At 47.6% G+C, this 57,671-nt stretch carries 36 protein-coding genes and 1 pseudogene (1 of these 37 running past the window's edge); 14 read left to right on the forward strand and 23 right to left on the reverse strand.

The features are described 5' to 3' along the window. Positions 1 to 1,740: SEFIR domain-containing protein (locus B5D50_RS01990; RefSeq protein WP_143594215.1), on the reverse strand; the 1,740-nt coding region annotated here is incomplete at its 3' end. 171 nt (positions 1,741 to 1,911) lie between these two features. Between B5D50_RS01990 and B5D50_RS01995 the strand changes: the two genes are divergently transcribed. From B5D50_RS01995 to B5D50_RS02010, 4 genes are all read left to right on the forward strand, one after another. After that, positions 1,912 to 3,531 (forward strand): GMC family oxidoreductase, encoded by a 1,620-nt coding sequence (locus B5D50_RS01995; protein WP_078920914.1) that lies wholly within the window; start codon positions 1,912 to 1,914, stop codon positions 3,529 to 3,531. Positions 3,532 to 3,605: 74 nt separating this feature from the next. After that, a complete protein-coding gene (nagZ, locus tag B5D50_RS02000; protein ID WP_078920915.1) occupies positions 3,606 to 4,625 on the forward strand; it encodes a beta-N-acetylhexosaminidase in 1,020 nt (339 codons plus the stop codon). Between the two features lie 44 nt (positions 4,626 to 4,669). After that, entirely contained in the window at positions 4,670 to 5,425 is a 756-nt protein-coding gene (locus B5D50_RS02005; RefSeq protein ID WP_078920916.1) for an S-methyl-5'-thioinosine phosphorylase, read from the forward strand. Between the two features lies 1 nt (position 5,426). Beyond that, entirely contained in the window at positions 5,427 to 5,861 is a 435-nt protein-coding gene (locus tag B5D50_RS02010; protein ID WP_143594216.1) for a hypothetical protein, read from the forward strand. On the opposite strand, the gene B5D50_RS02015 is transcribed toward B5D50_RS02010, so the two are convergent. Further along, positions 5,841 to 6,986 carry a hypothetical protein gene (locus B5D50_RS02015; protein WP_234975767.1) on the reverse strand — a complete coding sequence of 382 codons (1,146 nt, stop codon included), beginning with the start codon at positions 6,984 to 6,986 and terminating at the stop codon, positions 5,841 to 5,843. The genes B5D50_RS02010 and B5D50_RS02015 overlap by 21 nt on opposite strands. A gap of 81 nt (positions 6,987 to 7,067) precedes the next feature. On the opposite strand from B5D50_RS02015, the gene B5D50_RS02020 reads away from it, so the two are divergent. Next, complete coding sequence (locus B5D50_RS02020) at positions 7,068 to 8,249, forward strand: M20 aminoacylase family protein (protein ID WP_234975768.1); 1,182 nt, start codon at positions 7,068 to 7,070, stop codon at positions 8,247 to 8,249. A gap of 132 nt (positions 8,250 to 8,381) precedes the next feature. After that, a complete protein-coding gene (asd, locus tag B5D50_RS02025; RefSeq protein ID WP_078921244.1) occupies positions 8,382 to 9,512 on the forward strand; it encodes an aspartate-semialdehyde dehydrogenase in 1,131 nt (376 codons plus the stop codon). Between the two features lie 217 nt (positions 9,513 to 9,729). Here the strand turns inward: asd and B5D50_RS02030 are convergent, their stop codons facing one another. The 16 genes from B5D50_RS02030 to bioH form a co-directional block, all read right to left on the reverse strand. Further along, a complete protein-coding gene (locus B5D50_RS02030) occupies positions 9,730 to 10,239 on the reverse strand; it encodes a glycine cleavage system transcriptional repressor (protein ID WP_078920919.1) in 510 nt (169 codons plus the stop codon). Between the two features lie 87 nt (positions 10,240 to 10,326). Continuing rightward, the gene (locus B5D50_RS02035; RefSeq protein WP_078920920.1) at positions 10,327 to 10,752 is read right to left on the reverse strand and encodes a GFA family protein; all 426 of its coding nucleotides are present in this window, start codon (positions 10,750 to 10,752) and stop codon (positions 10,327 to 10,329) included. Positions 10,753 to 10,754: 2 nt separating this feature from the next. Continuing rightward, positions 10,755 to 12,758 carry a hydantoinase/oxoprolinase N-terminal domain-containing protein gene (locus B5D50_RS02040; protein WP_078920921.1) on the reverse strand — a complete coding sequence of 668 codons (2,004 nt, stop codon included), beginning with the start codon at positions 12,756 to 12,758 and terminating at the stop codon, positions 10,755 to 10,757. Beyond that, positions 12,755 to 14,767, reverse strand: coding sequence for an ASKHA domain-containing protein (locus B5D50_RS02045; RefSeq protein ID WP_078920922.1), 2,013 nt, complete (start codon positions 14,765 to 14,767; stop codon positions 12,755 to 12,757). The genes B5D50_RS02040 and B5D50_RS02045 overlap by 4 nt, the downstream gene beginning before the upstream one ends. 9 nt (positions 14,768 to 14,776) lie before the next feature. Continuing rightward, a complete protein-coding gene (locus tag B5D50_RS02050) occupies positions 14,777 to 15,682 on the reverse strand; it encodes a dihydropteroate synthase (RefSeq protein WP_078920923.1) in 906 nt (301 codons plus the stop codon). Between the two features lie 11 nt (positions 15,683 to 15,693). Continuing rightward, positions 15,694 to 16,767 (reverse strand): methylenetetrahydrofolate reductase, encoded by a 1,074-nt coding sequence (locus tag B5D50_RS02055; RefSeq protein WP_078920924.1) that lies wholly within the window; start codon positions 16,765 to 16,767, stop codon positions 15,694 to 15,696. Between the two features lie 360 nt (positions 16,768 to 17,127). Beyond that, positions 17,128 to 18,225, reverse strand: coding sequence for an ankyrin repeat domain-containing protein (locus tag B5D50_RS02060; RefSeq protein WP_078920925.1), 1,098 nt, complete (start codon positions 18,223 to 18,225; stop codon positions 17,128 to 17,130). After that, positions 18,222 to 22,256: an RHS repeat-associated core domain-containing protein gene (locus tag B5D50_RS02065; RefSeq protein ID WP_159448547.1), complete on the reverse strand. Its 4,035-nt coding sequence runs from the start codon at positions 22,254 to 22,256 to the stop codon at positions 18,222 to 18,224. The genes B5D50_RS02060 and B5D50_RS02065 overlap by 4 nt, the downstream gene beginning before the upstream one ends. 672 nt (positions 22,257 to 22,928) lie before the next feature. Then, positions 22,929 to 23,384 carry a methylenetetrahydrofolate reductase C-terminal domain-containing protein gene (locus B5D50_RS02075; RefSeq protein ID WP_078920928.1) on the reverse strand — a complete coding sequence of 152 codons (456 nt, stop codon included), beginning with the start codon at positions 23,382 to 23,384 and terminating at the stop codon, positions 22,929 to 22,931. A 10-nt stretch (positions 23,385 to 23,394) separates the two neighbouring features. Continuing rightward, positions 23,395 to 23,700 (reverse strand): virulence factor, encoded by a 306-nt coding sequence (locus B5D50_RS02080; protein ID WP_078920929.1) that lies wholly within the window; start codon positions 23,698 to 23,700, stop codon positions 23,395 to 23,397. Positions 23,701 to 23,705: 5 nt separating this feature from the next. Continuing rightward, on the reverse strand, positions 23,706 to 24,308 hold the full coding sequence (locus tag B5D50_RS02085) for a DUF1638 domain-containing protein (protein ID WP_078920930.1): 603 nt from the start codon (positions 24,306 to 24,308) through the stop codon (positions 23,706 to 23,708). A 30-nt stretch (positions 24,309 to 24,338) separates the two neighbouring features. Beyond that, entirely contained in the window at positions 24,339 to 25,037 is a 699-nt protein-coding gene (locus B5D50_RS02090; protein WP_078920931.1) for a corrinoid protein, read from the reverse strand. 12 nt (positions 25,038 to 25,049) lie between these two features. Beyond that, positions 25,050 to 26,588: a trimethylamine methyltransferase family protein gene (locus B5D50_RS02095; protein ID WP_078920932.1), complete on the reverse strand. Its 1,539-nt coding sequence runs from the start codon at positions 26,586 to 26,588 to the stop codon at positions 25,050 to 25,052. A 184-nt stretch (positions 26,589 to 26,772) separates the two neighbouring features. Next, the gene (locus B5D50_RS02100) at positions 26,773 to 27,150 is read right to left on the reverse strand and encodes a polyhydroxyalkanoate granule-associated phasin (RefSeq protein WP_200807010.1); all 378 of its coding nucleotides are present in this window, start codon (positions 27,148 to 27,150) and stop codon (positions 26,773 to 26,775) included. A gap of 73 nt (positions 27,151 to 27,223) precedes the next feature. After that, entirely contained in the window at positions 27,224 to 28,099 is an 876-nt protein-coding gene (bioC, locus tag B5D50_RS02105) for a malonyl-ACP O-methyltransferase BioC (protein WP_078920933.1), read from the reverse strand. After that, positions 28,089 to 28,853 carry a pimeloyl-ACP methyl ester esterase BioH gene (gene bioH, locus B5D50_RS02110; RefSeq protein WP_078921246.1) on the reverse strand — a complete coding sequence of 255 codons (765 nt, stop codon included), beginning with the start codon at positions 28,851 to 28,853 and terminating at the stop codon, positions 28,089 to 28,091. Before bioH ends, bioC begins: the two co-directional genes overlap by 11 nt. Positions 28,854 to 28,915: 62 nt before the next feature. On the opposite strand from bioH, the gene plsY reads away from it, so the two are divergent. From plsY to B5D50_RS02140, 6 genes are all read left to right on the forward strand, one after another. After that, on the forward strand, positions 28,916 to 29,524 hold the full coding sequence (gene plsY / locus B5D50_RS02115) for a glycerol-3-phosphate 1-O-acyltransferase PlsY (protein ID WP_078920934.1): 609 nt from the start codon (positions 28,916 to 28,918) through the stop codon (positions 29,522 to 29,524). A gap of 11 nt (positions 29,525 to 29,535) precedes the next feature. Then, positions 29,536 to 30,228, forward strand: a complete 693-nt coding sequence (locus B5D50_RS02120) for a metal-dependent hydrolase (RefSeq protein WP_078920935.1) — start codon at positions 29,536 to 29,538, stop codon at positions 30,226 to 30,228. A gap of 140 nt (positions 30,229 to 30,368) precedes the next feature. Next, complete coding sequence (locus B5D50_RS02125; RefSeq protein WP_078920936.1) at positions 30,369 to 30,893, forward strand: DUF11 domain-containing protein; 525 nt, start codon at positions 30,369 to 30,371, stop codon at positions 30,891 to 30,893. A gap of 56 nt (positions 30,894 to 30,949) precedes the next feature. Continuing rightward, complete coding sequence (locus tag B5D50_RS02130) at positions 30,950 to 33,937, forward strand: beta strand repeat-containing protein (protein WP_078920937.1); 2,988 nt, start codon at positions 30,950 to 30,952, stop codon at positions 33,935 to 33,937. Between the two features lie 136 nt (positions 33,938 to 34,073). Beyond that, positions 34,074 to 40,271 carry an OmpA family protein gene (locus B5D50_RS02135; RefSeq protein ID WP_078920938.1) on the forward strand — a complete coding sequence of 2,066 codons (6,198 nt, stop codon included), beginning with the start codon at positions 34,074 to 34,076 and terminating at the stop codon, positions 40,269 to 40,271. After that, entirely contained in the window at positions 40,249 to 42,882 is a 2,634-nt protein-coding gene (locus B5D50_RS02140; protein WP_159448548.1) for a DUF11 domain-containing protein, read from the forward strand. Before B5D50_RS02135 ends, B5D50_RS02140 begins: the two co-directional genes overlap by 23 nt. Before the next feature lie 78 nt (positions 42,883 to 42,960). Here the strand turns inward: B5D50_RS02140 and B5D50_RS02145 are convergent, their stop codons facing one another. Beyond that, positions 42,961 to 43,845: a hypothetical protein gene (locus B5D50_RS02145; protein WP_078920940.1), complete on the reverse strand. Its 885-nt coding sequence runs from the start codon at positions 43,843 to 43,845 to the stop codon at positions 42,961 to 42,963. 552 nt (positions 43,846 to 44,397) lie between these two features. Between B5D50_RS02145 and B5D50_RS02150 the strand changes: the two genes are divergently transcribed. After that, on the forward strand, positions 44,398 to 49,809 hold the full coding sequence (locus tag B5D50_RS02150) for an SdrD B-like domain-containing protein (protein ID WP_078920941.1): 5,412 nt from the start codon (positions 44,398 to 44,400) through the stop codon (positions 49,807 to 49,809). 767 nt (positions 49,810 to 50,576) lie between these two features. On the opposite strand, the pseudogene B5D50_RS02155 reads toward B5D50_RS02150, so the two are convergent. Further along, positions 50,577 to 52,250 (reverse strand): annotated as a pseudogene (locus B5D50_RS02155) (DEAD/DEAH box helicase); the annotation flags it as partial. A 247-nt stretch (positions 52,251 to 52,497) separates the two neighbouring features. On the opposite strand from B5D50_RS02155, the gene B5D50_RS02160 reads away from it, so the two are divergent. Continuing rightward, complete coding sequence (locus tag B5D50_RS02160) at positions 52,498 to 53,223, forward strand: proteasome-type protease (protein ID WP_078920943.1); 726 nt, start codon at positions 52,498 to 52,500, stop codon at positions 53,221 to 53,223. Positions 53,224 to 53,307: 84 nt separating this feature from the next. On the opposite strand, the gene B5D50_RS02165 is transcribed toward B5D50_RS02160, so the two are convergent. The 3 genes in view from B5D50_RS02165 to B5D50_RS02175 are tightly spaced (at most 12 nt apart) and all read right to left on the reverse strand, a layout consistent with a single transcriptional unit that may run on beyond the window. Beyond that, entirely contained in the window at positions 53,308 to 56,661 is a 3,354-nt protein-coding gene (locus B5D50_RS02165) for a transglutaminase family protein (RefSeq protein ID WP_078920944.1), read from the reverse strand. A 12-nt stretch (positions 56,662 to 56,673) separates the two neighbouring features. Further along, a complete protein-coding gene (locus B5D50_RS02170) occupies positions 56,674 to 57,642 on the reverse strand; it encodes an alpha-E domain-containing protein (protein WP_078920945.1) in 969 nt (322 codons plus the stop codon). Continuing rightward, a protein-coding gene (locus B5D50_RS02175) for a circularly permuted type 2 ATP-grasp protein (protein WP_078920946.1) crosses the window boundary here: on the reverse strand, positions 57,639 to 57,671 show its final stretch. The gene runs 1,431 nt beyond the window's last position; only the last 33 of its 1,464 coding nucleotides appear in the window; the start codon falls outside the window, past its right edge; it ends in the stop codon at positions 57,639 to 57,641. Before B5D50_RS02175 ends, B5D50_RS02170 begins: the two co-directional genes overlap by 4 nt.

The raw sequence follows: 57,671 nt of genomic DNA on the forward strand, positions 1-57,671 counted from the left end.
ACGAGGCCAATAAACCTCATCCAACGCCTGCTGATGCAACCCCGCCGCACACCCATGCGCCACCGCACTAAACAACGGCTGCATTTCTTCCAGCGTATCGGGAAACTCTTTCTCCGGTAGGGCTTTGTAGTATTCGTACAGCCGTTCATGCGCCTGCTGCCACACTTGCGGCTGCTGGGTTTGCAGTTGCCCGCCGAAGTATTCGCGGATCAGCGGGTGGCAGTCGAGGTCGCCGCCGCTGTCATGCTGTGACAACAGGTGGTGCTCTTCGCGCAAACTGGCGATGGCTTCCAGCCATTCATCTTCATCAATGCCTGCGGTCAGGTGCGGAATCTGCGCATCCCACAGCATTTGCAGCACGTCTTGCCCGATGGGGTGGTCGAACAGCCCCAACAAGTGCAGCAACGCCAGTTCCGGCTCGCCCGCAAACCATTCCGCGTAAGCCTGCATCACCTTGAAGGCGTGGCGGCTGTCGCGGTTGCCCGTTGCTTTGACCAGTGCCTTGAGCGTATCGCGCTTGCGTACATCGCCCTGATGCCGCAGCCGCAACACATTCCCCAGCAAACTCAACGCCAGCGCATGACCGCCGTATTCGCGCACCGCCTTGCCCAGTTCCGCCGCACTGCCCTTAACCCCCAGCGATTGCAGCAACTGGATGCCATCCGCCGCCGTCAGGTTTTGCAAATCGTGGCGGATGACGGTGGGCGCGTCGCGGTCACTGAGTTCATGCAGCGCAATCCGCGTGGTGATAATGCACAAACCGCACGGATGGCGGGCAAGCTGGCGCAGCAACTGGCGAATGGCCTTGTCCTTGAGTTCGCCGCGCACGGCCGCGCCGCCATGTTGCAGCGGCTCCAGCCCATCCAGCACCAGCACGTAGCGTTTGCCGCGCAGCAACTCGGCGAGGTGGTCGCCCTTGTCCTCCTCCGACGCAAACCGTTCGCGGGTCGATCCCAGCTTGGCAAACGCATGGCTGAAAAACGGCGTGGCGGAAGTCTGCTTGTCTTCGCTAGAACCTTGGGCATAGAAAGACCACTCAAACAGTACAGGAATATTGGCGGTGTGGTTCAGCCAGTGGCGTAGCAGCTTGGTCTTGCCTGTGCCGCCGGGGGCGATGAATTGGATGATGCGGGTAGTGTTGCCAGACCAAGCATCATTAAGCAATTGAAGTTCGGCAATACGACCGAAGAAACCGCCTTTAACGGTGGGGAGGCGGTCGGTGTGGATAAGAATTGGCGCGTGTCCATTCGCGGCTTGCATGGAACGGAGTTCTCCCAACGGCGGCGCAATGTATTCAGCTTGCCCCGTCAACACACGGTACAACTTGTCGTAATCACCGGGTAGACAGTACGTCGAATAAGATTTTAGCGTTAGCGGTACATGCTCCAGACTGCCATGTGTCGGAATCATCGGGATGAACTTGCTGTTGCGGTAATAGTGGTCGTACAGCGTTTGCGAGATGACCACGCCTTCAAATGTCACGCCACGTCCGCCCTCCGTTTCCTGCTTGCGATAGCGCCGCAAATAGGTTTCGGTGCAAACCAGCAGCACGAAATCAGCCGCTTCGATCTGGTTTTCCATCCAGCATTGCCAACCTTCCGGTGGAAAGCCGTTGATGTATTGGTCAAGCAGGCACTCCAGCCCATCTGTGCGCAAACGGTCAGATATGCCGCGCACAAAATCGCGGTGCAAGTCGGAATCGTGGCTGTAGCTGATGAAAACCTTAGTAACCTTCGCCATGTGAGCCAGCCTAGAGTGCTGTTTGACAAAATTTAATCATATCTTAGCCACTCAGTTTCTCCTAAGCTAACCCTAAAACCAACCCATCTCACAAAATATCAGCAAACAGAGTTTTGCTCTGTGTAGAGTTTGGCTACACTCCTGCTACCATCAAATGACGAGAAACCCATTATGCGCGACTTTGGTAGCTTCGATTATATTATTGCCGGAGGCGGTGCAGCCGGTTGTGTACTTGCTAATCGCTTGACGGCTAATCCAGCTATCACGGTTTTATTGCTCGAAGCAGGTAATGATGAGCGTTGGATCTGGACAAAAATCCCAGTGGGTTATCTCTTCTGTATTAACAACCCTCGGACGGACTGGTGCTATCAAACTCAAGCAGAACCCGGCCTCAATGGGCGTTCGATTCTTTATGCACGTGGTAAAGGCTTAGGCGGGAGTACCCTGATCAATGCCATGCTGTATTTACGCGGACAAGCACGCGATTATGATGAATGGGCAAGGCTCACCGGAGACTCAAACTGGTCTTGGCAGCAGGTGTTAACGAGCTTTAAAGCCGTCGAACATTACTGGCAAGGTGCAAGCGAATATCATGGCGCGGATGGTGAATGGCGGGTTGAAAAACAGCGCTTGTCGTGGGAGATTTTAGAGCGCTTCGCTGAAGCAGCAACCCAAGCTGGGATTCCTAATACTACTGACTTTAATACCGGCCATAATGAAGGTGTCAGCCAATTTGAAGTCAATCAGAAATTCGGTACACGCTGGAGTTCGGTGCGCGGCTTCTTAAATCCGATTCGGAGTCGGCGTAATCTAACCCTTGTCACCGCAGCACTCAGCGACCAAGTAATGTTTGAGGAGCGGCGTGCAATCGGCATCCAATTTTATTTGAATGGCGAAATTTGCCAAGCCAAGAGTCGCTTAGAAACAATCCTCGCGGCGGGTTCGATCGGCTCACCTGCTATTTTACAGCGCTCAGGTATTGGTGAAGCCGATTTCTTAAAAACAAAAGGTATCCCCGTGCGCGTCCATGCCCCGGGCGTGGGTGCAAATCTACAGGATCATTTGCAATTACGTAGCATCTATAAAGTACAGGGGATTCAAACCCTGAATCAGATCGCCAATACTTGGCACGGCAAAATCAAAATGGGCTTGGAATACGCTTTTTTACGTAAAGGCCCCTTGACGATGGCTCCCAGTCAACTGGGTTTATTTGCCCGTTCGGATGCCTCAGTTGCTACCCCGGATTTGGAATATCATGTGCAGCCATTGTCTTTGGATAAATTCGGTGAGCCTTTACATGAGTTCCCGGCTTTCACTGCCAGTGTCTGTGATTTGCGCCCCGAATCACGCGGTTGGGTAAAGATTGCGGATGCCCATCCACAGCATGCGCCCTTAATTGCGCCTTGCTATTTAAGCACTGAAGCTGATCGCCTCAAAGCCGCCAAAGCACTGCAGCTTACCCGCCGTATTGTACGCCAAGCCGCTTTACAGCCCTACCAGCCCGAAGAGTATTTGCCCGGTATTGACTATCAAACAGAGGAAGAATTAGCGATAGCCGCTGGTAAGATTGGCACAACAATTTTTCACCCCGTCGGTACCTGCAAAATGGGAGCAGCCACTGACCCACTGGCCGTCACCGATAGCCGTTTACAAGTACGTGGCGTACAAGGCTTACGAGTAGTCGATGCCTCCATCATGCCCACGATTACCTCTGGCAATACCAGCTCACCGACGATTATGCTAGCGGCAAAGGCAGCGACCATGATCTTGCAAGACCGACTGGGTGCTTAAAGCAGCAGCATCCTAAGCAAGATCGGGTTAAACTGCTTGGCTCAGAAAATAAGCTTAAAATAGGAGCATGGCTCATGCCGATTGGCAATTTAATGCTGGATTTAACCAGCACCACTCTAACCGCTGAAGAAGTGGATTTATTAGCGCATCCTGCGATTGGTGGCGTGATTTTTTTTACTCGTAATTATGAGTCCATTCAACAACTGACCGCATTAGTCAAGCGAGTACGCATGGCAGCCCAGCGCCCACTCTTATTAGCCGTGGATCATGAAGGGGGACGAGTGCAGCGTTTTCGCCAGTCATTTACCGTTTTACCTGCCTTGGCACGCTTAGGCGAACACTATGCGACTGACCCCCTCGCTGCACGCCAAGCTGCTTATCGACTGGGTTGGCTGATGGCGGCAGAACTGCGAGCAGTCGATATTGATATTAGCTTTGCTCCGGTATTAGATTTGAACTATGGCCCGAGCCAAGTCATCGGTGATCGCTCATTTCACCGTGAACCCGAGATTGTTAGCGAATTAGCTGGCGCTTATATCGGCGGGATGCATGCAGCAGGAATGGCCGCCACAGGTAAACATTTTCCGGGGCATGGTTTTGTCGAGGCCGATTCACATTTAGCAATTCCCGTCGATCTACGCACTCAAGAGCAGATTATGCAAGCTGATGTCTTGCCCTTTGCACGCTTAATACCACAGGGTTTGAACGCGGTGATGCCTGCCCATGTGATTTATGAGCAAGTCGATAGCCAACCAGCCGGGTTTTCGAGGATTTGGCTACAAACCATTTTGCGAGGGCAACTAGGCTTTAACGGGGTGATTTTTAGTGATGATTTAAGTATGGAGGCCGCTGGCGTTGTCGGCGGTTATGCCGAACGTGCTGAAGCAGCCCTCGCAGCTGGGTGCGATATGATTTTAGCTTGCAATCAGCGCGCTGGTATTATCGAAATTTTGGATCAAGTGAAACTGCAAACCTCGCCAGCTTCGGCAGAACGCTTGACACGGATGTTAGGCCAGCCATTTATGAATCGCTCGGCTTTATTAGAACAAGCTTATTGGCAGCAGGCTGTCGATGAAATTAGTCATTTAGCCTAACCACTGCTAACAATAGTTTAACAAAGAACCGATAGGATCAGGGCATGAGCGAAACTAAAATTGCATTTGCAGTGATTGGCGGCACGGGCCTCACTGCCATCGAAGGTTTAGAAGTGATTCATCGTGAGGTGGTACATACGCCTTATGGCGAGCCTTCTGGGCAAATTACTCACGGCATGATTGGGGGACAGCGCATCGTATTTTTAGCTCGACACGGCTATACCCATAATATTCCACCCCATCGGATTAACTATCGTGCCAATATTTGGGCGCTACACAGTATTGGTGTACGCAATGTGGTCGCGGTCGGGGCAGTCGGTGGGATTACGCCACAAATGGCACCGCAAACTTTAGTGATTCCGAATCAAATTATTGATTACACCTATGGACGTAGCCATACCTTTTTCGATGAAGGCTTAAGATCTGTCACCCATATTGATTTTTCCCAACCGTATTGCCCTAAATTACGCCAAGCTTTGCTGAACGCGGGCAAACAAGCGGCTATTGACCTGATTGACGGCGGCACCTATGCCGCAACTCAAGGCCCACGTTTAGAAAGTGCGGCCGAAATTTTACGCCTTGAGCGCGATGGTTGTGATTTAGTCGGAATGACCGCCATGCCCGAAGCGGCCTTAGCAAAAGAACTAGGCTTAAGCTATGCAAGTTGCTCGGTGGTGGCGAATTGGGCAGCAGGAAAAACGTCCGGCGAAATTACTATGAGCGAAATTCACCGAAACTTGGTCGTCGGTATGGAGCGTTTGCGCCAATTACTCAAAGTTCTAAATTGTTGTGACCTCTAGTGTGACTCAGGCTTTTGAAGCAGAGCTTATTTTCCAGCCGCAAGCCTCACGCCTGCTGCTCAGCTTTATTGTCCTCAGCCATAGTTTAGTCGCTAGCTTAGTCGGTTGGATGCCGCTTAGCCTGCTCGAAAAATTCAGTCTAGTCTTAGTGATTTTAATCGCAGGCTACTCTAGCTGGCGCTGGCATGCTGGGCTGAACAAGACGGCTTTGCAAACAGTGATTTGGCGGGAGTTAGGTGCTTGGGAGCTTGCGACCTCAGGTTCTGCGCTTAAAGCAGCCCAATTGACTCAGCATTTTAGTCATCCTTGGCTGAACATTTTGCATCTCAAAGCTCAGCGACAGCGCTGGGTAGTTATTATTTTGCCCGATAATCTCGATGCTGTGCGGCGGCAAATTTTACGGCGAAGGTTGCGCTTATTGGTTTACCCCCAATAAGCCGTTGGCTGCCTGCTGGATCGGCTTCACTAACGGTTCTAAATGCTTACGCATCACCGAACCCACCGCATCACTACCGCCAAACACCGTATTTAAACTATCCTCCCCCAATTGCGCTAAGACGAGCAGATTGTATAGATAACTAGACTGCTCCGTCGGCATGAGCTTAAGTACCGTTTCTAACTCTCGAGGTGTGCCTATGCCTTGGCAATAAGCCGCTGCGCGTTGCAGTGCTAACTTGACTTCGATCCCACGAGGTTCTGCAAACTTTAAGTTAAACCGTCGCTGGATCGCACAAAACAGTGAAATCACCACTTCTTGGTCAGCAGGCTTTTCTAAAGCGAATAGCAATGTCTGTAGCCAATTTTGCCCCTCGGCGCTGAGGCTTTGCTGTAGCGCCTTGGCAAAAGGATTATCCGCCACAAGAGCGGTTTGCAAAGCAAGCTCCAGCTGGGCAGCCTGTGGATGTGGGGGTGAGCTAAGCGGTATCTGCTTAGCTTCTGCGTGCAGAAAACCAATATAAAATGGATTTTTGCGTTTGGCACGATTCCATAATTGCTCGCGCTCCAGCTGCGAAATCAGCTCCCCTTGCAGGCATAAACGCACGGTATCGACTATATCCAAAGCCTGCTCTTCAAACGGTAAAAATTCCAATAAATAGCTCGCCAACTCTTGACCCAAAGAGCCGTACACGACTGTCGATTTTTCTAATAACCGCCGCGCAGTATCCGCCGAGGGATAAGCCCACCAAGCGCGGCTCGCCACTTCATGACTCAAATCCGGGTTATGCACCACAGCAACCACGGCTTCTGGCTCACCCAATAACAGCATTTGCTCAAGGTTATTGCGGGCATGTCCAGTCCGTGTCCAGCGTTGCAGGAAGACTGGATAACCACCGGGCGAACCCGTAACTTTTAAGGATAACCACTCTCGAAGCCAACGTAGATATTGCTCATCACGAGTCGTTGGATTCAAGCGGATTTTAGCTTCACCTTTAGCCGTCAAAGCATGTAAGGTCATAGTCGCTTCATTCAAGCGAATTGCTTGCACCGGCTGGGCAAATAGCACATTGAGGCGCAAACTGTCTTCATGGGCAAGTTGCATAAGGGTTGGTTTAAAACTCATAAAGCTTCACAATACCTCATAAGATTGAGCACAAAAACGACGATATTAGACGGTCATACCACTGAGTACGGAGAAAAAACGGTGTTAGCTACTCTATTAGAGCGCGGCAAGGATCTGCATAGCAATATGCAAGAATGGCGACGTGATTTACATCAGTACCCCGAAATTGCTTATGAAGAGCATCGCACCAGCCAAAAAGTCGCTGCACAACTCAGACAGTTAGGTCTTGAAGTCCATACGGGGATTGGCGAAACAGGGGTCGTCGGCATCCTCAAAGGCAAACAAGCAGCGGATCGGCATCTTGCTTTGCGTGCTGATATGGATGCACTCAAACTGACAGAATTAAATAATTTCGCGCATGCCTCCTGCCACCACGGCCAAATGCATGGTTGTGGGCATGATGGGCATACCGCGATGTTGCTCGGTGCAGCGACTGCTTTAGCCAAGCATCCCGAGTTTGCGGGTACAGTTTATTTTATCTTCCAACCCGCTGAAGAGGGCGAGCGTGGGGCTTTGCGCATGTTAGAGGATGGCTTATTTAAACGCTTTCCGATTCAAGAAATCTATGGCATGCATAATTGGCCGGGCTTGCCTGCAGGTGAGTTTGCGGTACACTCAGGACCGGTAATGGCCGCGATTAATGGTTTTGATATTAGCATTACCGGCAAAGGGGGGCATGGGGGCATGCCCGATCAGGTGAATGATCCGATTATTATTGCCGCACAACTGATTAATGCCATACAAACGGTGATCTCTCGTAATCTCTCACCGGTACACAGCGGAGTGATTAGCCTTACCCAGATTCAAGGCGGCAGTGGTGCCTATAATGTCATTCCAGAAACAGTGACCTTACGCGGCGCGATTCGTACTTTTTATAAAGCGGATTTAGAGCTGATTTATACCCGTTTGCGTACTTTAGTCGAATATACAGCAGCAGCTTTTAATGCCAAAGCTTCAATTAAATTTCTTGACGGTGCAACAGCGACGATTAATCATCCCGCCCAAGCTGAACGCTGTTATCAAGTCGTCAAAAACTTGGTGGGGGCAGATAAAGCCCATTGGAATCCAGAGCCGAGTATGGGTGCAGAAGATTTTGCTTACTTTTTATTAGAACGCCCCGGTGCTTATATTTGGATTGGCAATAGCAACTCACCACAAAGCCCTGCTCTGCATAGTCCTTATTACGATTTTAATGATGAGATCCTGCCGTTAGGGGCAGCCTATTGGGTTAAATTAGTACAAAGTTTAAGTCCTTTACCTTAAAAGCCGTAAGCACTTAACCATTTTCAAGGTATTAGAAAGGCACTAGAGTTAATGAAGCCCGCTAGTTAGAGTGATACACTCGTGGGCGTACTGTAGGGAGACCCTGCAATTTTTTGAATGACGGAGTTTGTAATGCTCAAAGTAGGTTTTGTCGGTTGGCGTGGCATGGTCGGTTCCGTGCTGATGGAGCGCATGCAGGCCGAAAAAGATTTCCAAGGTTTTGAACCCGTATTTTTCACCACCTCTCAAGCAGGCCAAGCAGGCCCTGATGTCGGGATGGGTGCTAAGCCTTTGCTAAATGCCTCTGATCTGGATGCTTTAAGCCAAATGGACATTATTGTCACCTGCCAAGGTGGCGATTACACGACCGAAGTGTATGAAAAATTACGTACCAACTGGAATGGCTACTGGATTGATGCTGCCTCTACTTTGCGTATGAAAGAGGATGCGATTATTGTCCTCGACCCCGTGAATCGTCACGTCATTGATGCTGGCTTAAAATCTGGCGTTAAAAACTATGTTGGTGGTAATTGCACCGTGTCGTTAATGCTGATGGCCTTAGGTGGTTTATTCGAGCAAGACTTGGTGGAATGGATGTCGACCATGACTTACCAAGCAGCCAGTGGCGCGGGTGCAAAAAATATGCGCGAATTGCTCACGCAAATGGGCGAGTTGAATGGTGAAGTACAAGCTTTATTAGCCGATCCGCACTCAGCCATTTTAGAGATTGATCGCAAAGTCACTGCGAAGTTAAATGATGGCACGCTATCCACTGAGAACTTTGGCGCACCTTTAGCCGGTAGTTTAATCCCGTGGATTGATAAAGCTTGGGAAAATGGCCAGACCAAAGAAGAATGGAAAGGCATTGCTGAAACTAACAAAATCCTAGGCAAGTCCGGCGCGGCTGTTATTCCCGTGGATGGTCAATGTGTGCGGATTGGCGCGATGCGCTGCCATTCGCAAGGTGTGACCTTGAAGCTGAAAAAAGACTTACCGCTGGCTGAAATCGAAGCCATCATTGCTAATCATAATGAATGGGTAAAATTGATTCCGAATGATAAAGCTTCAACTTTAGCGGGCTTAACCCCTGTACAAGCTTCTGGGAGTTTAACCATTCCAGTCGGGCGGGTGCGGAAAATGAATATCGGTCCTGAATATGTGACGGCCTTTACGGTGGGGGATCAGCTACTTTGGGGTGCGGCAGAACCCGTCCGGCGGATGCTAAAAATCACTTTAGATTATTTGAAAACAACTCAGCATTAATTTTTCTGAATTAAATTCATTGATAAGCAAGGCGTAAACCTAAAATTTGCGCCTTGCTTTTTCTAGGTCGATTGACTCACTCAGCTACTCTCCAATCTCAGTCACTTTGCTAACTCACGCAGCGCATCACGGTATTTCTTCATCACTTTCTCTGCTGCTTGCATTTGCACTTCAAAATTACCAACGCTCATGGATTAAACGCTAGCCGTGGTTTTGGCTAAGCAAAATTCAAATCCACCATCAGCTGATCCGAAAGCTCTTCTAGCTTAGTCTGTACTTGTTCTGCACTCACGTCCACTGGCAAGCTCAAAGTCAGCGCTGCAAAAAATAGCGTACCGCCTGACATTGGCGCAGGGCGCTGCTCGCTAAACAGCTCTTCAATATTGACTTTTAGGCTGGCTAATTGAGTGGTGATGTCACGAATAATGCCGGGTCGATCTAAACCTAACACTTCGATATTTAGGGTCGCGGTGATGGGGGGGGCTTCCAGTGTTTCTGCAATGAGTACTTGTAGGCCACGGGTTTGCAATTGATCTAAAGCCGCTTTTAGATGTGCGACCTGCTCACGCGGCAAAGCCACTTGCAGCAAACCTGCAAACTGCCCACCCAAATGCACCATACGGCTTTCTGTCCAATTACCTTGCTGCTGATTAAGCACCTCGGATAAAGCCTGCACCAAGCCCGGATGATCTGGCCCTAAAACAGTAAGAATCAATGTGGTGTGCATAGGTCTCTCCTCGAGTAGGGGGATAATTATTCTCTTAAGATAGGCAAACTAGCATTAAATCGCTAGCTAAGGCTAGTAGGCTAGTGTCTAAAGCGGTAACTGCACACTATGCTCACCATCTTGTGAAATCGGTAGCGTCGCATCAAGCTGATAATAATCCCCGGCTTCCGCCGCAAAAATATGAGCTGCCAGCTTTAAACCTTGCGGCTGATCTAACGACCCAGCAGCAATCGACAGGCGCTCACCTTGCTCATCCTCAAAAAATAAGCTTGAACCACATACCTGACAGAACCCTTGACGCAAACCGGGCTGATAGCTATACCATTTCAAACCTTCTGCTTTCAGTAATTGAAAATAGACTTTGCGGGTAGCGGTCGCGGCAACAAAATGCCCACTAAACCGCCGACATTGCTCACAATGGCAAGCAATCACCGGGCGCAAAGCGCCATTCACTTGATAACGCACTGCGCCACAAACACAACCGCCCGTAATAGCCTGTTTGATTTCAGTCATACTTATGCTCCTAAGGGGCGAGCTAAACACTCTGCAGTTAAACTGGCTGAAATTAATCCTAGGTCTCCGCTGAGTCCGGGTATATCAAGGCGCTCAATCTGCAGTTTAGTCTCTAAAACTTGGCCTGCCATTTGTTGAGCCTTGATCTCTGCCGCTTGGCGCGCTAAACGCTCAGCTTCAGCTAAAGCCTGTGAGGCATCTATAAAAATCAGCGGCTCACTACCATGATGCAGCGTGAAACCGCCTTGCTCACGCAAACCCACGCTCACCACTGCCTGTACCCGAATCAAGCCCATCGCCGCACCAATCGCATTCGCGACTTCACTACCCGTAGGGATCAGCGTCTCAACACCTAAACGCTGACCGACTTCACCATAAAATACTGGCGCAGGTCCACCCACGGCGACTAAAGGAAGGGACGGTTGCAAACTCACTTGCAAATGATTTAACCGGCTGTGTCCACGCGCCACTAGGCTCACTAAAGGATCGTTCACCGCAAAGCTACAACCTGCTAACGATTCGAGAAGGACATGCACACTTTTTGCCACCATCACTTCAAAAATTTCTTGCGCAAAGGCTTGGCATTCGGCTTCGCGCTTTGCTTCATTATAAGAAATCTTGCCATACGAACGACCAATCATGAGGCAGGCTAACTCAGCGACTTCTTTTGACCATTGCGCTTGTCTGCCTAAGACATGCGCGGCATCGCTTGGGGTGAAACCTGCCAACTGGACTAAGCCCCGTTCCACAAAGCGCAACACACGTCGCCGATCACTCACCGAACTAACGACCTGCGTCCAAGGCAGCGGCTCTTCGCCGAGTGCAGCCAATAAACTTTTTTCAGCCTTGGTTAAATCCGATGGGTCTTGGCTAGGGTCAAAGCCTTCAGGACGCAATAAGAATAAAGTCGCAATCCCCAAACCCATGCCTTGTGAGAGTGCCGTTTGCAAAGCCTTGGCCACACTCGGCCAACGTGCACCAATCAAAGACACGGGCACAACGCGATTGGCTTGCAGTGATACCTTGCCTTGGGGGTCAACCGCCACTTCACTGTCACCACCTAAGCCGATGGTACGCATATCAATCGCCTTAACCATCGTCCGATGAAGTCCGACCCTTGCGCCTTTTTCATTTAAAGCAGGCCAACCCTTGCACACTATCGCCACATCAGTCGTTGTGCCACCAATATCCGAGATAATGAAATCCTTTAAGCCAGAGATAAAATTTGCACCGATGACACTAGCCGCCGGTCCTGACAAAATCGTCTCAATCGGTTTTTCCATCACTGCAGCGGCCGTGGCTAGCGAACCATCCCCCTTGACCACCATCAAAGGTGCAAGAATGCCATGCGCTTGCAGAGCCGTTTGCACGGCATGAATCAGGGCAACAATCATCGCAATAATCCGCGCATTAAATGCTGCTGTCAGCGCTCGCCGTGGACCATTTAAAGCCTCGGATAAATCACAAGAGGCTGTCACCGGGCAACCAGTATGCTGTTGAATCAAAGCTTGAACGCGGCGCTCATGGCTCGCATTACGGACTGAATACACCCCCGCCACCGCATAAGCCTCAACACTATCGGCTAAAACCTCTAACTCCGCCAATAAACTCGTTTCATCTAAAGCGGCCAGCTCACTACCATCATATTGATGCCCACCTGCAATCCGCAGCACTTTAGCAGCGGGTAAAGCCGTTTTCAGCTCAGTGCGCTCAAGCATAGTGTCATCGAAACCCAGCAGAATGACCGCAATCGCTGAGCCTTTACCTTCGACTAATGCATTGGTTGCCAAAGTCGTGGATAAGGATACTAAACCAATCTGCTGTGGATCTAGCTGGCCTCGGCTTGCAGCCAAAACACGCTGCAAAGCTTCAAGGACTCCTAGGGATAAATCACCTCGCGTGGTCAGTGCTTTGGCGGAAGCTAACATTTTGCGCTCGCGGGTATCCATCACGACCGCATCAGTATAAGTACCCCCAGTGTCGATGCCGATATTGAAAGCACTCATACTCTGCGCCTACGCCGCCGCTGACTGGAATCGTCGACTATTGCACCTGACTGAGTAGGTTTTTCGACCACTGCAAATAAATGCGGAAAAGGATCGGTTTTATGTGGAAAGGCCATTGCTTCAACAAAATACTCTTGGAATTTAGGCTCAACGGCCGTTTCAATTTTGGTAATTTGCCGTACCACTGTTTCAATCACGCCGCGAGCCTCTTGATTCAATAAAGCAATTCGTGCACCCGTACCGGCCGCATTCCCTGCTGATGAAACTTTATCTAACGGGCAGTCTGGAATTAAGCCTAAAACCATCGCGTGTTTAACATCAATATGGCTACCGAAAGCGCCTGCTAAGCGAATCCGTTCCACTTGCTGAACCTGCATTTTATCCATCAATAAGCGCACACCTGCATATAAAGCGGCTTTAGCTAATTGAATCTGGCGTACATCGTTTTGGGTGACGGTAATCATCTGCCCTGCACTATCCCGATAGACCACATACGACCAAGTACGGCCATTCGGAATAATCAGCTCTGGATACTGCTCAGCTAGACGACCATCAATCACCCCATCGGTGCTGATCACCGCTGCTAAATACATTTCAGCAATGACCTCAATAATCCCCGAGCCACAAATTCCATTCACCCCAAGCCCTGCAACCGCCTCCGCAAAGCCTGCTTGATCAGACCAAAGCTCAGAACCGATCACCCGGAAACGCGCTTGCTTAGTCAGTGGATCAATCCGCACGCGCTCAATCGCTCCCGGTGCAGCCCGCTGACCATGACTAATCTGTGCACCTTCAAAAGCCGGGCCTGTAGGGCTAGAGCAGGCAAACAGCTGATCACGATTCCCCAGCACAATCTCAGCATTGGTACCCACATCGACTAATAAAGTGACTTCTTCTTGCAATTGCGGCTCTTCAGCCAGCACCACCCCGGCCGCATCCGCGCCGACATGCCCAGCAATACAAGGCAGTACATAGACCCTACCTGCTGGATGAATCTGCAAACCCATCTCACTCGCTTTAATCTTCACCGACTCGTCAGTGGCCAATGCAAACGGCGCACCGCCTAATTCAATCGGATTAATCCCAAGGAAAATATGATGCATGATTGGATTACCAACCAACACCAATTCCAGAATCTCTTCACGTTGAATAGCTTGATCTTGGCACAGCTGACCAAGGACAGTATTGAGACCATCGTGGATCGCTTGGGTGAGGGCTGCTGCGCCCTCGGGGTGCATCATCACATAGGAAACACGGCTCATTAAGTCTTCGCCGAAACGAATTTGTGGATTCATCAAACTACTTGAACCAAGCACTGCCCCCGTGCTTAGATCACATAAATGAGCAGCCACCGTAGTCGAGCCGACATCAATCGCGACACCATAAACTGTTTCACGCAAACCCGGCCAGACTGCCAAAATCTGCTTATTTTGATAAACCGCAGCTGTCACTGCCCACTGGCCTTGGCGCAAAGCGGTTTGCAAATTCGCTAATAAATTAAATTCGTAACTGAGACCGGTGAGCTGCCATTCGAATTCCAAGGCATCTAGCAAACGCTGCAAATCACCTTTTGGATCATGCATATCGGCTTCAGTGACCTCCACATAATGCAAAGTCACACTCGGATTGAGCACAATATCGCGCTGCTCAGCGGCTTTGCGCACCAACTGCTTATGCACTTGGCTGTCAGGTGGCACATCAATTACCACATCGCCTTGCAGATAAGTATGGCAACTTAAACGCCGCCCTGCCGCCATTGGCTTGCGCTCTTGGTTGTAGCGCTCCTCCGTGGCGGTAAAAGCATTCAAATGCTCAAGGCTAGAAGTGATGCCATGCTTAGGAAAGCTACCTTCGGCACAGATAATTTGGCAACGCCCACACAGTCCGCGCCCACCACAGATCGAGTCAATATCAACGCCCAGCTTTTGCGCGGCCTGTAATAAAGGCGTACCGATAGGAAATTCCCCACGCCGACCAGAGGGAAGGAAAACGACTTTAGCTGTACTCATAGCTTTCCTTTAAGCTCGGCGACGACGGCGATTTTCACGGCCTTCGCGTGCACCACCTTCACCTTCAGGGGCTGGCTCACGATATTTACGAATCCAATTCGCACAGTTTGGGTCATGTCCCATCATGACATCAGCCCCGAGTACGGCTTGCATCACTTCAGCATGTAAAGGGCTAGTAATCGCTGAGGTCATGCCTGCACCAATGGCCATCGTTAAGAAAGCACTATTGATCCCATTCCGATTCGGCAAACCAAAGCTGACATTAGACGCGCCACAGGTGGTATTCACTTTTAGCTCTTCGCGTAAGCGCCGCACTAAAGCCATGACTTGACGACCAGAATCATTAATCGCTCCAATTGGCATGACTAAGGGGTCAACAACTACTCGATCCCGGGAAATCCCATGATCAGCAGCCCGCTCGACAATTTTCTTAGCGACGTTATAGCGCACATTAATATCTTGGGAAATACCCGTTTCATCATTAGAAATTGCGACTACTGAAGCCCCATACCTAGCGACTAACGGTAAAACTCGCTCTAAACTTTCATCTTCACCCGTGACTGAATTGACTAAAGCCCGACCTTGATACACAGCCAAACCCGCTTCGAGTGCAGCAATAATCGACGAGTCAATACACAGCGGAACATTCGTAATCGACTGCACGAGCTGAATCACTTCCGCCAGAATCCGAGGTTCATCCGCGAGTGGAATGCCTGCATTCACATCCAGCATATGAGCACCTGCTTCAACCTGAGCGAGCGCATCCGCTTGCACACGGCTGTAATCGCCATTTTTCATTTCTTCGGCGAGAATTTTGCGGCCCGTCGGATTGATACGCTCGCCAATGATGACAAAAGGCTCATCAAAGCCAATACGCACTTCCCTAGTCGGTGAGCTAATAATGGTCACGGTCATACTGATGCTTCCTATGGAGTAGTCGGTTGAAGTTCTTGTGTTGCAGTGGTGGTGCTGGATTCGTATATACCAGGGTGCCAAGGGGTACGTCCTTCCAGTGCACCCGAGCGCTCGACAATTTCCGCGACATTGTGCTCTTGGCGATAAGCCATAATATGCACCCCATGTACGCCTTGAATTTCGCGCGCTTCATTGATCATATCAATACAAATATTGATGCCTTCCTGCTTTTGATTCTGTGCACCTTTTAAGCGACTGATAATGCTATCGGGAATATGTACCCCCGCCACATTACTTCGAATCCATTCTGCCGTTTTCGCAGAGGCTAAAGGGCCAACGCCGAGCAGAATAAACACTTGCTCGTGCAAACCTAAATCGCGCACTTTCTGTATATAGGTTTTGAACATGCCCATATCAAAGCAATATTGGGTTTGCACAAACTGCGCGCCCGCCGCAATTTTCTTCGCTAGCCGCAAAGGGCGATAGTCGAAAGGGGGCGCGAACGGATTAGCAGCTCCCCCTAAAAAGACGCGCGGTGGAAAGGTGAGCTTACGCCCACTCAGAAAACGACTTTCATCACGCATGGTACGAATCGTATTCAGCGCAGTCATACTATCCAAATCAAAGACGGGCTTGGCTTCTGGATGATCACCAGATTGCACACCATCACCGCTCAGGCAGAGGATATTGCAAACGCCCATCGCCGCCGCACCGAGCACATCACCTTGAATCGCAATCCGGTTACGGTCACGGCAAGAAATCTGCATCACCATCGCATAGCCTTTGCGCGTGAGCAGCGAACACATGCCCACGCTCGACATATGGCAATGCGCACCCGAGCCATCAGTGGCATTCATTGCATCCACATAACCGTCAAAGAGCTTGGCGCGGGTGTAAACTTCAGCAGGGTCAGCCGAATCAGGCGGAGCAATTTCAGTGGTCACCGCAAAATGCCCGGCACGTAATACTCGCTCTAAACGTCCGGGGGAGACATGATTCGGTAAAATGGCTAAATTTTCTCCGGGCGTAGGCTCATCAGCATAGGAAAAAGAGGGTAATTGGCTTCTTCTTAGAATTTCACTCATGGACGCAGCTCCGAGAGATTGACTACTGGCTATTCTGTTGGCTAGTTGCAAGCGCAAAATCGCTGCACTAGTGTGCTGAAAGCATGTTAGATTTGATTGATTGAACAGTCAATCAGTATTAGCCAATGAACGAGTCACTAACAGTAAGCTAGCTTGAAAATGGTTTAACTGGTCATGGGTCAACCCTGAGAACAGAGGTAGAATAGTTCAACTTTAGGAGCAAATGGCAATTTTTCTTGTATGAATATTATGCTGGTCTTATGGCTCATCGCTGAAAAACAGAAAGACTCCCAAAAGAGTCTTTCTGCTCTGCTAATCACGATTCAAGATAAAATTTAGTAAGCTGGCCAGTTTCTGGTTTTATTTAAAAAACCCAGATAAACCGGGATGCTTTAGGATCAAATCTTTTACCGTCACGCCTTTGTTATTCTTTATATTGATATTTGCACCTCGTACAATCATCATTTTGATAATCTGTTGATTGATGTTAGTTGAGCCTTTATTGTTGATAAGAAACTCATGTAATGGTGTATTACCAAGGCTTGTCTTCATGTTTATATTGGCGGATGTGAGCAATTTACTTACTAGTTCTATATTAACATCCAACCCACTGAGATAAAGATGTAAAGGGGTAACGCCACCATAACTCTGTCTTTTGTTCAACAAAGCAGAGTTTGCTCGTGCTAGCTTCTCTATTGCTTCAGGGCATACGTTATAGGTGTGATCACTTAAGTGATGCAAATCCTCCCAACGATAGGATGAATTTATACCCTTTTTCCCATCAAAATCCGGTATGGGTTCATAGAGTGTTTTATTATCCTTATAAAGTTTAATGTTCTGTTTTAAGAATAAATGATAAGCCTCACAGGGAGCCCAAAGTGCTCCTCCTTCGCCAATCTGGCGTAACAACACATCTTTTACAGATACTCCTTTATTTATCATAGTTTGAATAAAAACTAAATTATCAGAATAAAAAAAAGCTATTTTTCTTAACAACTTAGCCTGATCTATCCTAGACATTGCTAAAATATAGGGTAATAGCTTATTACCAAGATAATCATCTAGGATATGAAACTTCCTAAGCTGTTCGTCGGGAAGTCCACTGGGCATCTTTATGTTTAAAGACTGCCCATGAAAGTCATAAATCTGTTTATCAGACAATCCTATATTTTTATAACCATTGGAATAAAACCAATGATCTGCGCTTTCAATACATTTATAAATCATATCACCTGCTATATTACCAATAGGTGCTCCGGTATATATAAAGTCGCACGCTGATAATGCATTGGCTGCGTGAGTATCTAATAAGCGAATTTGCTTATTATTCAGTATATTTTTTTGACCCGAGAGATACTTCACCCTTTCCTCTGCATGAAGATAGTTCACGCAACCAAAAACTAACAAAAAAACAATCGATGAAAACCTAATTACCAATTTAAAAGAATATTTATTCATAATGCGTTCTGATTAAAATAAGATAGTACAGACTTTACTGGTGCTGTGATTCGATTTGGATGTCCAAAATAATGGGTAATCGTTGGATCTTTTTGAATACTTGATATTGTATTAGCTTCACTAAAGGTAGGCACAACTCGTGGTTTTACATTAGAGTTTCCTTTAGGGCCAGCCGCTCTCACAAAAGGAGCACCCCTAGCCACTAATGCACTCATTACTCCTGATGCAAGAGTAGTTGTTGTTGCACTGCCATGAATTGAGGCTGGGCTACCCCGATAAAATGCGTTGACTTTTTGTATCATAGTAGCCGCAGAGTCATTAACTGGATTTATATGCAATCCAATTATCTTTGCTCCTCCGTCCCTTAGATCAATAGCACTATTCATGTGCTCTCCAAATATATAGACCGTAAACTTAATTTTTGGAAACATCCTCATAATACTTATTGCTTGATCTATGTCTGTTGTATCATTATGAATATCCAAAGAAATATCAATCGTTCTATTTAAAGTACCTTTAATATAAGTAGGCGCATGTCCTAGCATATCCCATGCTACCGCTGGACTTCCTTCTACATACCCAAACGAATTCATTCCCCCATCCAAGCCAATCGGATCACTTTGCACATACCGCCCTGTCTGTGGATTGTAATCCCGATGGAAATTATAATGCAGCCCCGTTTCAGCATCATAGGTCTGTCCGGGGAAACGCTGGTTGTAGTGCAAGCTCAAACCATCCTTATCGGGGTCTGTATCGGGCAGGGTTTCGCCAAACGGCTTGCTATCCCACGTCCAAACGGTTTTGCCTGTGGCATCGGTGATGACTCGCGGGGTGTCGATTTGGTCGGCATAGATGCGGTAAATGTTGCCGTTCTGGATCAGGGCAATGGGGGTAGAACCTAAGTAGATGGTTTCACTAGACTGTAAGCCCGTCACACCCTGAACATATTCACCGATGATCTGATCGTTGTCCCAAGCATAATAAGTCGTCGTTTGTCCGACCACTTTCTTCACTCGCTGTTCATCCGCGTTATATGTGTAGTTTGTGATGTCATCCACACTCGCTAAGCGGTTTTGAGCATTGTAGGTATAACTATGCTCTCCATCATTCAACAAATTGCCATTAGCATCTAAAGTATGACTCATGCTGCCCATAGACACCAACCGATTGCTATCAGCTTGAATACCGTAAAACGTATTCAGGCCATTATTCGTCTTCACAGTACGATTACCATTCGCATCATATTGAAATACTTGAGATTCGGAATGGGTACTATAGCCAGCTAAACGCCCCAACACGTCGTAACGAAAGCGCTTAGTTTTTGTACTATCACCACGGTCACTCCAGCTAATAATATGACTAACTGCATCATAGGCCAAAGTCCGAGTGATATGACCGAGTGGAAAGCTTTTGAGTCTGCCCATTGCATCATAGGTTTTCCGATAGCTTGTACCATCTGACCACTGCCAACTCGTCACTTGCCCTATAGCATTATAAACAATGTGGCTTAAATGAATCTTTCCGTTCAGGCTGATGCTAAGCAATTTATCTTGCGCATAGGTATAACTAACGACCCTACCACTCGGTAAGGTTTCGCTTTGTAGCTTGCCATCAACGGTATAACGATAGCTATGAACTAACGATATATCCCCTATGCTTTGTACCTTACGAACGACATGACCCTCACTATCATAACCATAAGTCGTACTACCACTGCTATCCGTCAATTGACACAGTCTGCCGATCCCATTATGACAAGCATCATAGGTATATATCGCTGTGCTGCCATCTGACCAAGTCGTTTTGACCTTACGATTCAATAAATCATAGCTATGCACCACTTGATTACCATTCGCATCAGTACTCGACTTTAGATTCTCACTAATATCATAAGTTTGTCTCATATCACCACGGTCAGCACTTGTCTCACTAACCACATGATTCTGATCATCATATAAATAAGTAGTTTTAGTGCCATTCGCTGCAACCACGAGTATACGGTTGCCATTGGCATCATAAGCATACTGTGTTACACCACCTGCAGGGTCAGTACTCTTCACTAAGCGATTTTGGGCATCATATTCATAGGTCGTTACGCGACCTAGAGCATCTATTGCACTAGTTTGATTACCAACTTTATCATAGCTATAAATGCTCGTATGACCTTCCGAATCAATCAGTTTGGTGAGTTGATTACGATCATTATATTCACGCTGATTGCGCCGAACAACTTGACCCGTCACATCAGAAATGGATTCAGAGAGTTGGTTATTATTTGCATCATAGGTATACATTGTTGTATTACCTTGGGAGGTAATAGTGCTACTGATATTTCCAGCCGAATCATAGATAGTACGATCTATACTACCATCTGCATAAGTCACCTTCGTCTCACGACCAGCTCTGTCGTATTCATAGTGAGTGGCCTTCCCATTACTGGTGATGCTGATAAGACGTCCGCCCGCATCATAATGACTTTCAGTCACTACCCCATTGATGTCACGTGACCGTAAAACACGCCCAGCTGCATCATATTTCAAAATTTTGCGAGTATGTCCTAAGGCATTAACAGTAGTTATATGATTACCATGCGCATCATAGATCTTTGTGGATAGCGCTCCATTCTCGGCAACCTCCACTATAGATTGACCAAGGCGATTATAAGCTATACTAGTTTCGCTCATTTCCAAACCACTTGCCTGAATATCAGACCGACTCTTCAATCGACGCATCGCAGCTAGCTGAGAATTAATCTGAGTATTCGAAAGGCGGGCGGTAGGAGCACTTGATGTACCTTTTGTGGTATTAATCAACCTACCATTAGCATCATACTCATATAAGGTAACTTTTCCTGCTTCAATGGTTTTGATAGGTTTGCGGAAGTGGGGATGCCATTCGGTTAGCGTGGTACGAGCTTGCGCTGTGCCTGCGGCGGTGGTGGTGGATTCGGGCAAGCCACGGGCGTTCCATGTGATCAGGGTGACAAGACCATTTTTGTCCACGCTTTTGGTGGGATAGCCGTTCGCGTCGTATTCGGTAGTGTCGGTTGCGCCTGCGCTATCGGTGCTGCGGGTTGCCCGTGCGAGGCCTTGGATGATGCGGTGGGCGTAGGTGTCGGTGGTGGCGTTGGCTACGTCGGTGACACTGGTTTCTGCACCGTTGTAGGCGAAGGCGCGGGCTTGTGTGCCTGCTGCGGCTTCGCTGTGAATGACGCGCCCGTCTTGGTCATAAGTGTAGCGTGCAACCACTGCGCCCGTTGCATCGGTGATGCTGTCGAGCTTGCCGTCGGTGTAGGTGTAGCTGTGGGTGCTGCCGTCGGAGAGCGTGACTTGCGACAGTTTGCCGTCTGCTCCGTAGGTGTAAGTGGTTGTGCCTGCGGCACTTTTTGCTTGGGTAAGTTTGCCATAGGTGTAGCTGAAGGTCAGGCTTTGACCGAAAGGGCTGGTGACTTTTTCCAGTTGCCCCGCGCTGAGCGAAGTCGAAGTGTAGTAGCTGAGGGTAGTGGTTTGCCCTTGTGGGTTAGTGATGCTGTCAGGCTTGCCTGCAAGGTTGTAGCTTTCTACACTGCCATCCGGCGTAGTGACACTCCAGCCACGAGCGGTCGATTCCAGTTGGTAAGGTTCGCGGGTAGTGGTTGCCCATTCACCGTCTTGTTCGTAGAAGGTGATGCGGCTGCCATCAGCACGGGTGAGGATGTGGATGGGGTAGCTGCTGTTGCCGTCACTGCCTTGCACGGGTAGACGAGCCACGGTTGTACCGTTGAGTTTAAGTTCGCACAATCCGGCGTTAAATACAGCATCAGCGATTTGCAGTTGACCGTTGTAGGCAGTGCCGCTGATTTGCTGCCAACCCGATTCGCAAGCCGCTTTAGCATCAGAGTATTCAGAGCTTTTTACGCCTTGCCATTCGGTGATGGGGATGCCGCCTGCATCAAGGCTAGTGTTGTAGTTGTGCTGCCAACCGCCCAATACGCCAGGGCTGACACCTACGGAGGAAAACTGGCGAAATAAGACCAGTTGACTGGTGCTCATATCACTTTCGCCATACGCCATTTTTCCTGTGAAAACGTCAACATTGTTAATAGACGCGCCATTGCCTGATATTTCTGGAGCAAGGTAATATCGGCTGGCAACCTTGGGTAAGTAGTTACTATCTGAGTTTAAACCATTATTATTACTATCATTACAAGCAGTGTTAGCAAAAGCGGTTAATATCGCAGCTGTAAGTAGCCGATATGAGATCATGAACTAATCCTATGGGTAAGTGGATATTGGTTGTTGTTTATTTTATCGCCATGCAAAAAAAAAAATCAACCAAAATTCACAACCCACTACAATTTTATTCGTACTATTATACTCAAGTAATTGAATTAATTAACCAAACGATAAAAATAAAAAGGCTCCAAAGGAGCCTTTCTGCTAGTCACGATTTAAGATTAAACTTAGTTGACTTCGAGTTTTGCCAATATAGTGTAAGTGGTCAAGCTAATTTCTCACTTATTTTTGTTGCAATACATTTTTTTATCAAAGCATTCGCATATTAAAATTTATGTCTATGTGCTTATTTGCCCAATAAACTTACTCTAATTAGACTAATTAATAACTTATGAAGCAAAGAAAAACCCGCTAAGGTCATAATAAATTAAGCACCTGCAGTGAGAGTAGCTAGTTTCGTGCCCTATCGCACTTCACCGAACTGCTTACTTAAAGATTGCGAATGCGCTGCTCAGCTGACCTCAACCAAGCTGACTTCCCTTTCAAACGCCAATCCAACATCGGCTGTACAATTTGAATCGCACGCTCTTCAGGCTTCAGATTTTGCGTACCTTCCCAAGCGACCACCCAGACGCAATCCATTTCCGGTTTAACTTCGCATTTACCATTAGCACGCACGCCACCACAAGGGCCATTGCGGATGGTTTTGGGGCAATTCATCGGGCAGGACATGCCAGTTGAACCTAGCGTACATTGCCCACACGATTGCGAATCAAATAGAAATCTTTTGGCAGGCTTTTCAATAAACATTAACGGCTTTTCGATTTTTTCAAGGCCGATTTTTTCTAAGCGCGGATAGAGTTTGACCAGCGCATTTTCAATCTGGTGATAGATGGCTTTCAGCGTATTTGAATGCCTAGCTGACCAACGACGCATCGCATACATAGCAATCTCCTCAAGCAGTGACTAGGCCGCCATTGCGTATCACTTGTTCTAAAACTTCGGCAGGGAATTGAGCTTCTAACAAAGCCACCTCTGCGTGTGCAGCTGCATCTAAATCAGCGCCGACCTCCACTTCGCTAGTCACTCGATGCCATTCAGCCACATAGTCATCCGTGCCTGCTTTGCCTGCACGAATCGCTGCCTTATCAATTGCTTCTTGGAATCTTTCACTGAGTAGGGCTTTGCCTTTGATGCGACCTTTTTTCAAAATGACCTGCGAGGGAATATCACGCCAGTAGACGACAACACGTTCTGCCATTGCTTTCACCTTTGCGCAATACGCGCTAATTCTGTGGCTAACTCACCATAACCAGTTGGCACTAGTTTAAACTCCAAGTGCAAATACTCAGCCGCTGCTTGTGCTTTTGCGAGCAGATCAGGATTTGAGGTTTGTGCCAGATAAACCAAGCGCCGATAATGATTGAAATACATCGGTAGCAGCTCAGGGTGCTGATCGAGCTGCATACCCTTAACGACTAAACGTTCAAAATGCCTAGCGAGAAAATCGGTTAAATAAAAACTCCCTAACTCAGCTTCAGCCAATTCAGCAAAGGCCTGCTGACCCGCAAAAAAGGCATAACAATGAGCACCGGGTAAGCGCTCCACACCCTCAGCTGCAAGCACTCGATCCAACAAGCCCCCTGTACCACAATCCGCATACGCCACGAAAACTTGCGAATATTGCCCACGATGACGTTGAATTTCCGCTCTAACACGCTCAGGGATACGCTCAGGGCGATTATGCAAATCCGCTTCGAGGCATTTTAATTTGAGATGTTCCCAGCCATTTAAGCTTTTAAGTTGCTGAATCTCTCGAGCTATCGCACCACAGGCCAGCACTAAGACTGGCTCTACTTGAGCTGACATTATGCTTAAACTGACATGGTTGAAGCGAGCTTAAGCGGCTTGCCGCTGTTGAACCATCGCGACTCCGGTGCTAGAAGCCGAGGCAGCATCACGACAATAAGCGTCTGCGCCTACCGCCTTACCAAACTCTTCATTTAAAGGTGCGCCACCGACCAAAACAATATAATCCTCACGAATCCCTTTTTCGACCAAAGCATCAATCACTACTTTCATATACGGCATCGTCGTGGTTAACAAGGCAGACATGCCCAGAATATCGGGTTTATGCTCTTCTAAAGCATTCAAATAATCATCAACAGAATTATTGATCCCTAAATCAATCACTTCAAAACCAGCACCTTCCATCATCATCGTCACGAGGTTTTTGCCGATATCGTGAATATCGCCTTTGACCGTACCAATCACCATTTTACCAATCGGTTTAGCGCCAGTTTCTGCTAATAGCGGGCGCAGGATAGCCATGCCACCTTTCATCGCATTCGCGGCTAACAACACTTCAGGCACGAAGAGGATGCCATCACGGAAGTCGACCCCCACAATCCGCATCCCCTCCACCAAAGCTTCCGTCAGAACTTTATCTGCACCCCAGCCACGTTCTAGCAGAATATTGACCCCTTCGACGATTTCATCTTTTAAACCGTCATACAAGTCATCATGCATCTGCGCGACTAACTCTTCGTCATCTAACTCAGCAAGAATCAGCTCATCATCATCGTAGTCTTCTGCCATTACTGGTGCTCCTTAATAATCTTTATCGGGGAAGTCTGCTTTGCGCTTTGCTATAAACTCGAGCAAAGCTTCGTCAATCGCTGGATCCATCGGTGGCAACTCATAATCTGCTAGTACGCGCTTCCACTGTGTATTGGCACGCTGCGCCATATCTTGCCCACCCTCTTCGGTCCATTGCTCAAAACTATTGTTATCTGCAAGAGTAGACCGATAGAAAGCCGTTTCAAAATTGCGCTGAGTATGGGCTGCACCCAAGAAATGCTTACCCGGCCCCACTTCACGGAAAGCCTCCAGAGCTTGACCATTTTCGCTCATATCCACCCCACCTAACAGCACGGATAGCATATTCGCTTGGTCGACATCCATCATGAACTTTTCATAGCCCATGACTAAGCCACCTTCCAACCAGCCAGCGGTATGCAGCATGAAATTTACCCCTGCTAAGGCCGCAGTTTGCAAAGTATTCGCTGCCTCATAAGCCGCTTGCGCATCCGCTAGCTTAGAAGCACATAAACCACCACCACTACGGAAAGGTACTCCCAAACGCCGCGCAAGGGCAGCCACGGTATACATGACTAAGCTAGGTTCAGGCCCACCAAAAGTCGGTGCACCTGATTGCATAGAGACCGCACTTGAGAAAGTACCAAACACCACCGGAGCGCCGGGGCGAACTAATTGTGCAAACGCCATCCCTGCTAAGGCTTCAGCTAAAATTTGGGTCGCCGTACCGACTACGGTGACTGGCGACATCGCACCGGAGAGAATAAACGGTGAAATCACCGTGGCTTGCATATTGCGGGCATAGACTTTTAACGCACCTAACATAGTATCGTCATAAGTCATCGGGGAATTAGCATTGATTAAGCTAGTGGTCACACAATTATTGGTCGCAAACGCTTCACCGAAGACGATTTTTGCCATGTCCACCGTATCTTGTGCACGACTATGGTGAGTGACTGAGCCCATGAAGGGTTTATCGCTGTATTTGAGGTGACTATAAATCATGTCGAAATGACGCTTATTCACCGGCAAATCTACCGGTTCGCACACCGTCCCCCCCGAATGATGTAAGCCCGGACTCATATAAGCCAGCTTGACAAAATTCCGAAAATCTTCGATTGAGGCGTAGCGCCGACCTTTGTCCAGATCACGCACAAACGGTGAGCCATAAGCAGGCGCTAATACCATGCGCCTACCGCCAATCACGGTACTACGCTCTGGATTGCGGGCGTGTTGGATAAATTCTTTAGGTGCAGTCGCCTGAATGATCGAACGACACAGACCACGCGGAAAGCGTACACGTTCCCCCTGAATATCTGCTCCACCTGCTTTGAGCAGGCTTAATGCTTCGGGGTCATCCCGAAAATCAATGCCAATTTCTTCAAGTAGGGTATCTGCATTATCTTCGATGAGTGCCAGACTCGCTTCATCGAGCAGCTCGAAATAAGGAATACGCCGCTCAATAAAGGCCGCTTGTTTGGTCTGAGAAACTTGACGCGCTGCGCGTTTACTATCGCGTCCACCGCCCCGCCGTGCTTGTCTTTCGCTCATGTTCACTACCACCAGACATCCTATGAATGTCTGGCATATTAAATAGCGTTGACTGAACAGTCAATCAATAAAAACAATCACGACAGGTCAAAGATTTGAGAGCTTAAGTCTCGGCTAAAACCCAGTTAAGATCTCGCTAAGACTTTGGTTAAGATCTCACTAAGATCTAGTTAAAATCTTAGCTTCAACGAGTTTTATTTAAGCGTTTTGCATTAGAAACAGCACGCTTATGCACAGGCTTAATACCACTGGTTAGAATTTGCGTCGCGGCTTGCTCTAATTGATCGACTGGATTCTTGGATGATACGGGTGCTGCCCACGGAAACCAGAAGGAAAACCATAAGCGTTGATTAATTTCTAGGGTCTGGAGCAGCATGGCATTCCAAGACTCATAGAAAGCTTCAACTTTCTCTGTTCCCATCCGATAAAACTCACGTTGATCCTTTGCGGATGGATTCGCACCCGCTAACGCCATACGGGTTAGCCGATGAGCGATCACTTGCGGGGCTGCATAAGCGACTTCCGACGCTAGTGTAGGTAATGATTTGGACGAATTGGCCACTCTATTCTCCTAGAGAGATGCTTAAATTGTTGCAGTGCAGCAAATATAGCATAAATCATTCTACGAATGCACTTTAATTCACACGAATCGGAATAAAGCGCTCTGGTTTGGCACTCGGTTTAATCGGTGGCGCCCAAGCATGCCCATAAATCACCTCATACGTCGCCGGATACAGTCCCTGATCCAAACGGTAAGCCTCATACGCCTGATAAAAGTCTTGCAGTCGCTGCTTACCTGTCAAACCACGATGTCGACCTAAGGTCGCATTATTCGCACCAATCGCTTTTAAATCCTGCAATAAGCCCTTCACCGTCGGATAAGTAACCGTGATCAGCTCCCGATCCATAACCGGATCATGAAAACCCGCTGCTAGCAAAGCATCCCCGACATCATGCATATCTACAAATTGACTAGCATGTGTATAGCCATCCACTTGCTGCCAACTTTGGCGCAATTCATACAAAGTATCTGGACCAAATGTGGTAAAGGTCAACAAACCATCTGGACGGATCACCCGTGCACACTCTTGAAAAACAGTGACTAAATCATTGCACCACTGCAACATGAGATTAGAAATTAATAGCTCCGCACAATCATCCTTCAAGGGCAGCTGTTGCACATCCGCATTCACGCCGTGAAACTGTGGCTGATCCAGTAAGCGCGTGTTGGCCGTAGTTACCATCGCCAAAGCCAAATCGACCCCGATCACCTCTGCATGGGGATAACGGCTAAAGAGCTGTTGGCTAATCGCCCCGGTACCACAACCTAGATCTAAAATACGGGCTGGAGCCAAGCGCACATAATCTAAACGCTCGATTAAACGCTGACCAATTTCGCGCTGCAATACAGCGGCCTCATCATAGGTTTGTGCGGCACGCTCAAACCCAGTACGGGTCTTGAAAGGATCAAGGCAGTGAGCTAACTCATTCGGTAGGTGCTTAAAGTGCATGCATGAAATCTTCCACTAAGTTCATAAATTCATCAGGGTGAGTGACAAAGGGTAGATGAGCTGCTTTAGGCAATACCACAATTTGCTCCGCTGGATAATGCAAAGTTTGTAAACCCAGCGCTAAACTACTAGGGATTAATTTATCTAAGCGCCCTAAAATCCACAGGCAAGGTTGCTTAACCGGAGTTGGCCGACAATCAGCACTGCCTAAAATCGCTAAGCCATCTTCTAAGGCAGCTAGACTCGCAGGTTCTTGCAAGATCTGATCGCGCAAAGCCTGCAAAGCCGCTGGATCACTACGTACTCCCATAAATTGCAGGGCAAAGAAACGTTTGACCGTCGCGGTATAATCCTGTGCTAAATTATCCGCAAACTCCTGTAAGACCTCAGCACTTAAAGCATAAGGCCAATCTTCAGCGACGACGAAACGCGGGGTCGTGGCAATCAGCATTAAAGCTGACACCTGCTGAGGTAAACGCTGAGCCAAGGCCTGAGCAATGATACCCCCCAATGACCAACCCATCAGCACTGCCCCGTCTGGAATAATCGGGATGAGCTGCTCAACGACCGCCTCAAGCTGACCTAGTTTAAGGGCAGAACTGCGTCCATGCCCGGGTAGATCAACCCAAGTAACCTGTGCCTGTTGGAGCAAGCGCGCCCGAATCGGTTGCCACACACGTTGGTTCATCCCCCAACCATGCAACACCACCAGCGGCCTACCCTGCCCTTCAGTGACTGTAAAAAGCTGCGACAATTCTCTTCCTTTCACGCTATGATGTTGGCGCATTCTAACAAGCAATAAGGGATCACGCTGCTATGTCCTATGCCCTGCTGATACTGGCTTATTTAATGGGTTCAGTTTCGACCGCCATTATTACCTGCAAATTAATGGGCTTACCCGATCCACGCACCACTGGCTCGAATAATCCGGGGGCAACTAATGTCTTGCGGGTAGGTGGTAAGAAAGCGGCCATCATTACACTCATCGGCGATATGCTCAAGGGCTTGTTACCCGTCCTGTTAGGGCAAGCGCTCGGCCTAAGCTATGGCTGGTTGTTTGCCGTTGGCTTTGCCGCTTTTTTAGGGCATTTATACCCGATTTACTACCAGTTTAAAGGGGGTAAAGGGGTCGCCACTGCACTCGGTGTGTATTTTGGAATACATTTTTGGGCGGGTCTGAGCATTGCCTTGCTTTGGTTATTTATTGCTAAGGTTCTGAAAATTTCTTCACTCGCAGCGCTCATTGCCACCCTCCTCGCGCCGTTAATTTTTTATTTCTTTACTCACAGTGCCAGTTTAGCAGGCGGGATGCTACTGATGACGGGTTTGATTTGGTGGCGGCATCAATCCAATATTAAAAATCTACTCGCTGGCCAAGAAGGCCAAATAAAAATAAATAATCAAGATCAGCATAACGACCAGTAACTATTCACAACATGGCTAATTTCCATACACACCTCACTTGGGCAGCGGCGGGTTCAGGTTTGCTCTCAGTTTTATGCTTACAAGTTGGTTTAGTCAGTCAACAAGATGCTCTGATGCTAGCCTTAGTCGGTACTATCGGCGGAATTTTGCCGGATGTGGATCTGCAACATGCTTATCCGAGCCGGATTATGTTTTCGATGCTAGGCATCTTTGTGGCTTTTTTAATGGTATTTTCTGTTAAAAATGAGATGTCGATCAGTGAGTTATGGTTAGTAGGCATTGGTGCTTTCTTAAGTATTCGCTTTGTATTTTGGCAAGTTTTTCATAAATACACCACTCATCGCGGCTCTATCCACTCGATCCTTGCTGCCTTGTTTGCTACTTTTTCCACGACAGCGGTGAGTTATCATCTATTGGGTAAAAACGACTTCACCGCATGGCTGCTTGGTTTGTTCTTATTTTTAGGGTTTATTCTACATTTAATCCTTGATGAAATTTACAGCGTTGATTTTATGAATTATCGAATCAAGCGTTCTTTTGGCAGCGCTTTAAAATTATTTGACGGCAAAAAACCCGCTAAGTCACTGTTTATGTTAGGAATGACCTTTCTAGTTTGGTTTGCCACCCCGAGTGAACAACGCTTCTGGGATACCTTCACCAGCCCACAGACTTATCAAATTATTAATGGCCGTTTACTCCCCTGAAACAACCATAAATTCCACTTATCGGCTTTTTTACCACATCCGCCAAGATTAAGTTAGAATTCTGTAATCCTTGATAGGATTAGACCACAACTTCAGATCAAAAAATTAAATAACTAAATCTTGTAAAGAGGGGTTCACTCATGTTTCCAAAGATTCACCTGTTTAAAAAGCGCGACTACGCTTATTTGCTAGTGGCAGCTTCGGTGATTGCAGGGAGTATTGCGATTGCAAATACTCAAGGCTCAAAAGCGCCACTGCAAAATACGATGACTGCCTATGTAGTGAGCACCGATCAAGCAGGTAAAGAAGTCCTTGAGCCAGCTAGCGAAGTAGCACCTGGCCAAACTGTCGAATATCAACTGACTTACGAAAATACCAGCACCAACCCATTGAAAGATCTGATTGTCACAGGGCCTGTGCCACGTGTCACCGCTTACATTGGCAAAAGTGCATTTACTGAAGCCAAAGCGAATTTACAAGTGAGTATCGACGGTGGCAAAACCTTCGAAACTGAACCTGTTAAGCGCATGGTGAAAGATGCTAATGGTAAGAAAGTTGAGAAAATCATCCCACCAAGTGCTTATACCCACTTACGTTGGACGATGAAAGAGCCGCTGAATGCAGGTGAAGTCAAAAACTTTGCTTATCGCTCTGTTGTGAAATAATCAAACCAAACCCTTAAGTGTCACTAATTAATAAAAACAAGAGAGAGTCACAATTCATGACCTTCAATAAAAGAAAACTAAGCCAAGTTTGTGCAGGCGCACTGTTGGCTGGTGGTCTAGTCGTTAGTATTGCACCAGCGGTTGCAGCCACTGCTGCTGGTACCCTCATTAAGAACTTAGCGACAGTCACTTATGAAGACTCCGCTGGTAATCAGTATTCCGCTCAATCCAATGAAGCGGTGATTACCGTTAAGCAAGTCTATGAAGCTGAATTAAGCAGCGATAGCACGAAAACAGCGACAGCGGGTCAGATCGCATATATTCAACACACCTTAACCAATAATGGTAATGGTACAGACACTTATACCTTAACCGCGACCAATGATGGTAGTATCGTTGACGATCTCAACGCTGGTTCAGTGAAGGTTTATCGTGATCTGAATGGTAATGGTTTAGTCGATGCAGGTGAACCTGAGGTTAGTAGTGTAACCCTAGCCGCTGGTGACAGTGCTGAATTGGTGATTGCAGTAGCCGTACCGAGCAGTGCAGCCACCGGCGACGAGTTGGGCGTGATCTTAACCGCTACGTCTACGAACGGCACAGTGACTGACGCTAGCCCAAGCAAAGGTACTGATACCCTAGATGGCACTAACCAAGACTTAATCACCGTTTCTGGTGATGCTGTGCTGAACTACACCAAATCAGCGGTCTTAAATGCAGCAACCAACCAAATCACTTATACCTTAACCATTACCAATACCGGTAATCGTGCAGCCACCGATGTGAATATCTATGATGCTATTCCCGTCGATAATGCTGGCACACCAATGACTTTAGTCAGCACCAGTGCGGCAGGCTTATTAACTGCGAATGGTGATACTTTACCTGCTGCAGCCACTTTGGACGAAACAGCACTTAACATTGATTTGAACAATGATGGTGATAAAACCGATGCGGCCTTAGCCGGTATTAGTGGGATTGATGCCTCGATTGCGCCAAACCAGACGGTTAGCGTCAACATGGTTGTACAATACGATCCAGCTACCTTTAACAATAATGCTATCCCTGGCTCTGCTGGCGACATTATTAAAAATACAGCTTGGTTAACGGCCGATTTAGATGGTAATCCAGGTACGACTGAAGAACCGATTCCAACCAATCCAACACAAACTGTCTTGCCACAAAACTATGGCGTTAATACTGCGGACACCGGCGAGAATAACGGCGCTGCTGACACCACTAACAATGGTCAAGACGATGACGCTCTGAATAACACGCAGCTAGTCACTCAAGCACCAGTAGGCTCTTCAGCCCTATTCTTAGTCGATGTCACTAATAATGGCTCGGGTACAGATACCTTTGAATTATTAATCGCTAGAGGCGATTTCCCTGCTGGTACCACTTTCACCATTTGGAATGAAGCCGGTACCGTTCAAATCACTGACACCAATAATGAAGGTGGAGTTGACACCGGTCCATTAGCTTCAGGTGCGACCAAAACCTTCATGGTTAAGGCTCAACTACCATCCACGACTAGCGGTGACAATGGTGGAGCTGGTTTCACAGCCACCGTAACGGCTACCTCGGCTACTGATCCTGCGGTCTCTCCTGCTAGCGATACCACTAACTTAAAGTTGGCTGAAATTACTGCCTCTGGCGTGGACTTAACGGATAGTGCTGACGGTGCAACCCCCGGCGTAAACGTGGATGATCTCGGTGCAACACCTTATACCATCAACGATGGTACTAACCCCGGTGCTCGCCCAACCTTCTCAGGTACGGTTGGTGGTGAGGTAGAAATCCCCTTCTATATTGATAATGACTCAGGTTCTGCTGACTCATTCAAGCTGTATGCTGGTGGTAGCGATGGCACAACCTTAGGTACTTTACCTGCTGGTTGGACTGTAGAATTCTATGCAACCGATGGCTCAGGTAATCGCACTGGCGCCCCAATCACGACCACGCCTTCACTCCCTGCAGGCACGACCGATAAAAAATATATTGCGGTGGTTACGATCTCTGCTGATCCAGCCCAAGCGGCGGCTGACTATGGCACAGTCGATACCAATGCTGATGGTGATGGTGATCAACTGATCTCTATTCGAGTTCTGTCTTCAGCCACTGGCGCATCTGACATTATGATGGATGCGGTGGATGTTGCACCTTTACGTCAAGTTGCCTTGACACCTCCAGGCTCTGATCAAATCCAAGCAGGTGGCTCGGTTGACTATACACACACATTAGACAACACCGGGAATACTGAAGAGACGCTTGAGTTGAGTGCAGCTAACCCCGGCACGACAGCAGGCTGGAATAATACCATCATGGTAGACACCACTGGCGATGGCGTACCTGATAAAGCCGCTAGCCAATTAGCTCCTGGTGATGTTGTTTATGGTAAAGATAACAGTGGCTCTATCGTGCCAGTTGCTTGGACAGATAGCGATAATGACGGCAACCCAGAGGTTACTTTACCAGCGGGCGTGTCTTTAGCCGTTACACCGATTGTGTTTGCTCCTAGCGATGCAGCACCGGGCGAAATCAATACCTTAACCGTCACAGCAACCAATATGGACACTGACACAGACGGTGCAGGTCCTGATACGGCAGGTCCTAATGCCAGCGTAGAAGACATTTCTACAGTGATCTTAGGTCAAGTACGCTTAGTAAAAACCGTTGCCTATGACGCTGGTTGTGATGGCATGGCGGATGGCGCCTTCGCAGCTAACTTAAGTACTCAAGTTGCCCCTGGTGAATGTGCGATTTGGAATATCGTGGCAGAAAACCAAGGTGATACGAATGCTCTGAATGTGATTGTGCGTGACAACGTACCGACCTATACCACCTATAAAGCGGGTAGTTTGAAGTATGCCCTAGGTAGTGCGGCCTTAGCTGCTCGGACGGATGTAGTTGATAGTGACAATGCAGAACAAGTAAGCGGCACGGTATCCTTCTTTGCAGGTACCGGCTCAACAGCAACTGCAGGTGGTACTTTATTACCCGGCCAAACAGCCACTGTCCAATTCAGCACTAAAGTTGATTAATTTTAGATCTGAATAGCGCAAACCGACTCCCTCTACTTTAGTAGGGGGAGTTTTATGAATAAAATGGCGCTGTGGTGATTTCCACAAACACTACCTTGCACCCACACAATTAGAAAAATAACCAAGAGAGGCAGGCATGTTACGCATTCTCAGCGCGTTGATGCTCTTCATGCTCATCAGTGTATTATCTTATGGCCAAGCAGCGACTGCACCGGGCGTAAAGATTACCAATCAAGCAGAAGCGTCATATGTTTACAAAACTAAGAACGGCACACTTGTAAAGGCAAGCTCACTTTCTAATGTGGCGAGTTTAGTCGTTGCGCCCTTATTAGCCGTTGAGCAAAACCAAGATCAGACTCAAGCCTCTAACGTAGGTAAGCCTGTATCTTTCCCCCATACCGTCACTAACACGGGTAATCAAGCGGATTATTACCTGCTGAGCGTGACCAATATGACGGGCGACAATGGTAATCTAGAAAACCTAAAAATTTATTTGGATGAAAACGGCAATGGCCAGGTTGATCCCGGTGAGCCTGAACTCACTAAAACCGACCTTTTAAAGCCCGGCGAAAGCATCCAAGTCGTCGTTGTTGGAACAGTACCCAGCACCAGTCAACCCGGCGACCAATTTACGATTAAATTAACCACCACTTCGATTACTGACCCCAAGGTCATTGATAGTGATATTGATACCGTCAATATTAAGCAAGGTGCGGTGATTCAACTCAATCAGACAGGTGATGTCGATTGCCAAGTTAAACAAGCCATTGGTGATCGGAGTTATCACGAAATTAATTTTAAAAATACCGGATCACAAGCACCTGAAGGACGCAGCATCAATATCGGTGGGCTGAACTACACAGGTATCCTCATTGAAGAAGTCATTGCGACCGAGTATTTTACCCTACTCAAGCAACCGGCCTTCTTCGTTCAACCGAGCCAAGGCATGCTGTTAGTGGCCAATGCTTTAGGTCATTGGAGCTTATACAGTGCTTGGGATGGCAGTAGTCCGATTAGCAAAATCGGGGTTTTAATCCCTGCCAATTATTTAGCAGCCAATCAAGGCGGCAAATTTGGCTATACCTTAGCCGTTAGCAAATTACCCGCCGAAGAAACCGTCATTAACCAACAAGCTACCATCGACACCAATGGCGATGGGACACCGGATTTCCAAAGCAATACGGTTTGTAATACCTTGATTGTTGATCCGATCATTAAAGATCGTGATGGTCAAGATATTGAAGGGACTGTATTTGATTCAGTCGCACTTTCCGGTGTGAGTAATGCCAAAGTTGATTTAATCTCGGTCGCAGATAATGTGGTAGTTAAAACGGTTTATACCGATGCCAATGGTGACTTTAAATTCACAGGTTTGGAAGTGGGTGAATATTATATTAGAACCACTCCACCCTCACCCTATACAGCACCATCGACACATCCACCGGCAGAATATACCACCACTAAATATGACCAAGTGCGTCAGGCTTCCTATGGACTAGCCGGTTATTCGGGGAGCAGCACGAATGCAGGTTTGATTACCGTGGTTGAATCAACCACAAGCTATACCCTTGATATTCCTGTTGACCATACCAGCACACCGACGACTGAGATTGCTATTCAAAAACAAGCCTCTAAAGCCACGGTCTCTATCGGTGAATTAGTGGCTTACACAGTCAAGATTCGCAATACTTCTAGCGAAGATTTGTATAACACGATTATTCGTGACTTGTTACCCGTTGGCTTTAAATATATTAATGGCACCGCCAAATTGGGGAATGAGTTCATCAGTGATCCGCTTTTAACTAGCACCAATGGGCGTAGTCAGTTGGAGTTCCGCATCGGCAACTTCCCTGCTGGTACAGAATTAACCCTCAGTTATATGACGCAGGCTACTGCTAGCGCAACCCAAAGCGAGGGTATCAATACTGCTCAAGCGATTGGCTATGGTGCGAACAATACTGCCATCTCCTCGCCTACCGCCAGTGCTCAAGTGCAATTACAAAAAGTGGGTGTGCTATCTGATCGGGCAATCTTATTTGGACGTTTAGCTTTAGAAAAAGGCTGCCCCATTGGTACACCTGAAGAACAAGCGAATGGCTATCCCTTAGCTGGCGTGCGTCTGTATATGGAAGATGGGACTTATGTGATCACAGATATTAACGGTCAATACAGCTTGTATGGCTTACAGCCCGGTGTGCATGTCCTTAAAGTCGACCAACATACCGTGCCAACAGGCCTTGATTTCCATGTGATAGATATGGCCCAAGCGGGTGATCCTGATAGCCGCTTTGTGGATTTGATTCCCGGTGATTTTTATCGTGCTGATTTTGTAGCGGGTTGTCCACAGGTTGAAACCCGCACTATTCAAGAATGTGCTGAACCTAAGACCAAGCAAATCCAAGAATGCACGCAAAAACCCGTGGTCACGACTACCACTGAAATGGCGACTCGTACTGTTAAAAACCCCGTGCAAGCCATTCACTTCGATTCCGGTAAAGCAGTTATTCCAGCGGAGTATTTGCAAAAGCTGAATAAAGTCGTGCAAATGACCAAGGATAAGCAAAATGTACGCTTCCAGTTTGTAGGACATACCGACAATGAGCGCTTGAAGCCCTCGACTAAAGCCCAGTTTGGAACTAACCAAGGTTTATCTGAAGCCCGTGCTCGAGAAGTCGCTGACTATGTTCAACAAAACTTAGGTCAAACTATTCAGATCAGTGTGGCAGGCCGAGGCGAAACTCAACCGATTGCTAGCAATGCTAATCCACAAGGAATGGCAAAAAACCGTCGCGTTGAATTAATCCTAAGTTATGACGAGCCGGTACAAAAGCAAGTCCAACAAGAGCAAGTCCAACAAGAGTGCACCACCCGTGAAGTCGCGGATGAACGCTCTGCTGGTTGTACTACGCGCACTGTCACGGTGGATAATCCAGCCATCAATGCCCTGCTTGCAAAAAATAAAACGACTGCTCAAGGCTGGAATAATGAAATCCAGAATCTGGATCCGGCTAACGCGGATAACTTACAGAATCTTGCGCGCTTTGCGGATAAGAATGGCGATATTTCCAATGGTTTAATGGAGGCTCATCGCCAACAAGTCAAAAAGCAACAAGAAAACTTCGCCACTGAACACGCGGCTGAAATTGAACAGCAAACTCAAGAGCCTGCCATTCCCAATCCTAAGGAAGTGGTAAAAACCTTGACTAATGATCAAGCTAAAAATGGCACTTGGTTATGGCCTTTGAGTGATACTAGCTTAGATGGTCGCTTTATGGTCGTCGTGCGGGCTGAAACTGATCCGGTTCTGTTGGTCAATGGCCAAGCCGTCTCTAGTAGTCAATTGGGTGAGCAGATTGTAAATAAAAGTGCGAAAGCTCAAGTCCTCGCGTGGTACGGTGTCGATCTGCAAGAAGGGATGAATGAAATTAAAGTCGTGGCTAAGGATGGCTTTGGTAATGAGCGTACCTTGGCTGAAAAGACCGTGAAGCGCCCTTCTGCAGGGGTAGCGATCAAACTGAAAGTGGACGGTACACTGACTGCGGATAGTGGTCGTTCCACCGTGCCAGTACACATTGAAATTTTGGACGTCAATAATTACCCCGCTAAAGGTACTTATTTCCTCACCCTAGAAGCCAGTGATGGCAGCTGGGCTGAGCCAGATATTCAAGACCAAGTACCCGGCCATCAAGTCAAAGTCACCAATGGGACACGTACTGTCCATCTACGCAGTTCGTCCACCAGTGGAGAAATCAAATTACGCATCTCTACGGGGACACTGCAAAGCGAAACCGATCTGGCACAAATCGCTGAGATGCGCCCACTAATCGCTGTTGGTTTACTGGATCTGCGTGCACATACCGGTTATGCCAAAGGTTATAAGAGCTTAGGTTTAACCCAGCTTGATCCTAATGCCGAAGGCACGGAGTTTGACGGCCGCTCAGCCTTATTTGTCAAAGGTAGAATTCGTGGCGATATGCATTTGACGATGGCCTATGACAGCGCTAAGGACAAAGAAGCCGAGTTGCTGCGTGATATTAATCCTGATGAATATTATCGCGTCTACGGTGATTCGTCCTTACGTGGGTTTGAAGCTCAAAGCCGCAGCAAACTCTATGTGAAAGTCGAGAAAGATCGTAATAGCGCGATGTGGGGCGACTATATCACTGACAATGATGCCAATAGTGCGGATATTGCCCGAGTTTCACGCACACTGACTGGTTTTAATGGTGTGTATAACAATGGCCAAACCCGCCTACAAATGTTCGCGGCACAACAAGACAATCTACGCGGTTATGAAGAGATTCCGGGTAATGGCACGGCTATGCACTATCAACTGCAAGGCCATCCGATTGTACGCAACTCGGATATTGTTGAAATCATCACCCGTGATCGTGGCAATATCGGTCTGATCACCAAAACTGAGAAACTCGAGCGCTTCCGTGATTACTCCTTAAATGAAGTTACGGGTTATATCAGCTTCCATAAAGTTATTCCGACTTTAGATGAAGACTTAAACCCCGTGTCGATTCGGATTAGTTATGACCGAGTTGAGCAAGGTGATGATTACTTAGTCGCAGGGGTTCGCTTACTGCATCGCTTTACAGATGAGTTTAGTGCCGGTGCTAGCTACACCAAAGATGATCACCGCACTGAAGGCTCTGACGTGGCTGGAGTATTTGCTCAGTACAAAACCGCTGACACTGAAATCCAAGCCGGTGTCTCGAAAATGACCCATGCCAATGGTGACGAAGATGGCACGGCGGTGCGCTTACAAGCCAGTAAGAAATGGAATGAAAACTCACGCACACAAATCACTGCCGTTCAAGCGGATGCGGGTTATACCAATTCAACGGGCGGGGTGACAGCTGACCGTCGTGAGCTGAAATTGACTCATGAGCAAAAACTAACGGCTAACTTAGAGGGTAAAGCTGAGCTGACGCATAGTGAATCTTTAAGTACTGAAGACCAACGCCAAACCGCTGAGCTGAGTGTGACCACTAAATTGGAGGATTGGAAACTCAAAGGTGGGGTACGTCATATTCGCCAAGAGGATGCCAATGGTCAGGAAAACATCAATACCGCGATGGTAGGCGTTGAGCGCAATATCAAAATTTTTGAGCGCAACGGTAATGTGAAAGCAGAATACGAGCGTGAAATTGGTGGTAGCTCTGATCGGCAACGTGCCAGCGTCGGTGCAGACCTTGAGATTAATGATAAAACTAAAGCGTATATTCGTTATGAGCAAGCTGATCGCTTATCCAGTGGTAGCTTGGCGGGTGCGGTTGATACCAGCAATAGCTTAGTGGCTGGGGTGAAAACACAAGTATTACCCTCGACTGAGCTGTATTCTGAATACCGGATCGAAGGCGATATTAGTGGCGAAGACATGGTGGCCGTGAACGGAGCGAAAGCGACTTTTGACTTAGAGAAAAATCTAGTCGTCACGCCCGGGATTGAGTTCATGAACTATGACGGCAACTCAGAGAAAAGCGATAGCGTCGCAGCCTCGGTGGGTTTAAGTGATACCCGTGATCCTGATGCCAAGAAGCTCTTGCGCTTAGAAACTCGCCACAGTGATGATGAAAAATACTATGGTGCCAGTGGTACTTATGTGCAAAAGCTGAATGAATCGACCACGGTCATGGCTCAAGATGAACTGCGTTATCAGCAGTTTGAAGATGGCCGTGAAGATGCCATGCAGAACACCCTGACCTTAGCCGCTGCTCATCGCCCTGCAGGCGATGGTGACTACAATGCACTGTATGCTTATAAATGGGATAAGAATGATGCGGATAATACCAATACGCATATTCTGTCCACTCAACAGCATTATCGTGTGAATGAAGAAGTGGATGTCTCGGGTCGTCTTGGTGCTAAACATCAAGCCCTCGCTGGGGATAACACTGAAACTAGCTCAAATGCAGTCTTAGCGGATGGTCGGGTACTCTGGGATCTGAACGAGCGCTTTAGCTTCGATGTTCACGGTGGCTTATTGAATAGTAGTGATGCTGAGACAGCTTATTCTTTAGGTGCAGGTGTGGCATTTAATCTGATCGACAATGTGCGCTTAGGCGCTGGCTATAACTTCATTGGCTTTAGCGATAGTGATCTTGATTCGGAAGGTTTCAATGCTCAAGGTGGCTATGTTGGCTTACAAATGAAAGCGGATGAAGCTTTATTCGGTTGGTTAGCAGGTGACAAACCTGCCTGCGCTCCCCAATACATGGCGGGTCGTGATCAATTAAATGCAGAGGCCAAACGTGCTGAAGATGATTGCAACAAAAACAATAATGAAAAGAAGGCTGCTAATCATGAGCAAAACCCAACTGAGTAACATGAATCGTCTCGTTCTCTTGGTCGTGATGACCTTGGTGCTCATTCCCTTGGAAACCTGGGCGCTGACTGCTGCGAATACCCTAATTCGCAACCAAGCCAGCGCAAGTTTCAAAGATGAAGCGGGTACTGCTTACAATGTCACTTCCAATATGGTGGAAACCTTAGTCCAACAAGTGGCTGGTTTAGAGTTGGTGCAAACCCAAACTAAACTGGCCAGTGCTGGGGCGAGTGTTGACTTCCCCCATGTGCTGACGAATACCGGAAATGGCGATGATAGCTTCACCTTAGCGTCTACTGAAATGACCGGCGATGCTTATGATTTCACGACCGTAAGCTTCTATGCTGATGCCAATCAAGACGGTCAGGCGGATGATTTAAGTAGCCCGATCACGCAAACGCCGTTATTAAAGGCCGGTGAAAGTTTCTCCTTTGTGGCGATTGCCGACGTGCCAGCCAGCCTCAGTGATGCGAGTCAAGGTCGATACACCCTAACCGCTGCTAGTGTGTTCACACCAGCGACGCAAGCCACGAATATTGATACGGCTGAGGTGAATAGCAATGCGGTATTAGCAGTTACCAAGTCGATGAGTGCGACGCAAGGCATGGCCGGAAGTGGCAATTACACGGTGACTTTGCGCTATCACAATACGAGTGCTTTGGATGCCACTAATGTCACTTTGATTGATGCTTTGCCCACAGGAATGGAGTATGTGGCTAATAGTGCGCGTTGGAGTGAAAGTGGTGCTACCGTCTTGACTGATGCCAATCCAAACGATGCTCAAGGGAGCGTACCGACGATTACCTATTGCGCCTATGACAATAGCTGCACAGGCTTACCAGAAGCCGCCCAAGATGCTGACACCAATAGTACCAATCAGGTGACTGCTATCATTAATCAAGTCAGTGCCGGGGTATCGGGTGAATTGCGCTTTGAGGTAAGAATTGGGGCTAATGTGCCTGCCTCGATTTTAACCAATACGGGTGAGTATTTATTCCATGATGGCAGTGTGACCACCTCACCTTTCACGACGAATCCAGTTAAATTTGAAGTATTGCAAGATGTCGGGGTCGTCACAAATGGTAGTGTCGGCAGCAGTGTGGATGGCACGAGTGAGCCGATTGTGGTCGCGAGCATCCCTCAAGGGGGTACTGCAGTCTTTAATGACTATGTGTGGAACACTGGTAATGGGGTGGATAGCTTTGATTTAACCCTAATCAATAGCAATTTCCCAGCAGGTACTGTCTTGCATTTATTTCAAGCCGATGGCTATACGCCCCTGCTCGATACAAATGGCAATGGGATACCTGATACCGGTAATTTAGATCCTAATACGAATGCACTGATTGTGATTAAAGCGACCTTACCACCGAGTGTGACTGGAACAACACCTTATTCTGTCAGCTTACTAGCGACTTCGTTTAAAGATAATAGCCAGTCTAATCCTGCTATTAATACCTTGAGCGCGATTGGTGCTAATTCGGTTGACTTAACCAATACAGCCGCCTTAGGTCAACCCGGTGTCTTAGGTACAGGAGTCGGACCAGAACCTGCGGCTGTCACCACAAATAATGCGATGCCCGGTAGTCAATCAGGTTTTGTACTCTATGTGAATAACACCAGCAGTGTTGCGGATAATTTTAATCTACAAGCCAGTACTGACAGTAGTTTTGCTAGTGTCGCTATTCCAGCAGGTTGGCAGGTGCGCTTTTTGGATGAGCAAGGCAAAGCCATTACGAATACCGGCCCTATTGCAGCGGGACAACATAAACGGGTCTTCGTGGAAGTGAGTGTACCGGCTAATGCCACCAATAGTATTGTCGATCTTTACTTCCGTGCCTTATCACCAGTGACGGGGGCGAGTGATATTAAACATGATGCTGTTGCTGTCGGTGCAGTCACTGACTTGGTATTGTATCCAGACCATACCGGACAAGTATTACCGGGTGGCTCGGTTGTTTATTCCCATTGGCTCACTAACCAAGGGAATGTAAGCAAAACCAATATTAGCCTAAGCACCACAGATGCCAACGAAGGCTGGAGTTCATTGCTCTATGCTGACACGGATGGCAATGGGGTATTAAGTGGTGGAGATCAACCCTTAACCACCGTACCCAGCTTAGCCGCCGGTAGTTCCGTATTGATCTTTGCCAAAGTCTTAGCGGCTGCCGATATTCAATTAGGGATTGCGAATATCACCACGGTTCTGGCGACTTGGGATGCAGGTGCATCGAGTACACAAGCGATCGACGTGACCACCACGAATAGTTCGGATGTCTCGATACGCAAGCAACAAGCCCTGGATGCTAACTGTGATGGCAATGAAGAAACGGCCTTTACCCATGCCTTATTCACGGCTGAACCCGGTCAATGCGTGATTTATCAATTAACCGCAACCAATACAGGTGCTGAGCAAGTACGTAATGTACGCATTCAAGATGCGACTCCTGCGTATACTAGCTTTATCACCAATGGGGGTTTACCCAGCTTAAGTCAAGGCACCCTCGCCTCGGCGATTAGTCCAGGTGGGCGCGGTGAAGTTATTGGTCTCATGGGGGTTTTACCCGCTGGTGCAAGTGCCACCTTAGTCTTTGGAGTGCGGATCGAATAACCTAAAACTAGGCGACTCCCATCACTCATACCGACAGCTACGCGGCTGTCGGTATGGTTGTTTGCAAGCAGCAAGACTTTATTTCTTCAAACCAAACCAGACATCTTCCGTCATGAGAGTGCTGCCATTCATCAGTCCACTAGAGCGCATTAAGGTTTCACCACGACTGTTGGTGACCGCCTGCTGTTGGGTGCTCAACTCAGTAATACCATAATTAGCTAAGCTGTGTAGCTCACCCGCTTCTAGTCGAGCGTCACCATCATCCACCCATACACTCAAATGAGCCAATTCATCGCCTTTGAGATAGCCGTCGTTATTATTATCTAAGAGCGCCATTTTTTCATAACCATTGGCAAATTTTCCGCCTTGGTCGCCAAATAAAGCCTCACCATTAATCGCTGAACCGTTGATTTTGCGCGTATCTACCAAGAGGCCATCCCCCTTCCCGCTCAACCATTCAATCTTTTCCTTAACACCGTCACCATCAAGGTCAAACTTGACTGTCGATCCTAGTTTAGTATCACTATTGCGTTGCTTAGCCGTAGTTGCACCCGTTGTACTGATTTTCCCATCCTTGTTTAAATCCAAGGCGACCGGAGAACCTGTAGAAGCATCATAAACTTGTAATGAGAAATAACCCTTAGTTGTATTACCGTTACTGTCTGTCGCTTTGAAACCAAAACTAGTGACCTCTCCAAAATTAGGAACGCTACGCCCTGCATCCTCCCAAGTTTGTAAAGACTCGGTTTTTACCTGCATTTTTAGCACGCCCGTCGCGGGATCAAAACCCGTCACCTTCCAACCGTATTCCCCATTTTTGAAACTATCAAAAGAATAATTCTTAGGAAAAGCGAGTGAATAAGTTAAGGGTTCACCATTAGGACTATTGATATAATCCGATAAATTAAGGGTGATTTCCCGGCCATGACCCTTGTTATATACATTAGCAACTTGAATAGGCATGCGGGAGGTGAATACCGGCTTGCCAGGGGTCGTTGTTGTCTGTGAGCCTGTGGTGGGTAATCCCGTACTAAGAGCCAGTTGAACTGCTGGAGCTACTATAACTACTCGTGGACGATGAGCTACTCCCCGATTGAACCTGAGATAACATACCTGAAACCAGTGAACTGATGGAGGACTGCAAACTGCTACTGGTGAAATTGAAGTAATTACTAGAGCTAGGCTGATACGTTAAATGGTTGGTTGTACTCCCATAATAAGGAAGCGTGTTGTAATTATTGGTCGAATTATAAAAATATTTTATTGTTTTTTCAATAGCTTGTCACCGTAACTAACCCACTCTAGATCCATTAATACTGCTTTTATTAGGCCAATAAATGCTGGGATTTAAACAGCATGTCGACATTTAAGTATCATAAATTGATGATCAATATTCAGACTTGATTCAGCTAACCCTGCTTATTCTATGCACAACCAAAGCGCTATGCTTATTTAATAAGCAGTGCTGCTATTGTTTATTAGATTCGCCATAAAAACTATAAAGTAGTCCTATCTATGCTTACTATCTTAGTTCACCAAGGCTTGGCACTGATTCAGCGCTATCTCACCAAACAAGCCCTATTAAACAGTCTATTCATTTGGCTTAGCTTAAGTAGTAGTTATGCCTATGCTATACCCGATCTGAGTCTGGGATTGTTTGGTCCTGGAATTCAAGATGGTACTGAACCGTTTAATAACGATGGTAACTGCAGTAGCACCACCGTGAAAGCAGCCGCTGGGGATGACTGTGGAGAGGCTAATAACCAAGTTCGCACACAAGATAGTGTAATTTTTAACTGGTCGATCACCGCCAGTAACTATACACTGGGGCAAACACCGCCTAAGAATGTGGTATTAGAACAAATCCTTCATCCGGGATTGAATGCAAAAGTTTCCTTTCAACGAGTTCCTGCTCGTTGCCTACCTGCAGGGGGTGGTGGTACTAACCCCGCTTCAACGATCACCACCGAAACGAATGGTGATATTAAACTGACTTGTAATTTGGGTGAACTTACCGATGGGGGGCAAATTTCGTTCTCTACCTTTGCCAAAGTTTCTGGCCAGTCTTGGAATGGTGCTAGTTTTACTAGTAGTCAGCGCTTGTACTCGAATGATGATACCGGTACGCCCAATGCCAATAGTGACACCCTCCCGACGGTAGGACCGTTTGAGATTTCAGCGCGCCCGATGATGGATCTCAGTAGCAGTCGTTTTCGTGGCTATTATTTGTATGGTGATCGGGACGTCGGTCAGGGTTTAGAACCCGGCTATTACACGTGGGTGAATATGCGTCTTGCTTCCTCGCAAAAATCGGGTAGTGAAGCGATTAAGCAACCATTTACTTACAACTTTGATTTGTCTGCGACTAAAAATGCCGTGAATGGGGTCGACTACACCAATTCGGGTTTTGAATACCATATGGTCGACTGCTTCTATAATACCATTGGCTGGGGCGACAATTTATGGGGTCGAGAGGCACATGGTGCAAGTGACCTGACTAACTATCCTTTAGAGAAAAAAGTCGTCGACTCGGGGACTTGTAGCTTTAATCGGGCTAACCCCACCAATATCTCCTCACCTTATACCATGTCGATTAGCGGTACTGACTTATCCGGTTCACGCTATCCTACGCAAACCATTGGTGGCACCAGTTTAGCGGCAGGGCCTTATTATTATATGGATATGTTGGCCCGGTTTTTTATCCCGATGCGCGTAATTGATAATGCGGATGGGGTAATGGATGGCACCGGCAGTATTTATATCAAAAATATCTTGGCTAACTTTAGCCCAGAGGGTGTCTCAGGTACTCGCAATTACAATGGCCTCGAAGAACCGGGCTTTAATGGCAACCCGATGCCCGATACCACCATTAGCAATAATATCGCTCAGCCTTATAATTACTACTTAACCACCCGAGGCAGTTGGGCACATTACGCCTTCCCAAAAGATAATGATGCGGGGACGGGTTATTCTTATTTTGCAGCGAATGACTCACACTCAGGACAAGGCTTATTACCCCCCGGTAAAGCCTTCGCCAGTGTCTTGCATTTTGGTAATAATGGTTCAAATAACCTCTCCCATCCACAAGCTTGTAATGTATTTGACAATAGCACCTTGAAATTGGTTGATCGCAGCGCTTTTGGTGCAACCGCAGGCACTTATGCTTATGTAGGCACTTATAATGCCAATGGTTTTGATGCCAATAATTATGTGGTTGAATACGGGCATGTTGACCTAACGGGTGATGACCCGCTGGATAAAAATGGTGATAACACCCCCGATTATAATAATCAAACCGGCCGTTATGAAGGCAAGTGGACTGCACAAGGCCTCGCCCGTTGTGATAATAATGCCACCACTTGGCAGACTGATCCGACTCAAGTGGGCTCGGGGATTGATGATGTCAATATCGTCCGCGTCCGCCTAAAAGACAGTGTGCAAGACAGCGTAAAATTAACCAGCGCTCAATACATCCGCTTTGTGACTCCATTAGCCGCTCGGAATAATTTTTATCAAGGTCCGCATAATGGCGAACTGATCCCAATGGGGACGGTCATGGCGACTTTTGGTAGTGTGCGTACTGATGAATTTTGGAGTGGAATCTGGACACCGGATAATAGCCGTCCTTATCAACCTTCACCTGAAACTGGCAGTTTTGACGGAGATCGGGTTACTTTAGCGCGCACCACTAGCCGCTTAGATTCTGAGACCCTTACCCCCTTAGCCACTCCGGGTAATACCGCCAGTACCTTGGCAGGTAATCAAGTCGTCTGGAAAGTCAATACAGCGATTCAAAGCTTATTAAGCACCCCGCCGCAAGAAACCGGGGTAAAAATTATCGCTGAGCTGCCACCTGAGGTCAGTTATAACCAAAGCTGTACCGCAAGCTATACCAATTCCAGCGGCACTGTGATTGGGACACCCGCTGATCTGGTCGAATTCAATACGGATCGCAACGGTCTCGCTAAACCGGGCTATACCCGCTTAACTTGGAATTTAGGCACTGTCACAGCGGACACACCGATCCCCTCACGGATTATCTGTACGGATAGTGACCCTCTAGCAAAAAATAATACCAGCGTCATTAGCTATTTTGAAATTTCAGGTGATACCTTGATTTCGCCGTTAATCCAACGCAGCGATACACATACCATTACCTTAGAACAAATTGGGAGTATCCAAATTTCCAAAAAAGCGGATACAACATTAGACAATCAAAACGACAACCAAGTTTATACTATCAGTTGGGCAAACTTTGCAGAGTCTTTTAGTATTGCCCCCCCCACGGTGATTGACATCTTACCCTATAATGGTGATGCGAATGCCACTAATTCTGAGCGTAGCCCAGCTTCCAACTTTGTAGGCACCCTCACACTGCAACAAGCGCCTAGTATCACTTGGGTTGATGGTTCGGTGCCAGGTGGAGCTGAGGCCAGCATGGGGACTTGGTATTATACGAATGATAACCCGAGCAGTATTAACTCCAATCCTGATCAAAACACCTCCAATTGGTGTTTAGCGAGTAGCTTTGCTACCGCTGGCTGCCCGACGGGCTTTGCCAATGTCACCGCTATAAAATTTGTATCGAATTACAACTTAGAAAAAGATGGAAATCCACGGCAAGGGATGAAAGCAACCATCACCCTGCAAACTAGCAGTAATAATCCCGGTAATCGTTATACGAATCGCTTTGCCTTTGACACACCGTCCTTACCAGCCGCTCAATTCCTGCGGTCTAATAATGAAACCGTCTATATTGCCAGTTACTCACTCGGTGATTTCTTGTTTAGTGATAATAATCATAATCAGAAATTCGATGCAGGCATTGATAAGCCCGTACCGGATGGTGTCACTGTCAACCTCCATAAAGCGGATGGTACGCTAGTCAGCACGACCACGACTGGCTTACAAAAGCCCGGACGTTATTTATTTAATCTACTGGGTGCGGGTGATTACTATATAGAAATTCCAGCCAGTGAATTTCAAACTGGCGCTAAACTAGCGGGTTGGGATATTGATCTGAATAGTGCACCCGCCGCCAATGATACCAATGAACTGAATAACCAAGACGGCTATAAAACCAGTACCCCGTCTACCGCAGGGATTCGTTCGAATACGCTTAGCTTATCGGCCACTCCACCTTTACCTGGGCAAGTCCCCAAAGGCGATGAACCAATAGGGGATAACACTGCAAGCCTGACCGATAGTACGGGTGATGACTTTTCTAATTACACCTTAGACCTTGGTTTAAGCCCAATTTATGATTACGGTGATGCTCCGGCGAGCTTCGGCGTGGCCGGACATATTCAACAAGCTGATCCCGCGCCTAAACTTGGGGTCGTTGCACCCGATACGGAAACCAGTAGCGCGCACTCTCCTGATGCCAAAGGCGACGGCAATGATGAAACGAGCCTGACGCAATTCCCTGCTTGGGAACTCGGTCGCAAATGCAGTGGTTTATTAGCCAATGGTCAGTACGGTACGGTGCAAATGACTGCGAATAGCTATTGCCTAACGGTCAAAGCCTCTAATCCTAGTAATAAGGCGGCACAGGTACTGGCGTGGATTGATTTTAATAATGATCAAGCCTTTGATGACAATAGCGAGCGCTCAGTGGCTGTCTTGAATAATAATGCCGCTGATGACAGCACACAGGGCAATCTCCCTGCGAATAGCTCTAATCAAACCATCGTTTTACAATGGACAGGGGTAACGCCGCCGAGTAGCCCGACAATTTTTGTCCGCTTACGCAGCACCACCGATCCTGACTTTAAAACCAGTAACCTCGCAAGCAGTACGGGGTTTGCCGCCGATGGCGAAATAGAGGACTATCAATTTGACTTAAGCCTTGGTTATCCCGTGAGTGGCCGAGTTTATCAAGACAGCAATGTCAATGGCATCAGTGATAGCAGTGAAAAAGGCCTCGCGGATGTTGCAGTGGTCTTACTCAATACCACCACCAACACCTGTGTTAGTGTACTGACCGATGCGCAAGGGAATTATCAATTTAATAATGTGCCTGCAGGTGATTATCGCCTCTATGAAGCGGCCAATGCTGAAATACCGCCCGTCTGTGATCTGAGTACTGCCCGTGACCCGAGTGATTATGTATCTTCAACCACGAATGTGCTACCGAGCTTCACGGTGAATGCGATTATCACCAATAAGAACTTTGGTGATGTCAAACTCCCGAATTTTACCCTCGATAACCATCAAACCATTAATCCCGGTGCGAGCGTTGTTCATCAACATATCTTCCAAGCGCAAACCACCGGTAGCGTAAGTTTTAGTGTGAAACAAGCGCTAGCCACTCCGACTAATCTGACTTGGGGCATCACGCTGCACCAAGATATGAATTGTGATGGGCAGCTCGACGGTGGCGATCAAGCTTTAACTGCGAGTGTAAATGTGAGTGCAGGCCAAAAGGTTTGTATCTTAACCAAAGTCCTCGCCCCGACCAATGTGAGTGGCGAAGCTAGCCATCGTGCAGAAATCCAAAGTAGTTTCATCTTTGGCGATGGTAGTTTAATTCCGGCTCCCTACCTGCAAGTGCATACGGATATAACGGATACACTTGACGACACCTCCAGCGAGCCGATTGATGGCAAAGGTAAACTATCACTGGTCAAAGCGGTTTGGAATGTGACTCGCAATATTAAAGGTGACGTTGCTCTTCCCGGAGAAAAGCTGCGTTATAGTATTCGCTATGAAAATACCGGTGATGGTCTTTTGAGTGAGCTGATCGTGCACGATACAGTCCCTGAATTTACTCAAATGGTTCCGGGTTCGCAACAGTGCCTGACGACACCGAGCGAATTGAGTGCTTGTACACCGACTCAGGTAAACACTCGTTTAGAATGGGTATTTACGGGCAAGCTCAAAGCGGGTTCCAGTGGTGAAGTCGCCTATGAAGTTACTGTTGAATAAGCTGAATTAGTGACGAGCTAAACTCCCCAACAACCGACTCAAGAAGCGAGGTTAACTCGCTTCTGCTTTGTCAGTTATCAGTTGCCCCTTCAGTGCTAACTTACTTGGCACTCTTAGCCCTTGGCTAAAAGACTCAGCTCACTGGATGACTTAACTGATTTAGCTCATTTTTTATTAGTAGGCTTTAAGCTAAGTTTACGCCGTGGCGGTTTATCGCCTGAACTATTACTGGTATTGGCTTTACCTTTATGGCTACGCTTAGGCTTGTCATCACGGAAACCGCTCGGCTTAGGTTTATCACGCCCTGCAAAACCTTCTTGTGGCTTAGCGGTACGTTCACTGCGAGCAGCACCTTGATTGGAACTACGATTTGCATCAGTACGTTCTGTACGTTCTCTATAGCCACCAGAGCGCTCATTCGCTCGATCATTAGAACGCTCAGTGCGCTCCCGTCCTGTATCACGAGTGGTCTCTCGAGGTATAGCCCGATTTGAGTCCCGACTAGACTCACGGCCAACACCGCGCTCATAGTCACGTGAGGTATCTCGACTCGTTTCTCGATATGTCTCACGACTAGACTCACGGCCAAGGCCACGCTCATAGTGAGGTGCTGAGTCAGAACGCTCTCGCGGCTCAGCAGAACGATAATTTGCCCCCTCCGTGTTAGAACGAGGCCGCTCCCGCGATCCCTCTGCACGCCCACCGCGATGATCTGCATAGGGTTTTCGCTCAGAGCGCTCATAATCACGCGGGCTGCCCCCCGTATCTAGCGAAATATTCAGCGGTCGGCCACAAACTCGAACACCTTTAAGATGAGTAAAAGAATCGGCAGGCATCCCTTCGGGCAAATCTAACAGCGTAAAATGATCTCGAATACTAATATTGCCGATAAAATTGCTATCTAAACCGATCTCATTAGCAATCGCCCCGACAATATTTTTAGGCTGTACGCCATGTTCACGCCCGACCTCAATCCGATAACGGCGCATTTCCCGATCACTACTGACATTAAAACGCTCCCGACCACCACGCTCGCGCCCCCCCTCGCGCTCTCTGCCACGATCAGAGCGCTCAGGACTCCTACGTTCCGACTCAGGCGGTATATCTTCAATTTCTGGCTGAAGCGGCTGGTCTTTTTGCACTAAATAGGCCAAGGCAGCCGCGACATCTTCCATGTCCAAAGCTTGCTCGTTCTGGAAAGCTTCCATGAGCTCACGGAAAAAATTCAATTCTTGCGATTCAATCGTCTCGCTGATTTGGCGTTTAAACTGATCAATGCGCCGATCAACAATCTCATTACGGGTCGGTAATTGCATCGGCTCGATACGCTGGCGAGTCGCTTGTTCAATCGCATACAGCATGCGCTTTTCCCGAGGAGCGACAAACAGAATCGCCTCGCCTGTGCGCCCTGCCCGTCCAGTGCGGCCGATCCGATGCACATACGATTCGGTATCATTGGGAATGTCATAATTGACCACATGGCTGATACGTGGCACATCTAAACCTCGTGCCGCCACATCGGTCGCCACCACAATATCGAGCTTGCCATCTTTTAAACGCTCAATGGTGCGTTCCCGTTGCTGCTGATTGAGATCACCATTTAAGGCGGCAGCCTCATAACCACGCGCCTCTAATTTTTCTGCTAATTCTTCGGTAACAATTTTGGTGCGCACAAAGATAATCATCGCATCAAAATCAGTGACTTCAAGAATCCGCGTTAAAGCATCTAATTTATGCAAGCCCCGTACTTGCCAATACCGCTGAGTGATCGCCTCTACCGTACTGGTCTTAGCGGCAATTTTGACCTCAACAGGATCATGCAAATGGCGCATTGCAATCCGGCGTATCGGTGCTGGCATGGTGGCTGAAAATAAAGCTACTTGGCGCTCAGGCGGCGTGTGGCTGAGAATTTCATCCACATCGTCAATGAAGCCCATGCGCAGCATTTCATCTGCCTCATCCAGAACCACGGCTTTTAAGCGGCTTAAATCCAGAGTTCCACGCCCTAAGTGATCTAAGACTCGCCCTGGTGTTCCTACCACGACTTGCACACCACGTTCTAACTGCCGTAACTGCTGCCCCATGCTTTGTCCACCATAAATGGGGAGTACATGAAAACCGGGTAAATGACGGGCATAGGTTTGCATCGCTTCGGCGACTTGAATCGCCAACTCCCGGGTTGGTGCGAGTACGAGCAACTGCGGATAGGCTTGGCTACTGTCAATACGGCTTAATAAAGGTAAAGCAAAAGCGGCCGTTTTACCGGTCCCGGTTTGGGCTTGCCCCAATAAATCGTGGCCGTCTAATAATAGCGGGATACTTTCGGCCTGAATGGGTGAAGGAGTTTCATAGCCGACTTCGATAATCGCTTTCAAAATCGGCGCAGCTAACGCCATTTCATCAAAACGCAGTGAAACGGGAGGGGTTAAATCATTTGTCATGGAGCTGCCTGTATGGAGTGCCAGTGGATGCGTGGATTAGACGGACTGGGTAAAGCTAAAAAGGTTGACTACCTTACGCTGTTTAAGATTAGCATGCAAGGTGGATACTGACTAGTTATTCAGGGTTAGTGAATATTTAAACAGAGTTCCACCTCCTATCATCTGATTTAACATAGAAACCTGTTGACCTCGCCCCCCTGACTACCCTAGTGTAGTCATTCTTTGGCAGCAAGTTTCCGATGAGTTTATGACCTATTGTATTGGCATTTCCTTAAATGACGGCTTGGTTTTGACCTCTGATTCGCGCACTAACGCGGGTATAGACCATGTTAGCACGTATAGCAAAATGAATATTTGCAAAACCAATCCCGATCGCTTAGTCGTATTGATGACAGCGGGCAATCTTGCGACCACCCAAAGCGTGGTTGAGCAAGTACAACGTGATATGCGTGACGATAGTAAAACTAATCTAAATAACCTAAATTATATGGGGGATATTGCTGATTACGTCGGTGACTTATTAGTCAATCGCATTCGACGCTATACAGAAAGTTCGGGCTTTGTCCCCGATGCTTCGATGATTTTAGCGGGGCAAATTCGCGGCGGACGAGTCCGCGCTTTTATGATTTATCCCCAAGGTAATCATATTACTACCTCGGAAGAGACCCCTTATTTGCAAATTGGCGAAAGTAAATACGGCAAACCCGTATTAGATCGCTTTATTGATCTTGAAACCACCTTGGAAGATGCCGCTGTTTGCTCACTAATTTCGATGGACTCGACGATGAAAAGTAATGCCAGCGTAGGGCCACCGATTGAAGTGTTAATGTATCGCAAAGATGCTTTAGTGATTCAGTCTCATTACCGTTTTGGCCCGGATCATCCGTATTTGCTACAAATTCGCCAGCAATGGGCCAGCCAATTGTATAATGCCTTCCGAGCGATGCCACCTTTACCCTTGGTAACTAGCTAAACTAGCTAAGCCACTGACTTTAGCGATCAACAACAAGGCCGTGTTTAAAACTGCCTTGTTGCTTATAGCGCTAATAAGGTTAAATTAACCGCGCCGCAAATCGAGGGTATGTGGATACTCTGGATTCATTTTCGCGGGCTTAGGCTGCACGGCGGTTCCCGGTTGGCTACCTTCAGCTAAGAAAGTACGACTCGCCGATGAGCTAAATAGTTTTGGCTCAGGCAGCGGCTGGCGATCTTGCATCATATCCATATCCGCACGGAAACGTGAAATCCGCCGCCCTTCCGCTTCAAAAGCATTCACAGGGAAACTTTCATAACTACGACCGCCGGGATGCACGACATGATAAGCACAGCCACCGATTGAGCGATTATTCCAAGTATCCACAATATCGAAGACCAAGGGTGAGTGCACCCCAATGGTAGGATGCAAAGCAGACGGCGGTTGCCATGCCCGATACCGAATCCCCGTCACATACTGCCCATGGACTTCGGTTTTACGTAAAGGAATTTCGACCCCATTGCAGACAATCACATAGCGTGACTCCGTTAAGCCCGTTACCTTAATCTGCAAGCGCTCCATTGACGAATCGACAAAGCGGGCTGTGCCAGTATTGCTCAGCTCCTCACCTAAGATATGCCAAGGCTCTAAAGCAGCGCGCAATTCAATTTCAATCCCCCGATATTGCACCTGTCCATAGACCGGAAAACGGAACTCTTGGAAGGGTTCTAACCATTTTGGATCAAAGTTATAACCCGCCAGCTGGAGCTCTTCGCAGACCTCGCGCATATCTTGCTCGACATAAAACGGTAGCATAAAGCGATCATGCAATTCCGTCCCCCACCGCACAAGTTTATGCTTATACGGTGTTTGCCAAAAGCGTGCCACTAAAGCACGTACCAACAGCATTTGCATGATCGACATGCGCGCATGAGGTGGCATCTCAAAGGCGCGTAACTCCAGCAAGCCTTGGCGACCACTCAGCGAGTCCGGCGAATACAGCTTATCAATACAAAACTCTGAGCGATGCGTATTGCCGGTAATATCGACTAATAAATTCCGCAGTAAGCGATCCACCAACCAAGGCTGCTGAGTCTCACCATCAGGCATTTGCTGGAAAGCGATTTCTAACTCATACAAGCTTTCATTGCGGGCTTCATCGACTCGGGGTGCTTGACTGGTTGGACCAATAAACATCCCCGAAAATAAATAAGACAAGCCCGGATGATGCTGCCAATAGGTTAACAAACTTCGTAATAAATCAGGGCGGCGCAAAAAAGGGCTATCTGTGGGCTTAGCAGCGCCTAGAGTGACATGATTCCCTCCCCCAGTACCGGTATGGCGACCATCCAGCATAAATTTCTCAGTGCCTAAACGGGATTCACGCGCCAATTCATACAGCACTTCAGTATTTTTCACCAGTGAATGCCAATCGGCAGCTGGATGAATATTCACTTCAATCACACCGGGATCAGGAGTAATTTTAAAGGACTTCAAGCGAGGATCGGCCGGTGGCTCATACCCCTCTAGCATAATTGGCAGCTTCAGATAGGCAGCAGTCTGCTCTAGATGGGCTAAGAGATCTAAATAATGCTCAAGATAATTGAAGGGCGGGAGAAAGACATGCAAGCGACCTTGGCGTACTTCCACACAAATTGCCGTGCGCGGAATATCATACCAACTAGCATAGAGCGGCTCTTTTTCCTTAGATGGCTCAGTACTCGCCGGTTGAGTCGCTGCTGCATGAAAATCAGGTAGCGCTGCGCGTTCTTCAAACGGACAAGGTTGATTTTCCACCTCACGCTCAGTCTCAGTTGTCCATACCAGAGCATCTAAAGGTAAGCGGAAACCCATCGGGGAATTACCGGGGATTAAATACATTTCCTCACGCCGGAAATACCAAGGTGTACCTGTCCAACGGCGCTGCTCGTGACTCCAACTGAGAGGCAAAGCATACCCAGTTGCAGTATCTAAGCCTCGCTGCAAGCTCAGCACTAAATCATTACGGTGTTTGCTATCTCGTAAATTCAGGGTTAACCAATCAACATTAGCGGGCTGGTTAGCCTCTTTCCATAAGTAATACAAACGATCTTCAAAACCTGCACGGACATAAGCCGTAGAAATCCCCAAACTTAAGCATAAGCGATCAATGAAACGTTTAGCATCTGCTTCGGTTAGCCCATAGTCTTTTCCATCTTCGGCTAGCCATTGCTGATCTAGCCATACGGGTTGACCATCGGGTCGCCAGAAACAGCCCAAGGCCCAACGCGGGAAAGGTTCACCCGGATACCATTTGCCTTGACCGTATTGCAACACACTCCCCGGCGCATAATGAGCTTGCATCTTCTTCAGCAGTACACCCGCTAAGGTGCGCTTATGCTCACCTAAAGCCGCTGTATTCCATTGTGCCGAATCCATATCATCTATAGACACAAACGTCGGCTCACCACCCATCGTCAAGCGCAGGTCATGAGCTTGCAAGTCCTGTTCGACTTGCTCACCCAAGGCCAATATTTGCGCCCATTGTGCATCGGTATAAGGCTTAGTCACCCGAGGATCTTCATGAATCCGGCGAACACTGTTCTCATATTCAAAACTGACCTGGCACACGCCCGTTGCACCCTCTACCGGAGCCGCTGAAGCGGGGTCAGGTGTACAAGCTAAAGGAATATGCCCTTCGCTTGCAAATAAGCCCGAAGTAGGGTCAAGCCCAATCCAACCAGCACCTGGTACATAAACTTCTGTCCAAGCATGTAAATCGGTAAAGTCAGCTTCTGGGCCACTCGGTCCGTCTAAGGATTTTTGATCTGCTGTTAATTGCACTAAATAACCGGATACAAAGCGCGCTGCTAAACCTAACTGCCGTAAGATCTGCACCAATAACCAAGCCGTATCACGACAAGAACCACGCCGAATCGTTAGGGTTTCTTCACAGCTTTGTACACCAGGTTCCATGCGAATGTTATAGGCAATATCGTGTTGTAGACGCTGATTGAGATACACTAAAAAATCATTGATATTTTGCTGATCACGCTTGACTGAAGCAACCCAAGCCGTTAACAACTCACCTGATTCAGTGACTTCTAAATACGGTTGGAGTTCTTTTTTGAGGCTGTCTTTATATTCAAACGGATATTGGGTCGCATAATCCTCTACAAAAAAATCAAATGGATTAATTGCAACCATATCCGCAATTAAATTCACTTCAATACTTAATTCATTGAGACGATCAGGAAAGACTAAGCGCGCTAAATAATTGCCGAATACATCTTGTTGCCAATTAATAAAATACTGAGTTGCACCAATAGTTAAGGAATAAGCGTGAATCGGGGTACGCGAGTGAGCGGCTGGGCGCAAACGAATAATATGCGGAAAGACATTAATAAATTGGTCGAATTTATAGACCGTTTTATGGTGAACTGCAACTTGGATACTCATGAAAGTCCTCGATTAACTCTGTGCCTGTACTTGTAATTGGGAAAAATCCGTTTCGGGATAAAACCAAGTATGGGCAATCTCACCATGTAAGACGGTTAAATCAGCTTGCAGCCGATCCATAAACCAATGAATTTGATCAACCGGAATCGCGCTAATCTCTTGTTGAGCGAATTGCTCAGCAATCCGCGAACTCCTAGCACGCACCTGATCGGGGCCGGGTAAGCGCGCTAAGTAAAAATTAACGCCTGTTAAAGAATAGAGTAAAGAACGCGGGAATTTTAAATCTTGGCAAAGAAACTCTAAAACATCACGGGCAATCACTCGTGAGTTTTTATGTCGCAAATACATTTGCTGCGCGCCTAAGGCTGAGAGCAAACTCGCCCACAAAATACTTTCATAACGGCGCAAAGCATGGCTACGATCTTCGGCGAGTAATAAAGAGGTCATCTCTAAAGTACGACTCGTCATATCAGCACGCTCAACATGCTTGCCAATTTGAATGAAATCAAACGCATGATCACGACTTAAATGGTTTTCTAAAACCCCGCGAATCCGTTGGCAGGCAGCCATGACCTCACGCAAGACTCGTTGCCGACTATGCCGGCTACTCAGGGAGGGCAAAGCCGCTTGTAGCTGCAAATAGGTCTGATTAACCTGTTCCCAAATGACCTCCGGCAGTAAATCCAAGGAAGTACGCACATTTTCACGCACATTCGCAAATGAGCCTAAGAGTGAAGATGGATTATCGCGGTCTGCAATTAAAAACCGCATCACGTTTTCTTCATTAATTTCTGGGTAGTTTTTGGTGTATTGCTCTTCAGCATTAAAAATCACCACCGGCGTAAACCAGTCAAACTCTAAAGTTTCGGGTAAATCCATCAAGAGCATGGTATGAGCACTAATCAAGCGTGCGGTATTATCAGCCCGCTCTAAATAACGAGCCATCCAATAAACTCGCTCGGCAACACGTGATAACATCATTGCACCCCCCCTTCCCACGCTTGATCATC

Source organism: Thiothrix eikelboomii, from assembly GCF_900167255.1.
Classification (GTDB): Bacteria; Pseudomonadota; Gammaproteobacteria; order Thiotrichales; family Thiotrichaceae; genus Thiolinea; species Thiolinea eikelboomii.

Bases quoted from the DNA above. Each gene is read 5' to 3' on its own strand.
- B5D50_RS02075 (WP_078920928.1), bottom strand. From the start codon at position 23,384: ATGTATGCGATGCGTCGTTGGTCAGCTAGGCATTCAAATACGCTGAAA.
- B5D50_RS02030 (WP_078920919.1), bottom strand. From the start codon at position 10,239: ATGCACACCACATTGATTCTTACTGTTTTAGGGCCAGATCATCCGGGC.
- B5D50_RS02005 (WP_078920916.1), top strand. From the start codon at position 4,670: ATGAGCGAAACTAAAATTGCATTTGCAGTGATTGGCGGCACGGGCCTC.
- nagZ (WP_078920915.1), top strand. From the start codon at position 3,606: ATGCCGATTGGCAATTTAATGCTGGATTTAACCAGCACCACTCTAACC.
- B5D50_RS02055 (WP_078920924.1), bottom strand. From the start codon at position 16,767: ATGAGTGAAATTCTAAGAAGAAGCCAATTACCCTCTTTTTCCTATGCT.
- B5D50_RS02160 (WP_078920943.1), top strand. From the start codon at position 52,498: ATGACCTATTGTATTGGCATTTCCTTAAATGACGGCTTGGTTTTGACC.
- B5D50_RS02140 (WP_159448548.1), top strand. From the start codon at position 40,249: ATGAGCAAAACCCAACTGAGTAACATGAATCGTCTCGTTCTCTTGGTC.
- B5D50_RS02095 (WP_078920932.1), bottom strand. From the start codon at position 26,588: ATGAGCGAAAGACAAGCACGGCGGGGCGGTGGACGCGATAGTAAACGC.
- B5D50_RS02015 (WP_234975767.1), bottom strand. From the start codon at position 6,986: ATGAGTTTTAAACCAACCCTTATGCAACTTGCCCATGAAGACAGTTTG.
- B5D50_RS02085 (WP_078920930.1), bottom strand. From the start codon at position 24,308: ATGTCAGCTCAAGTAGAGCCAGTCTTAGTGCTGGCCTGTGGTGCGATA.
- B5D50_RS01995 (WP_078920914.1), top strand. From the start codon at position 1,912: ATGCGCGACTTTGGTAGCTTCGATTATATTATTGCCGGAGGCGGTGCA.
- B5D50_RS02150 (WP_078920941.1), top strand. From the start codon at position 44,398: ATGCTTACTATCTTAGTTCACCAAGGCTTGGCACTGATTCAGCGCTAT.
- B5D50_RS02050 (WP_078920923.1), bottom strand. From the start codon at position 15,682: ATGACCGTGACCATTATTAGCTCACCGACTAGGGAAGTGCGTATTGGC.
- B5D50_RS02125 (WP_078920936.1), top strand. From the start codon at position 30,369: ATGTTTCCAAAGATTCACCTGTTTAAAAAGCGCGACTACGCTTATTTG.
- B5D50_RS02065 (WP_159448547.1), bottom strand. From the start codon at position 22,256: ATGAGCACCAGTCAACTGGTCTTATTTCGCCAGTTTTCCTCCGTAGGT.
- B5D50_RS02165 (WP_078920944.1), bottom strand. From the start codon at position 56,661: ATGAGTATCCAAGTTGCAGTTCACCATAAAACGGTCTATAAATTCGAC.
- B5D50_RS02130 (WP_078920937.1), top strand. From the start codon at position 30,950: ATGACCTTCAATAAAAGAAAACTAAGCCAAGTTTGTGCAGGCGCACTG.
- B5D50_RS02145 (WP_078920940.1), bottom strand. From the start codon at position 43,845: ATGCCTATTCAAGTTGCTAATGTATATAACAAGGGTCATGGCCGGGAA.
- plsY (WP_078920934.1), top strand. From the start codon at position 28,916: ATGTCCTATGCCCTGCTGATACTGGCTTATTTAATGGGTTCAGTTTCG.
- B5D50_RS02040 (WP_078920921.1), bottom strand. From the start codon at position 12,758: ATGAGTGCTTTCAATATCGGCATCGACACTGGGGGTACTTATACTGAT.
- asd (WP_078921244.1), top strand. From the start codon at position 8,382: ATGCTCAAAGTAGGTTTTGTCGGTTGGCGTGGCATGGTCGGTTCCGTG.
- B5D50_RS02080 (WP_078920929.1), bottom strand. From the start codon at position 23,700: ATGGCAGAACGTGTTGTCGTCTACTGGCGTGATATTCCCTCGCAGGTC.
- B5D50_RS02035 (WP_078920920.1), bottom strand. From the start codon at position 10,752: ATGACTGAAATCAAACAGGCTATTACGGGCGGTTGTGTTTGTGGCGCA.
- B5D50_RS02090 (WP_078920931.1), bottom strand. From the start codon at position 25,037: ATGGCAGAAGACTACGATGATGATGAGCTGATTCTTGCTGAGTTAGAT.
- B5D50_RS02170 (WP_078920945.1), bottom strand. From the start codon at position 57,642: ATGATGTTATCACGTGTTGCCGAGCGAGTTTATTGGATGGCTCGTTAT.
- B5D50_RS02060 (WP_078920925.1), bottom strand. From the start codon at position 18,225: ATGAATAAATATTCTTTTAAATTGGTAATTAGGTTTTCATCGATTGTT.
- B5D50_RS02045 (WP_078920922.1), bottom strand. From the start codon at position 14,767: ATGAGTACAGCTAAAGTCGTTTTCCTTCCCTCTGGTCGGCGTGGGGAA.
- B5D50_RS02135 (WP_078920938.1), top strand. From the start codon at position 34,074: ATGTTACGCATTCTCAGCGCGTTGATGCTCTTCATGCTCATCAGTGTA.
- bioC (WP_078920933.1), bottom strand. From the start codon at position 28,099: ATGCACTTTAAGCACCTACCGAATGAGTTAGCTCACTGCCTTGATCCT.
- B5D50_RS02120 (WP_078920935.1), top strand. From the start codon at position 29,536: ATGGCTAATTTCCATACACACCTCACTTGGGCAGCGGCGGGTTCAGGT.